Consider the following 57,671-nt stretch of genomic DNA (forward strand, 5'->3'; position numbering starts at 1 on the left):
TCGCCGGGACCTATCTGAAACGCGACGGCTTTACCGACAATCTCTATACCGGGAACAAGATCGACGGCCGCGATCAATATGCGGTCCGCGGCACGCTGCGCTGGCAGCCGACCCCCGACACGACGCTCGACCTGATGGGCTATTATTTCAAGGAGGATTCGAACCGGTCGCGCATCCAGAAACAGCTTTGCCACCGCGACCCGACAGGGGTTCTGGGCTGCCTGCCGGATCGCCTCGCCAACGAAACGCTCAACAACAATGCCGCGCTCGGCACGACGCTGGCGTCGCGCGAGTTTTTCCGAATCGTCAGCGGCAGTCCCGCGATCGCGGGCGTAGGGCTCGGCAGCGTTTACGGACCCGACAGCTTTGCGGGCGTGGTCAACCCGGCGGACCTGCGCACCGTCAACATCGATTTCGAACCGACCTATGTCGCCGACGAAGTCCAGCTGATGGGCAAGCTGGTGCATGGTTTCGGCCCCGTGACGCTGAACCTGACGGGCGGCTACACGCGCAACAAAGTTGATTCGCGGACCGATTATAATCTGGCGGTCCAAAACCCGCTCGCGACAGGGCCGGGATCGGGTATCTTCGCGCTCCGCAATTTCCCGACGCCGCTCTTCGCTAATGCCGTGTCGCGCCTCTTCCGGGGCAACGAACTGTGCGTGTCCGAGGTCGATCGCAGCTATACGGGCTATATCAACGGCAAGATCAACCGCTGCTCGGCACAGGGCGCGGAATATGACAATTCGCGCGCGGCGAACCGGCAATATTCGGTCGAGGCGCATCTCGATTCCGACTTCGACGGTCCGTTCAACTTCCTGCTCGGCGGCATCTATGTCGATAACAAGGCCGACGTCGACTATTTCGTCGCCTCGTCGGGTCTCGACTATGCCACCGCCGTCATCGGGGCGCTCCAGACCGGCGGGGCAGGGGCAACGGCATCGCCCTTCGCGAGCGTCGAGACCAATCTCTATCGCCTGAAATCATACGGCCTGTTCGGCGAAGCCTATTATGACATCACCGACGAGCTGAAGCTGACCGGCGGGCTGCGCTATTCGCACGACAAGAAATTTGTCCGCGACCGCGCAATGCTGTTCAATTTCACCATTCCCTATGGCACCGCCGACGCCTTTGCCGCGCCGAATGCGGCGAACTTCGACGCCGACGCAAGCCGCCCCGGCAAACAGGCCTTCCGCGAGACCGACGCTGAGTTCGGCAAGGTCACCGGCCGCGTCGTGCTCGACTGGACGCCGGAGACGAGCTTCAGCGACAAGACGCTCGTCTATGCTTCCTATTCGCGCGGCTATAAGTCGGGCGGGATCAACCCCGCCTTCGATCCGAGCGTGGTCACCGCGCCCGCGCTCTACCGGCCCGAGATGCTGAACGCCTTCGAAATCGGGACGAAGAACACCTTCCTTGGCGGCCAGTTCCGCGCCAACCTGTCGGCCTTCTACTATGACTATAAGGGTCTACAGATCAGCCGCCTCGTCGCCCGGTCAGTGTTCAACGACAATGTCGACGCCAAAGTCTATGGCGTCGAAGGCGAATTCGTCATGGCGCCGACCCGTTCGCTGCAGTTCAATGTCAACGCGAGCTATCTGCACACCGAAGTCGGCCGGCTGCAATTGATCGACCCGCGCGATCCCAGCGGCGGGCGACCGGACTCGGTGCTCATCAAGGATCTGGCCGGCGGCGCAAACTGCGTGGTCGCGCCGAAGACCGCGGGTAACGGCGCGCTCGCCAATGCCTTCGTTACCGCGGTGAATGCGGGGCTGGGGCTGCGCGCGCCGACGCCGGTCCCGGGCACCGCGACGACGGGTGCCTTCTCGATGTGCGCCGCGCTGGCGGCGGCGGCAGCCAATCCGTCGGCGGCATTGAGCGCGCTGCTGGGTGTGGGGCCGGGGCCGCTGCCGATCCAGCTCGATCCCAATGTCGCGACGGCCAAGCTGATCGACGGCATCTCGGTCGACCTCACCGGGAACCAGCTTCCCAATTCGCCGAAATATAAGGTCTCGTTGGGTGCACAATATACGGCCGACATCGGCAACAAGGGCATGAACGCGGTGTTCCGCATCGACTATGCGCTGACCGGAACCGCTTATTCGCGCGTCTTCAACCGCGCGATCGACCGGGTGCCGACCTATGACATCGTCAACGCGCAGGTGCAGCTCAACGGCGCGGACGATCGCTGGTTCGCGCGGGCGTTCGTGCAGAACCTGTTCGACAATGACGCGGTTACCGGCCAGTTTGTCGCCGACGCCTCGTCGGGGCTGTTCACGAACATCTTCACGCTCGAGCCGCGCCGCTACGGCCTTGCGCTGGGGTTCAGATACTGAGGAGCGCAATGCCGAAGGTTCCCGAAACGGTATCGGCGCTGTGGCAGGCCTTTTATGCCGCGGCGCCCGATCCCGCCCAGACACCGATGACCCCCGCTCCCAACGATCTCGCGGGCTGGGCGCGGGCGCAGCAGGCGATCGACGCCCCGCAGTTGCCGATCGTCGAGAAAGCGTTGAGGGGCTTCGCCGGGCGTGTGTTCGACGCGGAGATCGGCGGCGTCCCGGTGATCGAAGTGCACCCGGCGAACGCGAAGCCCGCGCGCGGCGCGATCGTCTATGTCCATGGCGGCGCCTATACGCTGTTCAGCGCAAGGGCGCGGCTGATGTCGGTCCTGCCGATTGTCGAGCGCACGGGAATGCAGGTCATCGCGGTCGACTATACGCTGGCACCGCAGGCGCGATGGCCGGTGGCGTTGGACCAGATCGTTTCGGTGTTCGACGGCCTCTATAAGGACAAGCGGGGACCGCTTGCGCTCTATGGCGATTCCGCCGGCGGCGGGCTGGCGGCCGCGGCGACGCTGCGGATGCGCGAACGCGGGGTGAAGCTTCCCGAAGCGCTCGCGCTCTGGTCGCCCTGGTCGGATATCGGAGAGGTCGGCGACAGCTATTCGACGCTGGCCGAAGCCGACGCCAGCTATCGCTACGACCGGCATCTCGCCAATGCCGCGCTCGCCTATGCCGACCGCGACCAGCACCGCAATCCGCTCGTGTCGCCCGTTTACGGCGATTTCGCGGCGGGCTTTCCGCCGACGCTGATTCAGGGCGGGACGCGCGAGATATTCCTCAGCAATTTCGTGCGCCTCTATCGCGCGCTCGTCGATGCGAAGCAGCCGGCGATCCTCGATCTCTATGAAGGCATGCCGCACGTCTTTCAGGCGTACCCCGTGCAGGCGGGCAGTCCCGAAAGCCGCGCCGCGCTCGACGCGACAGCGACATTCCTTGTCGATCATCTCAAACGGGCGGCGGAGAAGCGCCGGACCTGACCAGTTGGGCACTTCAGGAGCGCGGGACATTCGCCTCGCGCTCCTGACTTTTTCCGTTCCGGCGCGATGCCGGATCGTAGCGAGCGACAGAAGAAAGCTATCCAGATGACCACAGCCCCCTCCGCTGCCGTGTCGGCCATTTTCCCGGAAACCGCGATTGATGACCAAAACGGTCTCGTCGGACCGTGGCGTGCGCCGCGGCAGATGCTCGCCGACCAGTCCTATGACGACCACACCTCGATCCACGACGACGCGACCGCTCAAAAGCTGGGCTTCAAGGGCGGCACGATCGAGGGGCCGACCCATTTCAGCCAGTTCGTCCCGCTAGCCGTTGCCGCCTGGGGCCCGCGCTGGCTCGAAACCGGCTGCATCTCGGCGCATTATCGCGCGCCGGTCTATGAGGGCGAAGAGGTGCGCGCGCATATGGCCCACGTCGCACCCGGGCAGGCTATCGCCGAAATCTGGATGGAAAAGGCCGACGGCACGGAGGTTTTGCGCGGAACCTGCTCGATCGGGCCCGATCATCCCGAAAGCGCGCTCGACAAGCGCCTTGCGTCGCTCGTTCCCATCGACCAGCCGGTCATTCTCGAAGGGGTCGAAATCGGGACCATGACGCCGCGCCGGACGGTATCGATGGGTTTTGACCAGCATATGGGACACCTCTATCCCTTCACCCTCCGGCAAAAGCTCGATGTCATCACCGAGTCTTCGCCCCGATATACGGAAACGGCGGCGGGGTCGCCCCACGGGCGCGCAATCATCCCCTTTGAAATGATCAGCGTCCTCCTCAATCATGCGTGGAGGGAAGGCGAATCCTTCTATCGCCGCGGGCCGGTCGTTGGCCTATTTGCCGATCAGGAAATACGGCTCCACGACGGGCCGCTCTTCGTCGGCGAGATGTATGAGATCGATCGCGAGGTCGTTGCGATCAGCGGCAGCCGCCGGACGGAAAGCCTGTGGATCAGGACCCGGGTCTTCCACCCCAAAGGCGACCGGCCGATCGCGACCATGCTGCTCAATCAGGCGATCATGAAGGACAGCTATCATGCTTACGCGAGCGAGCGTGCGCAACTCTATGGTGATTAGGCCTGCGCGTCTGCCATAGGAAAATCCTGCGAGCCGTACGCGAGGTCCGCAGCGTTTCGTCGCCAGATGGGGGAGAAGGAGCGAGGCCAGATGGGTCGGCGCTTCCAGATTGATGGCGATTCCGGTCGAGCGCTCGGGGAAGAAGCGTCGCTCATCTGCGAGACCCTGATTTGCTTCCAACCGTTGATCTTGGCCGCCTCAGGCCGCTCGCCGTCCCGCGAACCGCAATCGGTCTGACATATCTATTGCAAGTGGCCTGACCACATATTAATGCTTGGCCGGCATAAGCTGTGTTCGCGTGTTCACGCTAGCGGCGATATAATGCGAGAGCATGGCGCGTCAGAGAATGAAGCGTGTTCGGGATGCCCTCGCAATAGAAAATTGGGAGGAGCCATGATGTTTCGAAGGATCGCATTTCTCGCTTTGGCGACCGCGCCGCTGACAGCGCTGACGCCGGTTTCGGCCGCGAAGGGGCAGCAGCAGGCTCCGTGGCAGGATGTAACACCGCGCGCCGGACTCGCCGGCTGGCACAGCGCCGGGGGGCAGGCGCCCTATCGCGTCGTCGACGGCGAGGTCATTGGTAGCGCGGTGCCGAATTCGGCGAACAGCTGGCTGGTGTCCGACGCGCTTTACGGCGATTTCATCCTCGAATTCGATGCCAAGACCGATCCGACGCTGAATTCGGGCGTGATGATCCGCGGCCAGAGCCGGCCCGACTATCGAAACGGCGTGGTTCACGGTTACCAGATGGAGATCGATCCCTCGTCGCGGCGCTGGAGCGCCGGCATATATGACGAGCAACGCCGGCAATGGCTTTATACGCTGGGCCGCAACGATGCGGCGCGGCAGGCCTTCCGCTCGGGTGACTGGAATCACTATCGTGTCGAAGCGATCGGAACGCGCCTGCGTACCTGGATCAATGGCGTGCCGGCGGCCGACGTCGTCGACGATGTGGACGCGCGCGGCTTCATCGCGTTCCAAGTGCACTCGGTTGCCGATGCGGTCGCGGCGAAGAAGCCCGAAGCGCGTTTCCGCAACGTGCGAATCATCACCGACGCGCCCGCCCGCTTCGCCTCGCCCGCGACCAAGGTCGAACAGCAGGGATGGCTGGCCAATCGCCTGACCGAGGCCGAGCGCCATGCTGGCTGGAAGCTGCTCTGGGACGGCAAGACGACGCAGGGCTGGCGGAGCGCCAAGGGGCCCGCTTTTCCGAAGAAGGGCTGGTCGATCGCCGACGGCATCTTGTCGGTCGAAAAATCGGGCGGCGCTGAAGCGACCAATGGCGGGGACATTATCACCACCCGCGAATACAAGAGTTTCGAGCTGTCGGTCGATTTCCGGCTGACGCCGGGCGCCAATAGCGGGATCAAATATTTCGTCGATCCGAACCTGTTGAAGGGCGACGGATCGGCGATCGGCCTGGAATTTCAATTGCTCGACGATGAGCGCCATCCCGATGCCAAGATGGGCCGCGATGGCAATCGGACGATCGGCTCGCTTTACGATCTGATCACCGCGCGCAACCTCTCCGATCCCGACAGCCCGGGCAAGCGCGTCAACGCGCCGGGCGAATGGAATCGGGCGGTCATCGTCGTGCGCGGCAAGCATGTCGAACATTGGCTGAACGGGTTCAAGGTCGTCGAATATGAACGCGGATCGCCCGCCTTCCGTGAACTTGTCGCGCGCAGCAAATATGCGAAATGGCCGAACTTCGGCGAGTGGGAGCAGGGACCGATCCTGCTCCAGGATCATGGCGACCGGGTCGACTTCCGCTCGATCAAGCTGCGCGAATTCTAAGGGGACAGGACATGATTGACCGCCGTACGATGTTGAAGGGCGCAGCAGCGACGCTGGGCGCCACGATGAGCGCGCGCAGCTATGCGCAGATCAAGGGTGCGAACGATCGCTTGCGTGTGGCGGTGGTCGGCGTGAACGGCCGCGGGCAGGCACATATGAGCGCCTTCTCGAAGCTGCCGAACGTTTCCGTCACCCATTTCGTCGATGTGGATTCGGCCGTCCTCGCAAAGCGCGCGGCCGAATTTGCCGCCAAGGGCCACCCGGCCCCCAAGATCGTGGGCGACTATCGCCGGCTGCTCGACAGCAAGGACGTCGATATCGTCAGCATCGCGACGCCCGATCATTGGCACGCAAAGCTCGCGATCGATTCGATGAATTCGGGGCGCCACGTCTATCTGGAAAAGCCGATCGGCATCGCCCCCGCCGAGGGCGAAGCGCTGATCGCCGCACAGCGCCGCACCGGGCGTCAATTGCAGGTGGGCAACCAGCAACGCTCGAGCGTCGAGACACGGCAGCTTGTCGACATGGTCCGGGCAGGCGAGCTCGGCGACGTCTATGAGGCCCAGACCTGGTATGCGAACAATCGCGGGTCGATCGGCAAGGGACAGGAAATCGCGCCGCCGGCCAATTTGAACTGGGATTTGTGGCAGGGACCGCGCCCGCGCGGGCCGTACCGGTCGAACCTGGTGCATTATAACTGGCACTGGTTCTGGAAATACGGGACGGGCGAAATTTGCAACAATGCGATGCACGAGCTCGACATTGCGCGCTGGGCGATGGGCCTGACCTATCCGACCAGCGTATCGACGCAGGGCGGACGGCGTTTCCACCGCGGCGACGACTGGGAAATGTATGATTCGCTCGCGCTCGACCTGATCTATGACGATGGCCGCGCGATCCGCTGGAACGGGCAAAGCTGCAATGGCATCAGGACCTATGGGCGTGGCCGCGGCGTGTTGCTGCTCGGCACCAAAGGATCGGCCATCGTCGATCGCAACGGGTTCGAGCTGTACGACCTGGAAGGCAAATTGACGCGCGAGGTGAAGGCCCCGGCCAGTTCGGAAACCACCGGAACGGTCGGCGAGGGCGCGCTCGACATCCTTCATGCCGGCAATCTGGTCGACGTCATCCGCGGCCGCGCCAGCGCGCTCGCATCGCCGATCGCCGAAGGACATATCAGCACCGCGCTCTGCCACCTCGGCAATATGGCCTATCGCACGAGCGGCACGCTGACGATCGATCCGGCGACCGGCAAACCGGCCAATGCCGATGCCATGAAGCTGTGGTCGGTCGATTATGAGCCGGGCTGGGAGGTCAAGGGCTGACCCCTGGGACGATCATGGCCGACGTTGTGCGCTTTGCTTCGATGGGGACGCGCGTCGAACTGCATCGGTTCGGTGCGGGTGACGACGACGCGTTGACGGCGGCGCAGCGCGCGATCGAGGCGGTCGACGATGCGCTCACGATCCATCGCCCCTCGGCAACGACCGCGCTCAACGAACGCCTGATGGCGGGGCAGGGGGCTGCCATCGACGATGCGCTGCTGTTCGAAGCGCTGGTCACGATCGAGGAGTTGCACGCCTCGACGCTCGGGCTGTTCGATCCCGCGGCCGATCGCCGGTTCGCGTCGGCGGGATGGAGCGCCATCGCATTTGATCGGAATAGCGCGCGGATCGAAGTGTCGATGCCCGTCGCGCTCGATTTCGGCGGGTTCGGCAAGGGCTTCGCGCTCGATCGTGCCTGCGCCGTCTTGCGCGAAAAGGGTGTCGTATCGGCGTGCCTGTCGGCCGGGGAAAGTTCGATTGCCGTCGTCGGCGAACACCCGCTTGGCGGCGGCTGGCCGTTCGCGATTGCACACCCGCTGCGCCCCGACGAGATTCTGGTCGAAATCGAACTCACCGACGAATCCGTATCGATCTCGTCGACCGTCGGCGCGGGTGCGAACGCGCCGGAACGCGCCGCGATGATTCGCCCGACCGATGCCTCCATCGTGTCTGCGCCGCGCTGCACGGTTGCGGTTGACCGGCTTGGCGCGCATGCCGAGGCGATGAGCACCGCTTTGCTCGTCGCCGATGAAGATCAGGCCGAGCGCTTGCTGAACGGCGATCGGACGCGCCGTTTTCTATTCGATTTCCCCCGGGGAGCGGCGATCCTCGATCAATCTGCCAGGATGAGTTTTAATGACTGACAAAGATTTCGACCTGTCACGGCGATCGTTCATCGATCGCGTGCTGATGGCGACAGCTGGCGCGGGGATGGCCGCAGCGGCACCCTGGGCAAGTGCGGCGGTCGGCGCAGCACCGGTGGCAAAGGGCGATCGCGTACGGTTGGGGGTGATCGGCACGGGCGATCGCGGCCGGGGATTGATCCAGAATATCGCCAAGACTCGCAACTGCACCGTGGCGGCGATCTGCGACAATTTCGAGCTGCATCTGGCAAAGGGGCGCGCGCTGGTCGATGCGTCGACGCGTGCCTTCACCGATCACCGTGCGATGCTCGATGCGGGCGGTCTCGATGCGGTGGTGATCGCGACCCCGCTCGACCTTCACAAGCAGCAAAGCTTCGATGCGTTCGATGCCGGGCTCCACGTCTGGTGCGAAAAGGCGATGGCGCGCACGATCGACGATTGCGGCGCGATGGTGAAAAAATCGCAGGACAGCGGCAAGGTGCTGCAGATCGGTCATCAGCGCATGTTCAAACCCACCTATCTGAACGCGGTCCGCCGCGCGAAAGAGGGCGAAATCGGATCGCTTACACAGATCCGCGCCAGCTGGCATCGTCAAAGCAGCTGGCGCCGGCCCGTTCCCGCCGGGGCCACCGATCGGCAGATCAACTGGCGCTTGTATCGCGACAGCTCGGCGGGGTTGATGACCGAACTGGCGACGCACCAGATTCAGGTTAGCAACCTGTTCTTCGACGCCGTACCGACCCGCGTGATGGGATCGGGCAGCATCTGTTTCTGGAAGGACGGGCGCGAGGTCTATGACCATGTCGCGCTGATCTATGAATATGCGGGGGGCCGCAAACTGATCTACACCTCGCTGCTGAACAACGCGCGTTATGGCTGCGAAGAGCAGATTCAGGGCAGCAAGGGGACGATCGAACCCGAACTCGGTCGCATTTACAAGGAACTGCCGCCGAAAGAACTGGCGCTGCTACGGATGCAGGCCGACGTGGCGAGCGGGAAAAAGCGTGCGGTCCCGATCGGCGGCGCGACCTGGTTCGCCGAGCTTCCCGTAACGACCCCCGGGGAGCCGCTTGGCTGGGGCGAATATGACGAGACGATGCTGCAGTTCGAGGGTTTTGGCGAAGCGGTACGGACTGGCAAGCCGCTGCCCGGCCTGTTGTCGCAGGCCTATCACGCGAGCGTGGCGTCGCTGCTCGGCGAACAGGCGATGGACAGCGGTCAAATACTGGCCTGGCCGACGTCGCTGGTCGCGATCTGAAGAAGGAACAAGCCATGACCGATACCAACCGGCGCGATCTTCTGGGGCTTGGCCTCACCGCGGGTCTCGCCGCGGGCTTCGCGGCCGATGCGCTGGCGCAGTCCGCGGCGCGCGGCGATGCGCCGACCGAGGGCGCGCCCGCACGCCCGGCGCCCGAGGCGAAATATCGTGTGCCATTCGCGGTGATCGGGCTCGACCATAATCACATCTATGGCATCACCGACGCCGTGATCCGGGGTGGCGGTGTTCTCACGACTTTCCACGCGACCGATCCCAAGCAGATTGCGATGTTCCGTGCGCGATATGGCGATATCGCGCTGGCGCGTTCGGAAGACGAGATCCTCGACAATGTCGCGATCAAGCTGGTCTGCAGCGCGGCTATCCCCGGGCTGCGAGCGCCGCTGGGCATCCGCGTCATGCGCGCGGGCAAGGATTATCTCAGCGACAAGGCGGCGATTACCTCGCTGAAACAGCTTGCCGAGGTTCGCCGCGCGATCAAGGAGACCGGCCGCAGATTTGCGATCATGTATTCCGAACGGCTGGAGGTGCCCGCGGCGGTCATGGCGGGCCAGCTTGTCCACGACGGCGCGATCGGGCGCGTCATCCAGACCGTCAACCTTGCCCCGCATCGACTGGCCGCGGCATCTCGGCCCGACTGGTTCTGGGACACGGCGCGTAATGGCGGGATCCTGACCGATATCGGCAGCCATCAGGCCGATCAGTTCGTCTATCTGACGGGCAGCAAGCGCGCGCATGTCGTCGCATCGCAGACGGGCAACTTCGCGCATCCCGAACGTCCGGCGTTCGAGGATTTCGGCGATATGGTGCTGAGCGGCGACGGCGGCACGGGCTATGTCCGCGTCGATTGGTTCACGCCCGATGGTTTGCCGACCTGGGGCGATGGCCGTCTCTTCATTCTCGGCACCGAGGGCACTATCGAGCTCAGGAAATATGTCGACATCGCCGGCCGACCGGGCGGAAATCACCTGCTTATCGCCGACCGGAAGGGTGTTCGTTATCTGGACTGTTCCAAGGTACCTCTGCCCTTTGGCCCGCAGTTCGTCACCGACATCGTGGAGGGTGCGTCGGTGGCGCAAGATCAGGAGGGGGCGTTGCTCGCCGCCGAACTGGTGTTGACGGCGCAGGCGCATGCCAAGCCCGCGCGGCAACAAGCGACCTTGTAACGTATAGGCCAACAAGATAGCGGTTTCCTCATGGGGAATGGCATGGAATCAAAACGGCTCTACGAACGCGTATCCACCGATATCGCGGCCAAGATCGAGGCGGGGGAATATCCGATCGGTGCGCGGTTGCCGTCGGAGCGGCAACTCGCCCAGTCGTATGACGTGTCGCGGCCGACGGTTCGCGAGGCGATCATCGCGCTCGAGGTCGACGGGATGGTCGAAGTACGCAAAGGATCGGGCGTCTATGTGACGGCAATTTCGCATGCCGATGTTGACGGCCCCTCCGCCGACGTCGGTCCTTTCGAACTGCTCGAAGCACGCCGTCAGATCGAGGGAGAGGTTGCCGCGCTCGCGGCCGGACGGATCACCGACGACCAGCTTGCGGAGCTTCGTACGCTCGTAAAAGCGATGGGCGACGCCGGCGGCGACAGCGCGCGCGCCGAAGTGGCCGACCGCCAGTTCCACGAACTGATCGCCAGCGCGAGCCTGAACAGCGCCTTCGTCGCGGTCGTGGAATCGCTATGGGACATGCGCGCCCGCTCTTCGCTCTATCGCCTGCTCAGCAGCAAGGCGCATATCGCGGGGGTGACCCCGAGCGTTGCCGAGCATGAGGACATCGTCCTCGCGCTGGAAGCGCGCGACCCGGCGGCGGCGCGCGCCGCGATGCAAAAGCATCTGGGACGCGCGCTCGAAGCGCTGCTGGAGGCAACCGAAGTGCACGAGGTCGAACTGGCCCGAAAGCGGGTCGCCGACGAACGGAGCCGCTACGCCCAGTAAATGGGGCTACACCCTTTGCATATCCCTATCGCCTGACATCGAACCCCTCGGTCAGGAAGGCTTCGATATCGGATCGCCCGAACAGGCTCGCGTCGCCGGGAAGCGAATGCTTCAGCGCGGCGAGGGCCAGCCCGGTCTGCGCCGCAACAGCGATGGATTGATCGCGAAGCAGAGCATCGAACACGCCCGCGGCGAATGCGTCGCCGGTGCCGATGCGGTCGACGATACCGGCCACCCTGATCTCCTCGGTCTGGGCGAAGTCGTCGCGCGTATCGATCCGCGCGGCGAGGCGATGATGGTCCACATCCTCGACATGGCGCGCGGTCGAGGCGATCAGCGAGAGCATGGGAAAGGCATCAAATGCCGCGTCCGCCGAGGTCCGTCGTCGCGCCGGCCCGTCATCGCCGAAATCGCGGCCGAGCAGGAGCGCGATGTCGCGATGATTGCCGAACATGATATCGGCCAGGCCGACCAGCCGGGACAGGATCGCCCTGGCATCGCCGTCCCAGCTTTCCCACAGGCGCGCACGATAATTGCCGTCGAACGAGATCGGAATATCGAGCCGCGTCGCGGCGTCGGCCGCAGCGAAGGCCGCTGCCGTTCCGCCGGGGCCCAGCGCCGGGGTGATCCCCGACAGGTGCAGGCGGCCGGCGCCGGCGAGGAGCCTATCCCAGTCCCAGTCCGCCGCCGAGGCGTCGGCGAACGCCGAATGGGCGCGATCGTAGATTATATTGGTGGCGCGCAAACCGGCGCCGCTCACGGCATAATAGACCCCCATCCGTCCGGGCCGCCGCGCGACGGCCGAACAATCGACGCCGTGCCCCCGCAGCGCTGTGACGGCCGTGTCGCCGAGCGGATCGTCGGGCACGGCGCTGACGATCGCCGTGTCGTGGCCGAGCCGCGCGAGCGCGACCGCGACATTGGCCTCGGCGCCGCCGATCCAGACGTCGAGCCGCGGCGTCTGGAGCAGGAGTTCGCGCCCCGGGGGCGACATGCGCAGCAGGATTTCGCCAAAGGCGACAAAGCGTCCCATGTTGGTCAGTTCCTTTCGGTCGGAATCCCGGCCGCGCCGGGCATCGTCCCGGCGGGTGCCGGTCCGCTCATATCGTCCTCTCCAAGTTCGACCTGCTTCTTCCGGTCAGTCGGTTCGGAGCATGTGCAAGCCTATTTGGTATGGCCAATTTTGACAATCGCTTTTTTATCGCCTCGTGACAGGGTCGCACGAAATCCCAAAAATGCTAGTTTCCTATTCGGCATGGCCAATTCGGTCGTCGAAAAATGCTCTCTTAGGCCAGCAAATTGCGCCGTGATTGGTGAGTTTCGGCTGTGAGGACAATCCATAAGGCCCGTTTGGCATTCCTGGCAAATGTATGACAAACCCCTTGTTGCAATCGGTCTGACCAATCTCTATGGAGGCTGCAGAGAGGGGCGCGGAAAGCCTCCGGACCTATGACGGAGAATGTGATGCGGGCCTTCCTTTTCGATAGCGCATTGGCGCGCCCATTGGTTGGCGGAGCCTTGTTGCTTGCGGGCGCCCCCAGTGCGCCCGCCCTGGCCCATGGCGCGTCCGCCGCGACGGCGGGCGAGATCATCGATACTGCGCAGAAACGCGAGCAGACCTTCTAACCATCCCCAGCCTTGCCGGGGTTCGTTCGGACGGATCCCGGCATTTTTCTGGTGCCACGGGAGAGACATATGACGCAGGCCATAACAGCGGGATCGGCGCCGCCGGTGCCCAGGACGGGGCGCTATCGCTGGCTAATCGTCGCGCTGCTGTTCGCCGCAACGACGGTCAACTATATCGACCGCACGATGCTCGGCCTGCTGGCGCCCGTCCTTGGCGACGAGATGCGGTGGAGCGAGAATGACTATGGCAACATCGTCATGGCGTTTCAGGCCGCCTATGCGCTCGGCTTCCTGTTGATGGGCTGGCTGATCGACCGCTTCGGGCCCAAGATCGGCTACAGCATTGCGATCGCCATCTGGACGATCGGCCATGTCGCCCATGGTTTCGCGGGGTCGATCGCCTCCTTCATGGCTGCGCGCGTCGTCCTCGGGGTCGGCGAGGCGGGGCATTTCCCCGCCGTCGTTCGCGCGTCGAGCGAATGGTTTCCCCAAAAGGAACGCGCGTTTGCGATCGGCTGGGTCAACAGTGCAACGACGATCGGGGTCATTTTGACCGCGCCGACGATCTGGCTGTTCATGGTCTGGGCGGGTTTCGACTGGCGTCAGACCTTCATCTACACCGGCGCATTCGGCGCCATCCTGCTGATATTGTGGCTGTGGCTCTACAGCAATCCGCGTGAGGGCGGGAAGGTCAGCGATGCCGAACTCGCGTGGATCGAGCATGATCCGCCCGAGCAGGTCCAGCGCCTCGGCTGGTCGAAAATCGTCACCAAGCGCGAGGCATGGGCGTTCGCGGTCGCGAAATTCCTTATCGACCCCGTCTGGTATCTGATGCTGTTCTGGCTGCCCAAATATTTCGCCAGCACCTATGATGTCGACCTCAAGGTCGTGCTGCTGCCAATGATCATCATGTACCTGCTCTCCGACGTCGGCAGTATCGCGGGCGGCTGGCTCTCCTCGAAGCTGATCCAGCGCGGGCGCACCCCCAATTTCGCGCGCAAGCTGACGATGGTGATCGCCGGTTGTTTCGTCCTGCCCCTGTTGTTCGTCACCGGCCTCGACAATATGTGGCTGGCCATCGTCCTGATCGGTCTCGCGCTCGCCGGGCATCAGGCCTTTTCATCGACGATCCTGTCGATCCCGCCCGACATGTTCCCCAAACGCGCGGTCGGATCGGTGATCGGACTTGGCGGCTTTATGGGCGGCGTTGGCGGCATGATCATGGCGAAGTCGACCGGGCTCGTGCTCGATGCGACAAACGGCAATTACACGATCATCTTCGCTGTATGCACGACGGTCTATTTCCTCGCCGTGCTGGCACTCCATCTCCTCAGTCCGCGCCTGACGCCGGTCACTGTCGAAATCGAAGGCACCCCCGCATGACCCGCCCGTTTCAGCTTCACCCCGATCGCCTGTTTCCGTCCGACCCGGCGCAGCGCGATATTTGCCGGCGCCTTTATGCCGAAGTTGCCGACCTGCCGATCGTCAGTCCGCACGGGCATACCGATCCGGCGTGGTTCGCGGGTAACGCATCGTTCGGCAATGCCGCCGAGTTCCTGCTGCATCCCGACCATTATGCGTTCCGGATGCTCTATTCGCAGGGCATTTCGCTCGATGCGCTGGGGGTCCGTAACAAGGGCGCCGACCCGCGCGAAAGCTGGCGGATCTTCGCGCAAAACTACCATCTCTTCCGCGGCACGCCGACGCGCATGTGGATGGACTGGGTGTTCGCCGAGGCGTTCGGGTTCGATGTGCAATTCGCGGGCGAGACGTCGGACCTCTATTACGACCTGATCACCGAGAAACTCGCGACCGATGCCTTCCGCCCCCGCGCGCTGTACGACCGGTACGGGATCGAGGTGATCGCGACGACCGAAAGCCCGCTCGATACGCTCGAGCACCACGCGGCCATTCGCAGCGCCAACGCAAGCGGCGAGTGGGCGGGGCGGGTGGTCACCGCCTATCGGCCCGACCCGGTGGTCGATCCCGAATTTGAGGGTTTCCACGACAATCTGGCGCGCTTCTCCGACCTCTCGGGCGAAGACGCCTATAGCTACGCGGGCTATCTCGCCGCGCACCGGGGTCGCCGCGCCTTCTTTGCCGAGATGGGTGCGACCTCGACCGACCATGGCCACCCGACCGCGGCGACCGCCGATCTGTCGGACGCCGAGGCCGAAGCCCTCTTCGCGCGCGTCACCGGGGGCAGCGTCAGTGCCGCCGATGCCGAACTGTTCCGCGCGCATATGCTGACGGTGATGGCGGGGATGAGCCTCGACGACGGGCTCGTGATGCAGATCCATCCGGGCAGTTTCCGCAACCACAACCCGTGGCTGTTCGACCATTATGGCCGCGACAAGGGCGCCGATATTCCCACGAGCACCGACTATGTTCACGCGCTGCGCCCATTGCTTGGGCGTTATGGCAATGAGGCCGGGCTGACGATCATCCTCTTCACCTTGGATGAGACGAGCTACGCGCGCGAACTCGCGCCGCTCGCGGGCCATTATCCGGCGCTGAAGCTCGGCCCCGCATGGTGGTTCCACGACAGTCCCGAGGGCATGCGGCGCTTCCGCAGCCACACGACCGAGACCGCCGGCTTCTACAACAGCGTCGGCTTCAACGACGACACGCGCGCCTTCCTGTCGATCCCCGCGCGCCACGACGTCGCGCGGCGCATCGACTGCGGCTTCCTCGCGCAGCTCGTCGCCGAGCATCGGATGGAGGAATGGGAGGCCGCCGAGCTTGCCGTCGACCTCAGCTATAATCTCGCCAAGGCGGCGTACAAGCTGTGAGGCTGTCGGCGCAAACGCCGCTCCCGGCGTCGGTACAGGCGCCGGGCTACGACCGCGAGCGCCAAGCCGCGGGGATCGTCCATATCGGCATCGGCGCGTTCCACCGCGCGCATCAGGCGGCCTATACCGACGATGCGATGAACGCTGGCGACCGCGACTGGGGCATCATCGGCGTGTCGCTGCGCTCGGGTGACGTCGCGGCGCAGCTCAATCCGCAGGACGGGCTCTACACGGTGAGCATGCGCAGCGCCGCCGGAAGCGAATTGCGCGTGGTCGGCGCGGTTCAGCATGTGCTGGTCGCGTCGAAAACGCCGCAGGCCGTGGTCGATGCGATTGCGGCCCCGACGACACACATCGTCAGCTTCACCGTCACCGAAAAGGGCTATCTGCGGCGTCCCGACGGATCGCTGGACCTCCCCGAGGCGGCGGGCAGTTCCAGCCTCTATCGCTTCGTCGCCGCAGGGCTCGCGGCGCGCAAGGCCGCAGGTTTTCCCGGACTGACGCTGCTCAGCTGCGACAATCTCGCGGGCAATGGCGCGGTGCTGCGCCGCCTGATGCGCGACTATCTCGCCGCCTATCATCCCGGCCTGTCGGCATGGTTCGACAGCGAATGCCGATGCCCCGCGACGATGATCGACCGCATCGTGCCCGCGACCACCGAGGCCGACCGTGCCGACGTCGAAGCTCAACTCGGCGTGCGCGACGCGGGCGCAGTGGTCACCGAAGCTTTCAGCCAATGGGTCATCGAGGATGATTTCGCCGGTCTGCGCCCGCGCTGGGAAAAGGTGGGCGCCGAGCTTGTCGCCGATGTCGCACCCTATGAGACCGCAAAGCTACGCATGCTCAACGGCGCGCATTCGGCGCTCGCCTATATTGGACTTGGGGCAGGGCACGCATTTGTCCATCAGGCGATCGCCGATCCGGCGATCCGGCCGCTCATCGACCGGTTGATGCGCGAAGAGGCCGCGCCGACGATCGATGCCGCACCGGGGCAGGACCTTGCCGCCTATGCCGATGCGCTGCTCGACCGTTTCGCAAACCCCGCGCTCCACCACCGACTGATCCAGATCGCGATGGACGGCAGTCAGAAGATCCCGCAGCGCTGGCTCGAAACGCTCGCCTGGCATCAGCACCGCGGGCAGCGCTGCCGCTCGCTCGAAGCCGCAATCGCCGCATGGATCGCCTTCCTGCGCAGCGATCATCCCATCGACGACCCGCTCGCCGACAAGCTGCTCGAAGCGGCGGCCAGTCCAGATGTCATGGAACGCTTGTTCGGCGACGGCGGCCTGATCACATCTGAATGGCGACCTGAAACCTAATCCTGTGCCCCTGCGAAGGCAGGGGCCCATCGCCTGCCGGTTCAAAATCGCACGGACCGGAGATGGGTCCCCGCCTTCGCGGGGACACGGAGAATTCGCAATACGCGTCTACTTCACCCCGGAACCAGAAACGCCCGGCTCTCCCGCACCTCGGCATCTCACCAGTTGAACATCGTTCCGTCTTCGAGCCGCGCGACGGGCAGATAGGCGGGCTGATAGGGGTATCTTGCCGCCAGCTTCTCATCGATATCGACGCCGTGGCCCGGTGCGTCACCCGCATACATATATCCCTGCCCGAAACGGTAGCTGTGCGGGAAGACTTCGTCGGTCTCGGGTGTGTGGCGCATATATTCCTGGATCCCGAAATTGGGGACCCAGCTATCGAAGTGGAGCGCCGCGCCCATGCACACCGGCGACAGGTCGGTCGCGCCATGGCTGCCCGTCTTGATCTGATAGATCGCGGCCAGGTCGGCGATCCGCCGCAAATGCGTGATCCCGCCGGCGTGGACCACGGTCGCGCGGATATAATCGATCAACTGGTTCTGGATCAGCTCCTTGCAGTCCCAGATCGTGTTGAAAATCTCGCCGACGGCCAGCGGGGTCGTCGTATGCTGGCGAATGAGCTTGAACGCTTCCTGGTTCTCCGCCGGGGTCGCATCTTCGAGCCAGAATAATTTTGCGGGCTCCAGCGCTTTCCCGAGCTGGGCGGCCTCGATGGGTGTCATCCGATGATGGCCATCGTGGAGAAGATGATGCTCGAAGCCGTATGTATCGCGGATTTTTTCGAACAATTTGGGGATGTGATCGAGATATTTCTTCGTATCCCAGATCGTCAGCGACGGCAGCGCGGCGTCGGCGGGCTCATAGAAAAGCTTGCCGCGGCCGACGCCATAGGCGTCCTTGATCCCGGGTACGCCCGATTGCGCGCGAATGGCTTTATATCCCAGGTCGATATACTGGCCGACGGCGTCGACGGTTTCGGCAATGTCGGCGCCATTGGCATGGCCATAGACCATCACGCCGTCGCGGCTCTTGCCGCCGAGCAGGTCGTAGATCGGCATGCCGGCCATCTTGCCCTTGATATCCCAAAGCGCGGTGTCGACCGCCGCGATCGCCGACATGGTGACGGGGCCGCGCCGCCAATAGGCGCCGCGATAGAGATACTGCCAGATATCCTCGATCCGGCGCGGGTCCATCCCGATCAGGCAAGGGATGACATGGTCTTCGAGATAGGAAACGACCGAGAGTTCGCGCCCGTTCAGCGTCGCATCGCCGATTCCGAAAACCCCCTGATCGGTCTCGATTTTCAAGGTCACGAAATTGCGCCCGGGACATGTCACGATGACGCGGGCAGACTGGATCTTCATGCTATTTTCCTGTTCTCATTACGGGGTGCCAATCGGCTCCTCCCATTGTTCATAGCATCTGCCTTACCATTTTCAATAAAATTGGTAATACCAATTATGACAATTAATGGACCGGTTTTATCCTGTTTCCGGTGCCCACCGAGAGCGGTCGCCGTCCGCAACATATCGCCGCGAGCGTCGTCGGAAAACCGACCGATGCTCGCGGCGACAGGGAGAAGCTCAGAACTGGAAATTGACTGCCAGGCTGAACGTGCGGCCGAAATAGGAGGTGTAGAGCGGGTCTTTCCGCGTGGTGTCGGTGTAGAGGCGGTTGGTCTCGTTGGTAATGTTCGACACCTCGGCGATGAGCTTGATATTGTCGTTGATGTTGTACGAGGCCGAGGCGTCGACGAAGATCGAGCTCGCATTGACGTTCGCGTCGCTGTCGACCGGGCCCGGGATGCCGGTGAGGAACGCCGCGCGATAGTTGACCGTCGACCGGACGCTGAACTTGTCGTCCTCATAATAGAGCGTGGCGCTGGCGGTTTCCGGCGAGAGGCCGACGAGCGGGGCCCTGCGCGTAATCGTCGGCGAGATGATGTAATTGATGTTCGAGCGCACCCGCGTGAAGTTGGCGAGCAAGCCGAAATTGCTGAGTGCCCCCGGCAGGAAACGGAACGGCAGCTGAAGGTTCGCCTCGAACCCGCGCAGCGGCCCGCCGTTGGTGTTGTTGCTGCGCGTTACATTGAAGAGTTCGTCGGGTGTGACACCCGTGCCCGTGCCCTCAAGCAGCGACAGCGGGAGCCCGAGCTCGCGGAACGGCACCAGCTGGCTGGTATTCTGGATATAGGTCTCGATATTCTTGTAGAAATAGGCGACCGAGATCAGCGAACCGGGCGCGAAATACCATTCGAGCGCGGCGTCGATCGTGTTGGCCCGGATCGGATCGAGATAGGGGTTGGTGATCGAGGCGGTGCGGATCACGATATTCGCGCTGCCGCTGGGGATGAGCTGCCCATAGGACGGACGCGACATCACGCGCGCCGCGGAGAAACGCGCGATAAGGTCGGGCGTGACGTCGAGCGCGAGGTTGATCGACGGCAGCCAGTCATCATAGCTACGCTCCACCGTCGAGATCACATATCGCGTGGGAAAGGGTGATCCGGCCGGCGCGGCGGTGGGGATGGGCCCATATGTGTCGAGGCTGGTGCGGACATAACGGACGCCCGCATCGCCGCGCAGCGCGAACGGCAAGACGTCTTCGGTGTCGAACTTCACCATGGCATAGCCCGAAGTGTATTTTTCTTCGACCCCGCCATAAGTGCCCTTGGCGCACTCCAGATTGCAATATTGGTAGCTGCTGAAGTTCACCGCTTCGCGGAACTTGTCCGGATCGATCGCGACGAAATCCTGCATCTGGCCGTCCAGATTCTTGCCGATCCCTTTCGTCACGAAGGTGATGTCGGCGAGCGACACGCCCGCGGGGAGCAACTGCGGCAACGACTGGGCGGGGATCAGCTGTCGCTCGCGCGCGGTGTATTTGTTGGTGCGATACTGGCCGCCCACCTGAACGGTGAAGTTCGGCGCCGCCTCCCACTCCGCGTTGAGTTCGAAGGTCTTGCTGACGATCGTGTTTTTACGGACGAAGTTCGAAATCTGTCCGCGCTGCGTGCCGTCGCGCAGCGGCGGGCCAAAGAGGAAATTGGCCGGATTGGTCAGGTCGATGCCGTAACCGATCTTCGGGACGTCCGGATTGTCGCGGAAGTCGATCGAGAAATTATCGGTATCGTTCGAATCGATCGCGACCTGGAGGCGGTCGACGTTCAATTTGGAATCGTTGATGCCGGCCAGGCCGAAGACGCGGAACGTGTCGGAGAAGCGATGGTCGAAGTTGAGGTTCACCTGGCGGAAGGTCGAGGTGAAACGCTCGTCCTGCATTTCCGATCGCAGGTCGACGCCGTCCCACAGGCCGTGGATCAGCGACCCGTTGTCGTCGACTTCGATGTCGCGGATTGACATCATCGGCTGGCCGTTGTTCGAGGCGGTGCGGCCCATCGAGCGCGCATCGAGCATCGTGTCGAGGCGATTGACCTTGAAGCGAGAATAGAGGCCGTCGAGCGAAATATCGGTGTCGTCGGTGGGTTTCCATTGCAGCGTCAGCGACCCGGCCATGCGCTCCTGATTCTGGCTGCCCTTCACCGGACGGGGCAGGCGCGGCAGGAACACTCCGCCACCCGGGCGGCCCGACACGCCCGTGCGGCTCATGATATAGTCGTAGGCTGCCTTGGTGCTGGTGCGCGGGTTGCCGGCGCTGCAGTTATTGGCGTCGGCGCCGACCGGGGTGCCGCTATTGGCATAGCCCGGCGCCGGGCTGTTCACAGGCACGCCGCCATAGGTGTAGCCGACAGGCGTACAAAAGGGGAAGATGATGCCGCCCGGCTGCTGTTGCCCAGCGACGTAGGACGGCAGAATGTCGACCGCCGAATAGGCATATTCGTCGATGTGGCGCTTCGAATAGGCGAGGCTGGCGAGCACCCCGAAAGTGTCGCCGAACTGTTTGGAAACGAGCGCGGACAGCCGCGGATCGGCCTTTTTGCTGATGTCGTTGTAGATTCCGCGCGCCGTGCCCGAGAAGACGAAGTCCTCCTTCTGGTCGAACGGCCGGGGTGCACGCAGGTCGACCGTCGCGCCGAGTGAGCCTTCCTCGACATCGGCGGAGGTCGTCTTGCGGACCGAAAGCGCGGAGAAAATTTCGGTCGGGAAGGTCACGAAGTCGAACGAGCGCCCCGTGGCGACGCCGCCGCGGATATCGCTGCCGCTGACCTGCGAGGTGCCCTCCATCCCGTTGATCCGCACGCGGGTGAATTGTGCGCCGAGGCCGCGAACCGAGATATTGCGCCCCTCGCCGCCATCGCCGCGCGACAAGGCGACGCCAGGAATGCGCTGCATCGATTCGGCGAGGTTTGAATCGGGAAATTTGCCGATGTCTTCGGCGACGATACTATCGACCGCCGCAGTTTCCTGGCGTTTCAGGTTCAGCGCGCTGTTTAGCGAACCACGGAAACCGGTGACGATGATCTCCTGCGTGTCGGCCGGGGGGGATTCGGTATTCTCGTCTGTCGCGCTGGTTTGTTCGACCGGTGCTTGCGCGGCCGTCTGGCCGTGGGCCGGCGACATGATCAGCAAGCTCATCAGACTCGTTGAAATAAGCAGGTGGCGCCTGCTGCAGCTCTCGCGACTCATTCTTCTCTCCCTTCGGCCTGCACCAAGATCCGTCGCCCTTTTGTGATCGGGGCGACCGATTTGACGTCGTGTGTCCTGTTGCCGGATAGACTTGTCAGTCCAATTTGGCAAGAGTGCCTTACCAATTATCGGAATGACAGGGATTATGCGCAGATTTCGCGCATATATGCAGCCGTCATCGCGCATTCTTGGTATTTGGTCAGGCCAATATTGGCGCCATGGAATGGACCGGCCCGCATTAAAATGTGGGCTCCATGATGCCGTGCGTCATCGGCGCTTCCCTCTCTTCAGAGGGGAGAAGGCGTTTAGCGCTCCCGCGCCGCCGTCGTGCGGATCTCGTCGATCGGGCTCAGCAGATAGGAGGCGAGCGAACGGCGGCCGGTGCGGATGTCGGCGGTGACCGCCATGCCGGGGGTGAGGGGGATCGCCCTACCATCGCGCACGATCGTCGCGCGGTCCAGCGTCACCCGCGCGGTGTAGATCAGTCCGCGCTTCTCGTCCTGTACCGCGTCCGAACTGATCTGCTCGAGCCGGCCCGGGACGGCGCCGTAGCGCGTGAAGGAAAATGCCTCGACCTTGAGCGCGACGGGTTGGCCGGCGCGGACGAAGCCGACATCCTTGTTGGCGATCGCCACTTCGGCGACCAGCTTGCCGCGCGCGGGCACGATCACCATGATCGGCTTGGCCGCCTCGACGACGCCGCCGACGGTGTGGACGGCGAGTTGCGTGACCGTGCCGTCGACCGGGCTGACGAGGCGCTGGAGGCTGCTGCGTTTCGTCGCCTTGGTCAGCTCCTCCTTGCGCAGCCGCGCGTCGCTCTCGGCCTTGGCGAGATCGGCGAGGATGCGGGCGCGCGCCTCGGCGGTGGATTGGCTGGAATTGCCGCCGGCCACCGCGATCTGCGCTTCCGCCTTGCGCGCGGTGGCGAGCGCGGCGTCGCGGTCGCGCGCGGCGACGAGGCGCTGGCGGCGCATCTCGATCACGCGCAGCTTCGAGACATAGCCCTTTTCGAGCAGCGTCTCGTTGGCGGCGATCTGCTCGTCGAGCAGCGGCAAGGTCTCGCTAAGCTTCGCCGCCTGGATCTGCGCCTCGGCGCGGGCCGCGCGGGCGGATTCGGTGTCGGCGGCACGCGTCTGGCTACCCGCCCGGATCTCGGCGAGCTGGGCGCGGGCGAGCGCGATCTGGGTGTCGGCGACGTCGGCCCTGGTTCCGGCGGGCGGGGTGAAGCGCAGACCCTGGCCGTCGAGCGCGGACAATATGGCGCGCAGCCGCGCGGCATCGAGCATGGCGGTCTCCAGCGCCTTGCCGGCTTGTGCCGTGTCGGCATCCGAGACGGTGGGATCGAGCTCGACTAAAGGCTGACCGGCGCGGACGCGCTGGCCGTCGCGGACCAATATGGCGTGGACGATCCCTGCCGCGCCGGGCTGGATCAGCTTGACGTCGTCGGCGGGGACCAGCTTGCCCGGCGCCGAGGCCACGACATCGACTCGGCCAAGGACGAGCCAGAGCAACGCGACGGCGAACAGGCCGAGCAATAGCCAGGAAGTGACCCGCGCGGTCGGCGACACGGGGCGCTCGACCACTTCGAGCGCGGCGGGAAGGAAGTCGGTCTCCTCGACGCGCAATACCCCGCGCGACTGCACGCGCTCATTGTCGAGCGCGTCGCGAACGGCGGTCCAGTGGCGCGTGATCGCGTTCATGCCGCCGCTCCCGCCTGAACGCCGATCTGGCGGTGATGGAGCGCGGCATAGCGACCGCCGAGGCGGAGCAGCTCGTCATGCGTGCCGCTCTCGACGATACGCCCCTTGTCGAGTGTCAGGATGCGGTCGCACTGGCGGATCGCGGAGAGGCGATGCGCGATGATCAGCACGGTGCGGCCGGCGGCGATCGCCTTGAGGTTGCGCTGGACGATCTCCTCGCTCTCGGCATCGAGCGCGCTGGTCGCCTCGTCGAGGATCAGGATGCGCGGATTGGTGATCAGCGCGCGGGCGATGGCGAGGCGCTGGCGCTGCCCGCCCGAGAAGTTGACGCCGCGCTCCTCGACGATCGTGTCATAGCCTCGGGGCAGCTCCAGAATGAAGTCGTGCGCGCCGGCGAGGCGGGCGGCGGTCATCACCCGCTCGATCGGCGTGACGGGATCAGCGAGCGCGATATTTTCGCGGATCGAGCGGTTGAACAGGATATTCTCCTGCAACACCACCCCGATCTGGCGGCGCAGCCAGGCGGGATCGATCTGGGCGATGTCGACGCCGTCGATCAGCACGCGGCCGCTCGCGGGCAGATAGAGGCGCTGGAGCAATTTGGTGAGCGTCGATTTGCCCGAACCCGAGGCGCCGGCGATGCCGAGCGTGGCGCCGGCGGGCAGATCGAGGTCGATGTCGTCGAGCGTCCACGGTCCGTCGGCGGCATAGCGAAAGCGGACGGACTCGAAACGGACATGGCCGGCGAGCGCAGGCAAGGCGGTGCGCGATCCGGCGCCCGGCTCGGGGCCGCTGTTGAGGATGTCGCCGATCCGCTGGACCGAGAGGCGGACCTGCTGGAAGTCCTGCCATAGCTGCGCCATGCGAATGACCGGGCCGGATACGCGCTGCGCGAACATGTTGAACGCGACCAGCCCGCCAACGGTCAGCGCGCCGGCGATCACCTGCTGCGCGCCGAAGAACAGGATCGCGGCGAGGCTCAATTTGGAGATGAGCTGGACGGCCTGGCTGCCCGAATTGCCGAGGTTGATCACCCGCTGGTTGGCGGCGCTGTACGCGGCGAGTTGGCGTTCCCAGCGGTCCTGCCATTGCGGCTCGACCGCGGCCGCCTTGAGCGTCTGCATGCCCGAGACGCTCTCGACGAGCAGCGCGTTGTTGGCGGCGCCGCGCGCGAATTTCTCGTCGAGCCGGCGGCGCAAAGGGCCGGTGACGACGAGCGAAACGATTACATAGGCGGGGAGGGTGAGCGCGACGATGGCGAAGAGGAGCGGTGAATAGAGGTACATCGCGACGAGGAAGACGATCGTGAACAGCGGATCGACCAGCACGGTGAGCGAGGCGCTGGTCATGAATTCGCGCACCGTCTCCAGCTCGCGGACGCGGGTGACCGTGTCGCCGACGCGGCGATTCTCGAAATAGGCGAGCGGCAGACGGAGCAGGTGGCGAAAGAGGCGGCTGCCCAGCTCGACGTCCAGTTTCTGGCTCGTCTCCGAATAGAGCCGGGTGCGTAGCCAGCCAAAGGCGACTTCCCAGAGCGAGACGATCACCAGCCCGATGGCAAGCACCTGCAGCGTTGCGAGGCTGTTGTGCGCCAGCACCTTGTCGACGACGTTCTGGAAAAAGAGCGGCGCGGCGAGGCCGAGCAGGTTGAGCGCGAGGGTGATCAGCAGCACCTCGCCGATCAGCTTTCGATATTTGACGATCTGGGGAACGAACCAGGTCATGTCGAAGGCGGGCGCGGCAACCTGTGCGGCGTCACGGGTGGCGACGAGGAGCAGCGCCCCCGACCATCGGGCCTCAAGCGTGGCGCGGTCCCAGCGCTCGATTTCGGCACCGGGCCGCTGGATCGCCACGGCATCCTCGCCGACGCGGCCGATCACGAACCAGCCCTCGGCGCCGCTGGCCATCACCGGCATCGGAAGGCGCCGCAACCGCTCGAAATCGCCGGTCGTGGCGCGGGCGCGGACGCCCTCGATGCGCTTTGCCAGACGTACCAGATCGGACGCCGTGACGGGATCGGAATGGCCGAGATCATGGCGCAGTTCGGCCGGGTCGGCGACAATGCGGTGCATGGCGAGGATCTGGGCGAAGGCGGCGAGCCCGGTGTCCACGGCCGGCTCCGACGTCCCGAGGGACAGGTCCTGCTGCACGGTGGGTCTCCGATCGGATTCTTGAGGCGTCGACAATCTGCGGGGTGCGGCAACGTGAATCGTCCGGCACGAACCTTGGTAGCGGTCAAAGCCTGGCGAGCGAAGGCGCCGCGGCTCCGGTCGTCGGAGCAAAGGGGCGGCTCGGCTTTCGCAGGTGCAGCATATGGTTGACCCCGGTGCCGCCGCGGGCTGTCTGGTCGCGATCAAGTGGGGGGTATGTTTTCAGGCCTATGACGGGAGCCCTGCCATGCCCACCCTCTATATCTCGCCGACCGGCAGCGGTTCGGGCGACGGATCGAGCGCCGCAAACGCCGCGACGCTGAAGGACCTGCCGCAGCTCATCATGGCGGCGGGGCCGGGCGGACAGGGGCTTCTGCTCGCCGACCAGGGAAATTATACCGCGCCGACCGGAGCGCTGGCGATCGTCGGAGGAGGGACGGCGAGCGCGCCGGTGACGATCCGCGGGGTCGATACCGCGGGCAACGCGATGGCGGCGACGATCGCCGGGACGCGGACCGAGCCGTTCGATCCCGCCAGCCCCTCGGGCGAGGAGGTCTTCCGCCTGCTCGGCGGCGCGAACAATCTGCGTTTCAGCGACCTTGCCTTCCAGAATGTCGGCACGGCCTTTCGCGTCGGCGCCGATGTACGCAACCTCGCGATCGAGCATGTCGATGCCACCAACGTTTCTCGCTTCTTCGACAATATGGTCTCGGGGGCCAATGCCAGCGCGACGATTACCGGACTGACGATCCGCGATGTCGCGGTGAACGGCTATTCCAAGGGTGCGATCCGCGTCCAATATGACAGCAGCAACGTGTTGATCGAGGATGTGCGCGGCGACAGCCAGTTCCAGGATGGCGACAATTTCGCGATCGGCGTCCACATCACCGGCACCGCGCACGACGTGACGATCGATCGCGTCGCGATGCGCAACGCGCTCGACACGGTGAATGACTATCGCAACGGCGACGGTTTCGCGACCGAGCGCGGCACTTACAACATCACGCTGCGCGATGTGATCGCCACCGGCAACAGCGATGGCGGGCTCGACCTGAAGAGCGACAACATCGTGGTCGACGGCGCGATCGTGTCGGGCAATGGCCGCAACATCCGGCTATGGGGCACGGGCGCTGAGCTCAGCAACATCGTCAGCCTCGATGCCGGCGCGCCGCTGGCGGGCGGCAATCGCGAGCATATCTGGCTGGCCGAGGGCGCGAGTGCGACGATCGACGGGGCGTTCTTCTCCGATCCCGGCTCGCCGACTTTGTTCAACCTCGCCGAGCGGAATGGCCTGCTGACGGTGCGGGACTATGGCCTCGCCACCGGTGCGGGCACGGTGACCTTGAAGAAGGGCACGGGATCGGTGCTGACCCTGGACGGGCAGCGCATAGTGGTAGCGGCGGGGACGGCGGGCGACGACCTGATCGGCGGCACGGCGGGCGCCGATGCGCTGATCGGCGGCGCGGGCGACGACATGCTGGTCGGCAATGCCGGCGACGATGTGCTGTCCGGCGGTTCGGGCGCGGACATATTGGTCGGCGGCGCCGGGCGCGATCTGCTCAGCTACGCCGGCAGCGACGCTGCGGTGCAGGTCGACCTGATGCGGTTCTCCGCCAGCGGCGGCGATGCCGCGGGCGATCTGTTCGACGGGTTCGAGGATGTCGAGGGATCGGCCTTTGCCGATACGCTGGCGGGGGATGCGGGCGCGAACCGGCTGTTCGGCGGGAATGGCGACGATAGGCTTTCGGGCGGCGCCGGGGACGACATGCTCGATGGCGGCGCGGGGGCAGACCTGCTCGATGGCGGGGCCGGGATCGATCGGGTCGATTATGGCAGCAGCGGCGCGGCGGTGGTCGTCGACCTCGCCAATGGCGCGGCGAGCGGCGGCGAGGCGGCGGGCGACCGGCTGATCGGGATCGAGGGGGTGCGCGGCTCTGCCTTTGCCGATACGCTTTCGGGCGATGACGGCGCGGACTGGATCGGCGGCGGCGTGGGCGACGACCGGATCGACGGACGCGGCGGCGACGATCTGCTCGTCGGCGGGGCGGGTGCCGACACGCTGATCGGCGGCGCCGGGTTCGACAGCGCGGACTATTCGGGCAGCGGCGGCGCGGTCACGATCGACCTTGTTGCCGGCACCGGCAGCGGCGGCGACGCCCAGGGCGATCGGCTCCAGGGGGTCGAGCGGCTGATCGGATCGGGCTTCGGCGATGTGCTGACCGGCGACGGCTTCGACAATGTGCTGATCGGCGGCGCGGGCGCGGACCGGCTGACCGGCGGCGCTGGGACCGATACCGCCGATTATACGGCGAGCGGCGCAGCGGTGAACGCGGTGCTGGGCGGCACCGGCAGCGGCGGCGATGCCGAGGGCGATGTGCTGGCGGGGGTCGAGAATCTGGTCGGTTCGGACCTAGGCGATGTGCTGACCGGCGATGGCGCGGCCAATGCGTTGTCGGGCGGCGACGGGGACGACCGGCTGGCCGGCAAGGGCGGGGCGGACCGGCTCGACGGCGGCGCGGGCACTGACGTTGCGGACTTTTCGACCAGCGCGAGCATGGTGACGGCGGATCTTGCGGCGGGCACGGCTTCGGGCGGGGTGAGCCTCGTCGCGATCGAGGGCCTGATCGGATCGGCGTTCGGCGATGCGCTAAACGGCGATGTTGGCGACAATCTGCTGGTCGGCGGCAAGGGCGCGGATCTGCTCGATGGGCGCGACGGCCTCGATACCGCCGACTATTCGGGCTCAGCGGCGGCGGTGCAGGTCGATCTTGCGCTGTCGGTACAGGGCGGCACCGGCGATGCGGTGGGCGACCGGCTGATGAGCATCGAGGCGCTGGTCGGCTCGGCGTTCGACGATGTGCTGGCCGGTGTCGGTGCTGACGAGGCGCTATATGGCGGCGCGGGCGCGGACCGGCTCGAAGGGCGCGGCGGCGACGATCTGCTCCAGGGCGGCGCGGGCGCCGATATGCTGATCGGCGGCGAGGGCGTCGATACGGTCGACTATAGCGCCAATGCGGGTGCCGTCTCGATCAACCTCCAGACCGGTGCGAGCAGCGGCGGCGATGCCGAAGGCGACCGCTTCGACGGGATCGAGCGTTTCATCGGCACGGGCTTCGCCGATACGATCATCGGCGATGGCGGCGATCAGATCCTCGTTGGCGGTGCGGGCGGCGACCGGATCGACGGTGCGGGCGGGTTCGACACTGTGGCCTATTCGGACAGCGCCGCGGGGGTGAAGGTCAACCTCGCCACCGGCGCCGTGTCGGGCGGCGATGCGCAGGGCGACGGCCTGTCGGGGATCGAGGCGGTGGTTGGCAGCGCCTTCGCCGACACGCTGACGGGCGATGCGAACGCCAACCGGCTTGATGGCGGCGGTGGCAACGACACGCTCGATGGCGGCACCGGCGCGGATGTGATGATCGGCGGCGCGGACGACGATAGCTATGTGGTCGACGACGCCGGCGATCAGGTGACCGAGGCGGTCGGTGGCGGGCTCGATATCGTGCGCACGGGCCTGTCGTCGCTGACGCTCGCCGATGGGGTCGAAGACCTCAGCTACACCGGCACCGGCGGCTTTGCCGGCACCGGCAATGCGCTCGACAACAGCCTCTATGGCAAGGCGCTGAACGACGCACTCTACGGGCTCGACGGCGACGACAAGCTGGTGGGCGGCGCGGGCGCCGACCTGCTCGACGGCGGGGCGGGGCGCGACCAGGTCGATTACACCAAGTCCGCGGCGATCACCGTGAACCTTGTCACCAACGTCAATCGCGGCGGCGAGGCCGAGGGCGATCGGCTGGTCGGGATCGAGACTGTGATCGGCTCCAACCATTCCGACAGCATCACCGGCAGCGACGATCCGCTGCTTGGTGACATGCTCTATGGGCGCGGCGGCGACGACCTGCTGTTCGGCGGGGCAGGCGACGACCAGCTCGATGGCGGCGGCGGCAACGATGTGCTGCGCGGCGGCACCGGCAACGACCTTTATGTTGTCTACGAGGCGGGCGACCAAGTGATCGAGGCGGCGGGTGAGGGGCGCGACCGCATCCGCACCGCCGCGACCAGCTACACGCTCGGCGCCAATATCGAGGAGCTCGTCTATACCGGGACGATCGGCGCGACGATGACCGGCAATACGCTCGACAATTTCATCGTCGGCAGCGGCGGCGAGGATCGGCTGACCGGCGGCGACGGCGCGGACGTGCTGCGCGGCGGGGCGGGCGGCGATATACTCGACGGCGGCGCGGGATCGGACACCGCGGAATATGCGGGCTCGCTCGGCGGTGTGCTGGTCAACCTGCGCGCCCAGACCGCGACTGGCGGCGATGCCATGGGCGACCGGCTGGTGAGTATCGAGAATGCGCAGGGCTCGGCCTTTGCGGATGTGCTGCTGGGCAGCGTCGGGGCCAATATACTGACCGGCGGCGAAGGCGACGACGCGCTCTCCGGCGACGACGGCAACGACACGCTGCGCGGTGGCATCGGCGCCGACCGGCTCGATGGCGGCAAGAATGAGGATATGCTCTCCGGCGAAGACGGCGACGACATATTGTACGGCGGGTCGCAGACCGACCGGCTATTTGGCGGCGCGGGCAGTGATCTTCTGGTCGGCGATACCGAGTGGGTCTCGTCGCTCGCCGCCCGAGACACGCTCGATGGCGGCGATGGTGACGACGTCTTGGTCGGCGACGGGATGAGCATGACGGCGAATGGCGTCGGCGGCGCGGACACGCTGATCGGCGGGCTCGGCAACGACATACTCTACGGCGACGCGGTGACCATGGCGGCCGGCGCGCGCGGGGGCGCGGACAAGCTGACCGGCGGCGCGGGGGGCGACCGCTTCGTCTTCGCATCCGGCTCGGGCGCCGACGAGATCACCGACTTCACCCGCGGCGGCGCCGAGGCCGACCGGATCGACCTCAGCGCCTTCGACATCGCCTATGAGGCGCTGCGCTTCACCACGAGCAGCGCGGGGGTGACGATCCAGCTGGGCGGCACCGATACGATCTTCGTGCGCGGGGTGGCCGCGCTCGATCAGGCGGACTTCGTCTTCGGCTGAGGTGCGCGTCAGCCGAAGACAAAATCATTGGGCGACAACCCCTGCGCGTCGCGGACGAAGATGCTGTCCGTGCCCATGGAGATGCGGGTTCCTTCGGCGCTCGATGTGAAACCGAGCTGCTCATAGGCGATATCGAAGGCGCTGAGGTCGATATGGTCCGCGCCCGAGGTGAAGTCGGTGATTTCGTCGGCGCCCGAGCCCGGCGCGAACACGAACCAGTCGGCGCCCGCGCCGCCCGCAAGCAGGTCGTTGCCGCCGCCGCCGATCAGGTGATCGGGGCCGTCGCCACCATAGAGCTTGTCGGCGCCGCCGGTCACCGTCGCTACCGACTCCCGGCCGTCGCCATAGAGCCAGTCATTGCCGTCGCCGCCCTCCAGCGTGTCGGCGCCGCCCCTCGCGCTGTCCGTCATCACGTCGCCGTCGCCGATCAATATGTCGTTGCCAGCGCCGCCGGTCAGCCGGTCGTTGCCGCCCTTGCCGCTGCCATAGACATTGGTCGCATCGCCGATCAGCAGGTCGGCATCGTCGCCGCCGTCGAGCCGGTCGTTGGCGCCTTGGCTGCTGAGCCATTCCTGGTCGCCGACCAGCCGGTCCGCGCCCGCGCCGCCGAAGAGGCTGTCCGACTGCCAGCCGCCGAGCAGCATGTCGGCACCCGACTGGCCCCGGAGCAGATCCTCGCCATTGCCGCCGACGAGCATGTCGTCGCCCGAATTGCCGGCGATGTCGTCGCTGCCGCCGAGCCCGCCCAGCGTGTCGCTGCCCGCGCCGCCGATCACCGCGTTGGCGAGCGCGTTGCCATTGCCCGTGAAATCGGCGGCGCCGCGGCGGATCAGTGCCTCGATATTGCCGGCGAGCGTGTAGTTGTCGAGTGTCGTCTCGACCCGGTCGAACCCGGCGTCGGCCGCCTCGGTGATCCGGTCGCCGCTATCGTCGACAACGAAGATGTCGTCGCCCGCGGTGCCTTGCAGCGCATCCGCCGTGGCGGTGTCGGGCAGGGGAAGCAGCGCGATATAGCCGGTCGCGCCGGGCGAGGCCTCGCCCTGATCGACGGTCAGCGTTTCGCGGATCGTCTCGATGCCGATGAGGCCGGGAAGCGAATCGCGCGTGGCGAGCGTCGAAAGCTCGGATCGGGTGATCTCGACGCCCCGCAGTGTGAGCCGCCCCTGCGAGGAGATCACCTTGGTGCGCGATCCGGCATCGTCGAAGCGCCCGCCGATCACGGTTACATCGGCGTCGTCGTCGAGCCAGAGCTGGTTCTGCTCGGAGATGCCGCCGCGCAGCACCGGGTTCAGGCCGACCGAGTCGATCAGCGTCGCCTCGTCCCAAAGCCGGTAGTTGCGGCCATTCTCCTCGCTGAGTGCGCGGACGATCAAAGTGCCGCTCGACTTGAGGTCATAGCCGCCGTCGCTGTTGCCGCGCGCGACCGTGTCGATGAAGCGTATGTCATAAACGCCGCGCTCGCTCGCGAAACCGTCGCCGTTGAAATAGGCGCCGGCGGTGCTCTGGATATTCTCCATCACCACCTGGCTGAGCGTGACGTTGTGGACGGTGCCGTCGAGATGGACGCCCGCGGGCAGGTCGTCGCCCGTTTGCCCGGCCATATCCGCCGTGACATTGTCGATCACCACATTGTTCGTGTCGTACTGGAGGCGGATCGCGACCCTTGAGAAGCCCTGTATGTCGACGTCGCGGATCGTGAGCCCGGTGATCGTCGCGGTGCCCGAGGGCGTGCTGGAATAATTCTCGAAGAAGCGGCGGACATTGTTCGCGTCGACATCCTCGATATGGAGATTGGCGAGATCGGCGGTGACGCGGAAGGCCGTACCGACATTGTCGATCTGCAAATCGCGGAACTCGAGATTGTCCGCGCCGGTGCCGAGCTTGAACAGTTCGTTGCCGGAGGCATCGCCCGCCTGCCAGTCGGCCGGGCGCGACCCGGTGAAATGCGCGGCCATGGCATTGCCGCCGGAATCGATGCCGCGCACCACCACCGACTGGCCCTCCGCCCCGCCACGGGTGATGCCGAGGATGCCGGTGACGTTATAGTCGCCCTGGTCGGCCAGCAGCAGCACCTCGCCCCCCGGTCCCGCTCTTCCGATCATATTGTTGAGCGAACCGATCGACGCTGCGTTGTTGATATCGCTGCCACTTTTGTCCCCGGAACCGGCAGGCGAGATGTACAGGCTTGGCATGGCGAACGACCCCTTGCTGTTACGACGAGGTTAACCTCGGCCAATCCGCCATGCTGCACTGCACTATGGTTAAGCCAGCGTTAAGCTGATCATCGGAGTGGTTATCGCGATGGACCGCCTGCCCGGGATGCAACCTGGCCCGGCGCTTAACATATTGGCATGTGGGCTTTTGCACACCGAGCGGCCGGTTCGAGGACGGCGCGATCATACTCAAAGGGGCCGACCTATTTGCGCGCGAAAAGCCGCAACAGGCAAAAACCCGGAATCGCCGCCAGCGCGATGACGGCCAAAATGTCGAACAAGCCGACAGTCAACAGGCCGGTCACGAGCGAAGCGATCGTGACAATCGCCATAAGCAGCGGCCAAGCATATGTTCGGCGTACGGTCTGCCTGGTCATCTTGCGTCTCCGCCTTCGACGACTTCGTGGACGCGCCGTTGCAGCGACTGGCCGCGATGCCCGATCCAGAGATAGATGCCGCTGCCGAGGATGACGATCGCAATGATGTCGAGCAGCGCCCAGACGATCTTGAGCGGCAGGCCCGCATAGTCGCCGAAGTGCAGCGGCTGCGACAGATACATGGCGCTGAGGCTGAGCGGCCAGGTCGGGACGCCGGTCAGCTTTGACGTCGCGGCGTCGACGAGCACGGGTTGATAGTTGCGTTGGTCGAGCTGCGATTGGCCGATCATAAACACGCCATAATGATGCTCGCCGCTATAGCCCGTCCCCGGATAGCTGACGAAGGCGGGCTTGAGCTCCGGCCGCGCCGCTTTCGCCTCGGCGACCGCCTTCTCGATCAGGCCGAATTGCGCGGGCGCGGGACGGCCCGCCCATTCGCGGGTCAGCTCGGCAAGCTGGTCCTTCTGCCATTGGTCATAGAGCGGCTCGTCGAGCGTGTTGATAACGCCGGTGAGCCCGACGACGAGCAGCCACGCCGTGGCCGCGATGCCGAGCAGATTGTGGATATCGAGCCATTTCAGCCGTTTGCTGCGCGCATTGCGGATCGTCCCGAACTCGAGCTTGCGCATGAAGGGACGGTAGAGCACGACGCCCGATATGGTGGCGATGGCGAAGAGCAGGCCCATCACGCCGAGGAAGAGCTTGCCGGGAAGCCCCGCGAACATGTCGGTGTGCAGCCGCAGGATGAAGAACATGATGCCTTCGTTGAACTGCGGCGCGGGAACCGCGGTACCGGTATAGGCATCGAACAGCGCGGTCTTCATCTCTGCCGGGGGGGTGTCGGCGGTGGGGCCGAGATTGACGTAGACGATCGGCTCGTCGGGATACCAGCCGAGGAACAGCGGCCGGTTGCCGGGATATTGCGCCTTCGCGTCCTCGATCAGCCGGTCGAGATTCGCCGGCTCGGCGCCGGGTCGCGGCGCGGACAATTCGGGCTCGGCGCCCGCGAGATGTGCGATCTCCTCGCCAAAGATCAGCGGCAGCCCGGTGATGCAGAGGAGCAGCAGGAAGACCGTGCAGACAAGGCTGGTCCATTTATGGACCAGATACCAGGCCTGCACGGTCTTGCGTTTCATCGCGTCAGAACCGGTAGCCGAGCGAGGCGACAACATAGCGGCGATTGCCGCTGAAGCAGTCGCCGAAGGTGCGGCAGGCGGTGAAATAGCTCTTGTCGAAAAGGTTCGAGGCGTTGACCGCGGCGGTCCAGCGGTTCCAGTCGACCGACACCAGCGCATCGACGAGCGTGTAGGAGGGCGTCGTGATCGCGCTCGTCGGGCCGGTCGAGCGGGTATTGCCGATATGGCGCACGCCCGCGCCGATCCGCAGCTGCGCATCGGCGCCGAGCGGGACCGCCTTCACCGCCCACAGCGACGCCTGGTCGCGCGGCACATCGTTGACGCGCGCGCCCTCTTCATAGGTGTAGAGGCTTTCGGACACGCGGGCATTATTGTGGCTGTACGCGGCGGTCAGCTGGAAATTGCCAGGCAGGTCGAACGCGCCCTCGACTTCGAACCCTTTCGAGGTCACTTCGCCGGTCTGGAAGACGTTGATCGGGTCGGCGGGGTCGTTGGTCGGGCGGTTCTGCTCGACGATGTCGTAATAGGCCGCGGTGACGAGAATGCCGCGCTGCGGCTGCCACTTGATGCCGCCTTCATACTGCCGTCCGCGCGTCGGAACATAAGGTTCGCCGGTGCGCGGATTGATCCCCGAAACCGGCTGGAACGCCTCCGAATAGCTGAGGTAGGGCGACAGGCCATAGCCGATCTCGCCGATCAGGCCGACCTTGAAGGTCCACGCCGTATCGACGACCGCGGGGGCGCCTTCGGTCTTCGATCGCGCGCGGTCGTGGCGGACGCCCGCGACCAGCGTGACGCGGTCGGCATAGCGGATCTGGTCCTGGACATAGACGCCGAGCTGCGTGTTGCGCTGGTCGGGCAGGGCGGCATAGGGCAGCACGTCCGCTGCGACGCCGCTGTTGTTCGGATTATAGGCGTCGACCGGCGTGATGCCCGGCGTGAACGCGCTGCCGCCCGAAGCGCTGAGCGTCTGCTCGAAATAATTGGTGTAGTCGAGGCCGACGAGGAGCTGGTGGCTGAACGGTCCGGTGTCGAAGGTCAGGCGCGCGTTCGTGTCGCTCGTAAAGATCTTGCCGTGCGGCTTGGTCTGATAGGCGTAGCGATGCAGCGTGCGGCCCGTTTCGGCGGTACCGTCGATGAACGGATTGGCCGGGTTCGAATAGACGTCGGGATAAAGCTCGCGGAAGGTCGCCTTGGCGTCGGTGTAACGCGCGCGCGCGCTGAGGCTGAGCAGGTCGGAAACCCGCTGGTCGACGATGAGCGTCGCCGACAGCGTGCGCTGGCGGAGCGTGTCATAATTCTCGTCGCCAAGGAAGGTGCGGTTGCTGAGCCGGCGGTCGTCGTTGGGCGCGCCAATGGCGGACACGACGGGAAGGAACTGCTGGCTCGATGCCGAGCGGTCGCGCTGATAGAGGCCGATCAGCGTCACATTGGTGTCGGGACCCGGCCGCCAGCTCAGCGAGGGCTGGACGAGCACACGATTGTCGTCGAGCAGCCGCGTTTGCTGGCCCGCGTCGCGCACGACCGCGACGATGCGGCCGGCCAGCGTATCGCCGCCGAGCGGGCCTGTCAGGTCGACCATCGCCTGCTTGCGGTCCCACGATCCATATTCGATCCGCGCGCTGCCGCCCGCTTCGAACTCGGGGCGCTTGCTGACGCTGTTGATGATGCCGCCGTTGGATGCCTGCCCATAGAGGACCGAAGACGGTCCGCGCAGCACTTCGACGCGCGAGAGTGTGTCGACCGCGGCGCGGGCGAAGGGCGCGAAGGTATAGAGGCTGCGCATCCCGTCGAGGAACTGGACGGGCGCGAGCCCGCGCACGACGCTCGCGTCGCCGCGCGTATCGAGGCCATAGGCCTCGCCGGTGACGCCGGCCGAATAGCGGAGCGTTTCCTGCAGATTGAGCGCGCCGCGGTCGCGGAACAGCTCTTCGGTGACGACGCTGATCGCCTGCGGAGTTTCGACGAGCGGCGTATCGCTCTTGGTCGCGGTGACCGCCCGGTCGGCGGTGACGGTGATCTCCGCGCTGGTTTGGCTTTCCTGCGCCTGCGCTGCGCCCGTCCAGGCCACCGATACCAGCAAAGCATTGATCATTTTATATTTCATCGCGAACCTCCACTATGGAAGGCGCGCTAGACGCGAATGATCGCTACTGCAACCCATTTGCAAGAGTGCAGCCTGCCAGCCGGGAAGATCGCGCGTTGAGCGCGTGACCGCAACCGGACTAAAGCTAGCCCCTCCGCCTTATGAACAGGCTCGTTGGACCGGGCAGGACGATCAATAGGCTTTTCGATCCGGGTGCGCCAATTCGGCTTCCGAGGGCCAATGGCCCTGCGGATTTTCCCGAACGATCTCGGTCAGCAGCGCCTTTGCGCCCTTCTCGTCGCCGGCAAAGCGGCGTTCCATCGCGATCGCGAATTTGATCGTGCTGTCGCGGGTGTCCTTGAAACCGACGGGGTCGAGGCGACCCTGCATGATCTGGACCGCCTGATAGTAAGTGAAATTCTCGATCAGCTTGAGCCCCGGCTCGATCTCGTTGATCGCGGCTCGCGCTTTGCCGTGCTGGCCCATCTTGCGATACGCGAGATAGGTCCAATAAGCGGTTCCGATGTGCATATCGTCGCGCGTGAAGTCGGGCATCACGGCGAGTGATTTGGCCATGCCGTCGACGACTGCGGGATAGTCGCCGGTCGCGAAACTGGTCTGGGCATGATAATAAAGGATGTTGCCGCGATAAGTGCTGATCGTGAGGCCGATCGGGTTGGGCATGCCGTCGGGTTCGAAACTGTCGGGCGTATCGCCCATCAATTCCAGTGCTTTCTTATAATCGGCGAGCGCTTCCTTGAAACGGCGCGCGCGCGTGAGGTCGCGGGCGCGGAAGCGGTAGAGCTTGTAGCTGTTCGGGAATTGTTCGATCCCGGCGCTGAAGGCATCGACCGCGTCGCAGATGCGTCCCGCATAGTCGAGCCGGCGGCCGTACCATATATGGCTGTCCTCACGGTCAGGCGCGATGCGCAGCGCCGCCGCGGCGATCGCGATATCCTCGTCGAGAATCTTTTGCGTTGCAGCCGGATATTTCGGCACCGTCAGCGGCGTGCCGATCAGGCTGGTCGCGCAATTCCCCGCGTCGGCGCCAGGGACGTTCGCCGACGCAGGGGCTGCCGTCAGCAGCAAGGCAAGGGTGAGGGCGGAAAGGCGGGGGCTCATCCGATTACCTCCTGATAGATGCGGCGGACATTGGTCCCCATGATCTTTTCGACCGTGGCCGAGGGGTAGCCGAGCTTGCGCACGCCATCCCACACCACCTCCATGCGGCGCGGGCCGTTGAGTTCGTTGATGAACAGCGGCCAGTCGGGCTCGTGGAAATTGGCGCCCTCCTCGCGCTTCAACTCGGCGATATAGGCGTCGGTCATCTCGACGATGCGGTGGTCGCGGTCGCTGCCGATCGCGACATGGTCGGCGCCCATCACCTTCACCGCATGGTCGATGTGGCGGAAATATTCGGGCAGCGCGTCGTCGCGTTTCGTCGTCAGGAACGGCCGCATCTGGCAGATGCCGGCGACCCCGCCCTTGTCGGCGAGCAGGCGCAGGTTCGCGTCGGTCGTGTTGCGGACATTGCTGTGCACCGCCATGCACGCGGTGTGCGAGACGATTACGGGGACTTTCGATGCGGCGATCGTGTCGGCCATCGTCGCCATGTTCGAATGCGACAGGTCGATGAGCATGCTGCGCTCGTTCATGCGGCCGACGAGGTCGCGCCCGAAATGCGTCAGGCCGTTGGCGCCGAGTTCCTTGCACCCCGCACCCGCCCAATTCTGGTCGTTGTAGGTGATCTGCGCCGATCGCACGCCGAGCTTGTGGAACAGGTCGACATTGTCGAGGTCGCGGCCGAACTGGGTGCTGTTCTGGAACAGGTAGAACAGCGCGAGCTGGCCGTTCGCCCGCGCGACGTCGATGTCGCTGGTTTTCGTCGCCTTCAGGAACAGTTCGGGATGCTTGGCGATATGCGCATCATGGTCGAGCACCGCCTGCACGGCCTCTTCATAGGCCTGCCCCTCATAGACCTTGGGATCGCAGAGCGTGACGGTGATCGCGTCGAGCCCGCTGGCGCGCATCTGGCCGATCAGCGCCGCGTCATATTCGAAGCGCACCTCGCCCATCGCGTCGAAGGTGAGGGGGCGCGTCTTTGCCCGTGCCGCCGCTGCGGGCGCGAACGCCATCGCGGCCGACAAGGCCGCCCCCGACAGGATGAAATTCCGTCTGTCCATCGCTTTGCCCTCTCCAATTTTCTATTGGAAAGAAATTAGCGTATCGGAAAATTATTGCAAGCCCGCAGATGGGGCGGGCGGACCTCGGCGCTCAGCCGGTGTTGACCCACAGCACGACGGCATCTTCCTCGCTCGTCGAATAGGCGGCGTGCTGCATGCTGCTGTTAATATAGATGCTGTCGCCGACGCCCAGAATAGCGGGTTCGTAATGCTCGGTCTGGAAGCAGATTTCGCCTTCGAGCACATAGAGGAATTCCTCGCCGCTGTGCTGCGACCAGCTCTTGAAATCCTCGAGGCTGCGCGCCTTGATCGTCGTGACGAACGGCAGGATCTTCTTGTTCTTGAGCTCGGCGGCGATCAGCCGGTGGCGGTAGACCGCGGTCTCCATCAGGCGGCCCGCGCCATCCATCGTGACGCTGCGCCGGCCCGCGGCATCCTGTCCTGAATTGCTCGCAAAGAGCTCGGTAATGTCAATATCGAAGCCCGTCGCGAGCTTTTGCACGACGTCGAACGTCGGCGACATCTGGTCATTTTCGATCTTCGACAATGTCGAGGCCGCAAGCGCGGTCAACCGCCCCGCATCCTCCAGCGTCATCCCGCGTTCCTTGCGCAACTGACGCAATCGTTCGCCCAGGTGAAAGCCTTCGGATCGAGGCCGCCTCGCGGTACGAACGGCACCCAAAACTTCCGGCTCGTCTCCATTTCTGGGCGGCATAAGTCTCCAATCCTTAACTTGCTCGAGATCGTACGGCATCGGCCAATGGGGGACGGCTGGGGGAAGAGGTCCGGCCAATCAGCCGCCGCCATCTATAAAGCACAAATTTCCGATAGGCTACGATATTGGCATATCCGCTATGCCAATATCGTATCTGCCCACCGGAAATAGAGGCCGATCTCGAACAGGCGAGATCAGAATTTATACTTAGCATTCAAATAATAGAAGCCACCGGCGACGCCGAATACGCTATGATTGTCATAGATCAGGCCGGCGCGTGCGCGGGCGGGACCGCGGCCCGGCGGGAAGATGTTGAAGATGTTGCGTGCGCCGACGCTCAGCTCGACATCCTGAATGCCCGAATAGGTCACTTCGGCGTCGAACAGGGTCACCGCCTTGCGCGGCAGGAAGGTCGCGCCATCGAGCCGGCGCCACGCGCCATAATGGATCGCGCGCGCCATGAAGCCGAAATCGCCGACCTTGGTCGTTGCCGAGAAATTGCCGCGCCAGCGCGGCGTGCCGCGTTCGAACTCGGTCACGATCGCGGAGCTGAAGCCCGGGGGCGGCGCGCCGCGCAGATGCTGTTCATTATAGTTTACGGCAAGGCTGAAATCGGTCGAGGCATTGTCCGACCAGCTATGGCGATAGGTGCTCACCAGGTCGAAACCGCGCACGCGCGTGTCCATCTCGTTCTGGAAATAGCGCACCTGCTGGATGTCGGCGCCATTGGGGAAGTTGATCGCGGCCAGCGCGGCGCGCTCGGCGGCGGTGGTATTCCGCGACGGCGTCAGCAACAGGCGATCGTCGACGTCGATCTGATAGAAATCGAGCGTCGTCAGGAAGCCGTCGAGGCCGGTGAAGACGACGCCCGCCGACATGTTGAAGGAGGTTTCGGGTGTCAGCGCCTCCGAGCCGAAGACCCGCGCCGCGGGCGACCCCGGAACGAGCACGGCATCGAGGATGAAGCCGCCGACGCCGTCGAGCTGCGAGGTCAGGCTGGTGCCGAACACCTGCCCCGCGGCCGGGGCGCGGAAGCCGGTGCTGACCGAACCGCGCAGCGCAAAGGCATCGCTCAGCTCAAAGCGCGTCGAGGCCTTGTAGCTGAAATTGTCGCCGAACTGGTCATAGTCTTCGTAGCGAGCGGCGGCCGACAGGTTCCACCAGGGCGTGATGTCGGCATCGATTTCGCCGAACACCGCATAGCTGTTCGAATCGAAGCTGCCGGCGAATTCGGGCGAGAAGCCCTGGAAGCCGTTCGAGCCCGCGGGCAGGTCCCGCAGCGGACCCGTGGTGTAGCTTGCAGCGTCGCCTTCGCCGATGACATAGGTTTCCTTGCGATGGCTGGCGCCGGCAAAGACGAGGATGTCGTTGCTCAGCTCATAGGAGACTTCGGCGTCGAACTGGATTTCGCGCTGGGTGAGCGAACCGGGCTTGAATGCGGTCGGCGACTTGACCCCCATCGACGCGTTGATCGTGCCGGTGATCGAATAGTCGACGGTGTTGGTGCCGTAGCGCGCCGACAGGTCCCAGGTCAGCGGACCCTCCTGATCGCGGAGGCCGACCAGAGCGCTGAAATCTTCGAGGTTGCCGCGGAATTCGGGCGTGAAGCCGCCCGGATAGATGGCGGTTAAGTTGAACAATTCGGGGTGTGCGGGCGACAGGTCGAACGCCGAATTGGCATAGGTGCCGTGGCGGTTCAGGCCGCCCGCCGTGACGGGCTGGCGCAGACCGAAGGTGACCGAGCTCTTGCCCGTCATATAGTTGCCGAAGCTGTAGAGTTCGAGTTCGTCGCTAAGTTCGATGCCGGCGTTCCACACCGACTTGAACGCCATGTACCGCGGATCGAGATTGCCCTCGGGATGCTCGGGAATACCGGCAATGCCCATCGCCCGCATCGCTTCCGCGCCGGAGTGGGTCGCCTTCTTGGCATAGGCCTTCGCCTGATCCGTATATTGGGCGGCGACGTTGAAATAGGCATTGTCGCCGACCGGAACGGCCAGATGACCCTGAATGTCATAGGTGCGGCCGCCGGACGTATAATATTCGCCGACCTGCCCAATGATCGAGCCGCCGCTCCTGGCCTTTTTCAGCTCCAGGTTGATCACGCCGGCGATCGCGTCCGAGCCATATTGCGCCGATGCGCCGTCGCGCAGCACTTCGACGCTCGACAGCGCGATCGGCGGAATGACGTTGAAATCCTGCCCTTGCGAGCCCGAGGTCGAGGCATGGCCCGTGCCGATCTGTACGATCGAGGCGCGATGGCGGCGCTTGCCGTTCATCAGCAGCAGGACATGGTCGGCGGGTGAGCCGCGCAGCGTGACGGGGCGCACGAACGAGGAGCCGTCATTGCCCTGAAGGCGCTGCGCGTTGAATGCGGGGACGAGCGTGCGCAGCGCGTCGTTCACGTCCGAATAGCCGGTCGTTGCAATCTGCTCGGGCGCGATGACGTCGATGGCGACCGAGCTATCGGTGATCGAGCGGTCCTTGCGGCGCGTACCGATGACGACGATGTCGCTGCCGCCGGCGCTGGTTTCGGCACCCTCTTCTTCGGGCGGCGCCGACTGGGCATGCGCCATCGGCGTGATCGCGAATGCGAGCGCGGACGACAACAACAGGCGTGACACGAACTTCGACATTTTTCCCTCCTTTTGGACCCGTTTCCCCACCGGAAATTCGTTGATTTCCGCAATGTGTCGTAATTTCCAGAATTTTCCTATCATAAAAATTCTTGCTCAACTAGCAAAAACTTCCTATGCAAATGGGGAGTGCTGCAGGGGCGGCCTCGCGGCGTGGGCCGGCGGGAGAATTTCGCTTGAGCGGCATTGGGAAATGGGCGGCGCTTGCGATCGGCGTGTCGCTTTCGAGCATGGCCGTCGCGGCGCCTGCTGGCGCCGAGCTTGCCGATACGCTGGTGATCCATGCGGGCACGGTCGTCGCAATTCCGGGCGAAAAGCCGCTCGGGCCGAGCACGATCGTCGTCCGCGGCGGGCGCGTCGCCGAAATTCAGCCGGGCTATGTGGAGCGCGCGGACGCGCAGGTGCTCGACCTCAGGGACCGCACGCTATTGCCCGGGCTGATCGACACGCATGTCCATTTCAGCTTCTCGCCCGAAACGAAACTATGGGCGGCGGCGGTCGATACGCCCGAGGATGTCGCGCTGTTCGCTTTTTCCAATGCGAAAAAGACGCTGGAGGCCGGGTTCACGACGGTCCGCGACGTCGGTTCCGATGGCTATTCGATCCACGCGCTGCGCGATGCGGTCAACAAGGGCATAGTGGTCGGCCCGCGCATCTTTCTGTCGGGGACGTCGCTGTCGATCGTCGGCGGGCATGGCGACATGTCGGGGCTCAACCGCAAGGCGACCGAGGCGCTTTATCCCTACGACTATACCGGCGCGTGCACCGGCGGCGTCGAATGCGCGCTGCGCGTGCGCGAGGCGGCGAAATATGGCGCGGACTTGATCAAGATCACCTCGACCGGCGGCATCATGTCGCAGCAGGCGCGCGGGCTGGGCCAGCATCTGACCGATGAGGAGCTGACTTCGATCGTCACCACTGCGCACAGTCTTGGCCTCAAGGTCGCGGCGCACGCGCATGGCGGGGAGGGCGTTGCCGCCTCGGTGCGCGCGGGCGTCGATTCGGTCGAGCATGGCACCTATCTCGACGAGGAAACCGCGAAGCTGATGGCGAAGCGCGGCACCTGGCTCGTGCCGACGCTTGGCCTTCTCGATTCGCGGAAAGAGAGCGACGCAAGCCCCGCGGTGCGCGCGAAAATGGCCGAGGCGCGTCGCGTCGCGGGGCGGAATATCCGCCTCGCAGTCCAGCATCAGGTCAAATTCGCATTCGGCACCGACGCCGGCGTGTCGTCGCACGGACAGAATGCGCGGCAGTTCCGCTTGATGGTCGAGCAGGGTCCGATGACGCCGATGGCGGCGCTGCGGTCGGCGACCGTCGATGCCGCGGCGCTGCTCGGCCAATCGGACAATCTCGGGACGATCGAGGTCGGCAAATATGCCGATATGATTGCGGTCGCGGGCGATCCCTATCGCGACGTGACGGTGACCGAGCGCGTCTCCACGGTGATCAAGGACGGACGCGTCATCGTGTACGACGGTCGCGCGAGCCCGTGATCCAAACCTGCCAACAATCTGCTTTTCCCCTTTCAACGGACAATTTGATGAACGCTCTTGATAAGATGATTTCTCCCGGTGCCGGCTACAGTGCGCAGGGCGGTTTTGCGCAGTCGGTCACCGACATATTCGGCGCGCTCGGGCTGTCGCTCGATGCCAGCCGGGGTTCGGACCTCAAGGTTTTTTCGCCGGTCGACGGGTCGGAACTCGCCGCCCTGCGCACCGACAAGGCGGGCGACATGGACGCGATGGTCGCGAACGCGCGCGGCGCCTTTGCCGCATGGAAGGACGTCCCGGCGCCGCACCGCGGCGAGCTTGTCCGGCGCTATGGCCTGCTCGTGCGCGAGCATAAGGAGGCGTTGTCGCAGCTCCTGACGATCGAGAATGGCAAGATCCTGACCGAAGCGCGCGGCGAGGTTCAGGAAGTCATTGACATTTGCGAATATGCCGTCGGCCTGTCGCGCCAGCTTTTCGGGCTGACGATCGCGTCGGAGCGCGCCGAGCACCGGCTCACTGAGTATTGGCACCCGCTCGGCGTGCTCGGGCTGATCTCGGCGTTCAATTTCCCCGCCGCCGTCTGGGCGTGGGGCACCACCGTCGCGCTCGTCTGCGGCGACAGCGCGATCTGGAAGCCGTCCGAAAAGACCCCGCTGACCGCGCTTGCTTTCGCCGGGCTGTTGCAGAAGGCGGCGGCGGACTATGACCTCGCGCCCGACCATCTGGTGCAGGTCGCGATCGGCGATGCGGCATGCGGCACGATGCTCGCCGACCATCCCGATGTCGCGATCGTCAGCGCGACGGGCAGCGTCCGCATGGGGCAGGACGTCGGCGTGCGTGTCCAGCGCCGCTTCGGGCGTCCGGTGCTCGAACTCGGCGGCAACAACGCCGCGGTCGTCGCGCCGAGCGCCGATATCGGGCTTGCTTTGCGCGGGACTATCTTCGCCGCGACGGGGACGTGCGGCCAGCGCTGCACGACGTTGCGCCGCCTGATCGTCCACGACGACATTCGCGCCGATTTCGTGAAGCGCCTGATCGCTGCGGTCGGCAGCCTCAACATCGGCAGCCCGCTCGACGATGCGACGCATGTCGGCCCGTTGATCGACAAGGCCGCCTTCGACGCGATGCAACGCGCGCTCGAACAGGCGCGCCGCGACGGCGGCATCGTCCATGGCGGCGATCGGATCGAGGTCGCGGGGCCGGACGCCTATTATGTCCGCCCGGCGATCGTCGAGATGCCCGCGCAGAGCGAAATCGTCCGCGAGGAAACCTTCGCGCCGATCCTCTATGTTCTGTCCTACCGCGATTTCGCCGAAGCGATCGCGCTGCAGAATGGCGTTCCGCAAGGCCTGTCGTCGTGCGTCTTCACCAGCGACGTGCGCGAGGCCGAGAAATTCCAGTCGGCGCAGGGCAGCGACTGCGGCATCGTCAACGTCAATATCGGGACGAGTGGCGCCGAGATCGGCGGCGCGTTCGGCGGCGAGAAGGTAACGGGGGGCGGGCGCGTGTCGGGGTCCGACAGCTGGAAGAATTATATGCGCCGCGTTACCGCGACGGTGAATTACTCGACCTCGCTCCCGCTCGCGCAGGGCGTGAAGTTCGATCTCGATATCGATTGAAGACACAAGATCAGTTCGGAGAGGATATTTATGATGAAGCCCAGGCATTTGAAATTGCTGGTGTCGGCCGGCCTGTTGCTGATCGCCGTGCCGGTGACGGCGGCGGCGCAGGAAGGCAGCTTTCAGGGCATGTCGCTGCTCGGCGAGCGGATGGTCACCAGCCCGGCGCGCAATGCGAACGTCGCCGCGGTCGAGACGCTCGAGCGCGCCGCGCGCGATGCGAAGGCGGCGTTCGAGAGCAATATGACCGTCGACAGCGCGACCTGGTACGGCCGCATCCTCTTCTATCAGGGCTATACGAAGGAATCGGCGGCGGTTTACGATCAGGCGCTGAAGCGCTTCCCCAATTCGGGCAAGCTGCTCCGCCACCGAGCGCATCGTCATTTCTCGCTGCGCGAATTCGACAAGTCGATCGAACTCGGTCTGAAGGCCGCGAAGCTCTACGAGAACCAGCCGCTCGAGCGCGAAAAGCCGGGTCCCGACTATTTCCCCGGCGACCCCGATGTCGTGCAATATTACCTCTATTACCACCTCGGGCAGGCCTATTTCGGCAAGCATGATTTCGACAATGCCGCAAAATGGTTCGCGAAGTCGGCCGAAGCGGCTGCCTTCACGCACGACGTCGAGGCACGCACCGCGAACGGCTATTGGGAATATCTGTCGCTCGCGCGCGCCGGTAAGCTCCGCGAGGCGCAGAAGCTGCTCGACGATTATGACCTGACCTTGTTCGAGGTTCACCCGAAGGGTGGCTCGGACACCTATTTCGACGGGCTGCAGCTGTTCAAGGGCAACCGCGCCGCCGACAGCTTCTTCAGCGACAAGGACAGCGGCCGCGCTTTCGCGACCGCCGATGGGGTGGCGGCGTCGACCGCTTACAGCCTCGCCAACTATTATATCCTCCGCGGCGAGCCCGAAAAGGCGAAGCCCTGGCTGAAACGGTCGATCGCCGTCGACAGCTGGAGCTTCTTCGCGCGTATCCAGGCCGAGGCCGACTGGCTGCTGCTGTTCCCGAACGAAAAGCCATGAACTGACGAATTGGGTGAGCGGCGGACCCGAACCATCGGGCCGGATATTTGGGAGACGCATCGTGAATAACTGGACCCGCCGCAAACCCATCGCGCCGCCCGGCGAGCGCAGCGCCGAGGCGCTGCCGCCCAGCCTGTCCTGGCCGCAGCTGATGGCGATGGGCGTCGGCGCGATCATCGGGACGGGAATCCTGACGCTAATCGGCGTCGGCGTCGACCGCGCAGGGCCTGCGGTGCTGATCTCCTTCGCGATCGCCGGCGCGGTCTGCGCCTGCGCGGCGCTCGCCTATGCCGAATTGTCGGCGATGATGCCCGCGGCGGGTAGCGCCTACAGCTATTCCTATGCGGGGCTCGGTGAGGCCTTCGCGTGGATCGTCGGCTGGAGCCTGATCCTCGAATATTCGCTCGTCGTCTCGACCGTCGCGGTGGGCTGGTCGGGCTATGCCTCGCCGCTTTTGATGGGGATCGGGTTCCCCGAGGCGCTGACGCGCGGTCCCGAACTCGGCGGGCCGATCAATCTGCCCGCGGTCGCGATTATCGCGGTCGTCGCGGGCCTGTTGCTGTTGGGGACGCGCGAGAGTGCGCGGATCAATTCGGTGCTCGTCGTCGTGAAGATCGTCACGCTGCTGCTCTTCGTCGGTTACACATTGCCCTATTTCGACGCCGCGCACCTCGAACCCTTCATGCCCTATGGCTATGCCGCGCACGTCGACAACGACGGCGTACAGCGCGGGGTCATGGCCGCCGCGGCGATCATCTTTTTCGCCTTCTACGGCTTCGATGCGATTTCGACCGCGGCTGAAGAAACAAAGCGCCCCGCGCGCGACTTGCCGATCGCGATCATCGGGTCGATGGCGGTTTGCACCCTCATCTATATGCTCGTCGCTGCGACGGCCGTCGGCGCGATTTCGTTCACACGCTTCGCCGACAGTCCCGAGCCACTCGCGCTCATCCTGCGTTCGATCGGGCAGGGGGGCGTCGCGCAAGTCGTGGCGACGACAGCGGTCGTGGCATTGCCGACCGTGTTGCTCGCCTTCCTCTACGGGCAAAGCCGGATATTCCTCGCGATGGCGCGCGACGGCTTCCTGCCGCAGCGCCTCGCGCATATTTCACGGCGCGGCACCCCAACGCGCATCACGCTGCTGACGGCGGCGATCGTCGCGATCCTCGCGGGGCTGCTCCCGATCGGCAAGGTCGCCGCGCTCGCCAACGCCGGAACCTTGATCGCCTTCATCGCGGTCGGCGTCTGCCTGCTCGTCCTTCGCCGCCGCGCCCCCGATGCGCCCCGGCCCTTTCGCGTGCGCGCGGCGTGGCTGGTCGGGCTCGGCACGATCGGCGGCTGCCTTTACCTGTTCCTCAGCCTGCCCGCCGAAACGCTCTTGTGGTGCCTCGTCTGGAACCTGATCGGGCTCGGCCTCTATGCGGCCTATGGGCAATATCGCAGCACTCTGGGCAGGGCAGCTAGCGGCGGATAATCCGTTTGGCGCCTCTTAGACGGCGCCAGCCTTAAGCAGCTTTACGGCGTGGTCGGCGGCGCGCGCGGTCAGTGCCATGAAGGTGAGCGACGGATTGACGCACGATATCGAGGCCATCTGGGCGCCGTCGGTGACGAACAGGTTGGCGGCGTCGTGCGCCTGGCCCCATTTGTTGAGCACCGACTGGCGCGGATCGGCGCCCATGCGCGCGCCGCCCATTTCGTGGATCGCGTCACCGGGGACATGTTCGCGGCGTTCGCTGGTGACGTTCTGCAGCCCCGCCTTGCGCAGCATCGCCTCGCCCTCGGTCCGCGCATCGTCCATCATGCGGATTTCATTATCGCGGAAGGTGACGTCGAAGCGCATCAGCGGGATGCCGAACCGGTCGACCTTGTCGGCGTGCAGGCTGACGCGATTGTCCTCATAGGGCAGGCATTCGCCGAAGGCGCCCATGCCGAACTTCCACGGGCCGTAGCCGCGCATGCCATGCTTCATCGCCGCGCCGAAGCCCTTGGGCGGTAGCGGATCGCGCCGCGCGCTGCCCTGATAACCATAGCCGCGCTTGAAGCCGATCCCCTCTTCGCCGCCGACATTGCGGAAACGCGGGATATAGACGCCGCCCGGACGCCGGCCATATTCGATAAAATCGGTCATGCCGGGTATCTCGCCCGAGATGTTCACGCGGAAGATATGGTCCATCACATAGCGGCCGAGCGTGCCGCTGGAATCGAAGTGGCTCTTGGCCGTTCCGGGAATGCGCGAGTTCATCAAGATCTGGGTCGAGGCCATCGCCGAGGCGCAGAGGAAGACGAGGCGCGCGGGGATTACCTCGGCCTGCTTCGTCTTCGTATCGATCACGCGCACGCCCGTGACCTTCTTCGTCTTCGGATCATATTCGAGATTCGAGACCACCGCGTCGGAGCGCAGCGTCAGCCGCCCGGTGGCGCGCGCCGCGGGCAGGGTGACCGCCTGCGTCGAGAAATAGGATCCGAACGAGCAACCGCGCCCGCACTGGTTGCGGAACTGGCACTTGCTGCGGCCCTGATCTTCCTTGTCCTCGGTCATGTTCGAGAGGCGGGTGTTGATCAGCTTGCGGCCCGGCGAGGTCGTCTCGAGCCGTTCCTTCACCCATTTCTCGGCGACGTTCATCTGCATCGGCGGCTGGAACGCGCTGTCGGGCAGCTGCGGCAAATTCTCGCGCGATCCCGACACGCCGATATATTTTTCGACATAATCGTACCAGGGCGCGAGGTCTTCGTAGCGGATCGGCCAGTCGCCCCCGACATTCTCGCGCTTGTTCGCCTCGAAATCCTCCGGCGACCAGCGAAAGCTCCAGCGCCCCCAGATCAGCGACTTGCCGCCGACCGCGGCGGGCCGGATCCAGTAGAATTTCTCACCCTCGTCATAGGCATAGGGGTTGAGCCGGTCGTTGTTGTAGAATTTCTGGTTCGACGGCGAGACATAGCCATGCGTGGCGATGAAATAGTCGCTCTTGACCAGCGCCGCGGGCATCCGGTCGCGCGCCGGAATCTCATAGGCCGGCTTGCCGTCATAATCATAATCCTCGCCATGCTCGACCATCACGCCGCGGTCGAGCATCAGGACCTTGAGGCCCTTTTCGGTCAATTCCTTCGCGGCCCATCCGCCGCTCACTCCGGAGCCGATGACGATCGCATCGAACTTGTCGGTCATATCTTGATCCTCAAATATCGGGTTAGGCGCGAAGGCGGCTGAGCGTGGTGAAGCTGGTCTGGATGTCGGGAAGATAGGGTGCGGGCGACTGATCATTCTCGACATAGAAATGCTTCACGCCGGCGGTCCGGTTGAGCGTGAAGATGTCGGCGAAATCGATCACGCCCTTGCCGACGCTGGTCATCTTGCCGTCGGCGGTGCGATCCTTGACATGATAGGCATAGATGCGGCCGGCCAAGCGCCGGATGATCGCCTTGGGGTCCTCACCCGCCGCGATCGTCCAGAACAGGTCGAGCTCGAGCTGGACGAGCGCCGGGTCGGCGTCGGCGATCAGCATGTCGAACAGGCTGGTGCCGCCCGGCTTCAACGTGAATTCGAAATCATGATTGTGATAGGCAAAGCCGATCCCGGCCTTTTTGAGCCGTTCGGCATAGCGGTTGAAATTGGCGACCGCCGCCTTCCAGCCCTCGGCAGTGCGATGCGCGTCGACCATATAGGGAACGACGAGCGTGTCGGCGCCCAGCGCCTTGGTCATCGCGACCGCGCCGTCGAAATCGCTGGCAAGCGCCTCATAGGCGACATGGATCGACGGCGACTTCAGGCCCAGCCGGTCCATCGTCTTGCGGAGCGCGGCGTGATCCATCTTGTCATAACCGCCACCGCCATATTCGACTTCGCGATAACCGATCGCCGCCACCTTTTCGAGCGTCCCCATCGGGTCCTTCGAGAAGAGTTCGCGCACGGTGTAGAGCTGGATGCCGATGGGCTTTGATTTGAGACTCTTTGCCATCAGCGGCCCTGCTGCAAGTGTTGCCCCGAGCGCGGCACCGCCCGCCATCCATTGCCGCCTGTTGATCATCATGACGAAAACACCTTTTTGATCTCGGAATAGGGATAGGCGCCGTCGTAACGGCCGGGGACGGGAAGATATTCGCGTTCCTGGGTGATGCCGACTTCCGAGGTGAAATATCCGGTGAGCACGAGCTGGCGGAACTTGTCGAAGAAGTCCGCGCCGCCGGTCAGCTTGCCGTCCATCGCGAGCGTCAGCAGCGCGTCCTGCTGCGCGGGCGTCGCCTTGTCGGCGGCGATCTTGTAATCGGCGCGGCTGCGCGCCTCGATCGCGTCGAGTCCGGCGAGGATCGGTTTGCGATCGTCGGGCGACGCCCAATCGGCGAGCAGCTTTTCGATATATTCGGGGACGCCGGCGGCGATCGCGCCGGGGGTGTCGGTGGTCGGCATCACGCGCTCGCTGAGCGCGGTCATCAGCGCGCGCTGCTGCGCGGTGAACACCGGCGATGAGGGCGGACCGCTGCTGATGATCGGGGGCGCTTCTGCCGCCGCGGCGCGCGCGATCGGCGCGAACAGGCTCGCGCCGAACATCGCGGCCATCCCGGCCAGCGCGTCTCTGCGGTCGATGATCATTTCACGGTTCCTTCGAAGTCATGGCTCGCCGCCGCTTCGGGCAGCGGGCGCACCCAGATGTTGCGGAATGAAACCGGCGAATTATGGTCCTGGAGCTGGATCGGCGCGGCATCGCCATGCGCTTCATACGTCGCGACCTTGCGCCAGACGGTGCTGCCGAGCCACGGTTGCCGGTTCTGCACCAGCACGCCGTTCAGGAAGGCGGTGACATAGGCCGGGCGCAGCAGCTTGCCGTCGGGTCCGAAGTGCGGGCGCTCGAAAACGATGTCGTAGCTCTGCCATTCGCCGGGCTTGCGCGACGCGTTCACCAGCGGCGGCTTCCAGGCATAGATCGCGCCGACGGTGCCGTCGGCGTAGGTGGGGTTCTGATAGCCATCGAGGATCTGGATCTCGTAGCGCTGCATGAACCAAATGCCGCTGTTGCCGCGATCCTGCGAGCTATGGGTCGGCGGGTTGGGTGAGCGGAATTCGAGATGGAGCTGGACGTCGCCGAAGCTCGCCTTGCTGATCAGCGCATTCTCGCCGCGGCCGCCAAGCGGTGGGATCGACGTCATCGCGCCATCCTCGACGATCCATGGCCTTGCCTTCGCTTGCCACGCATCGAGCGACTTGCCGTCGAACAGCACCACTGCGTCGGAGGGCGGGGCGCCGGGAACGGTGCCCGGGGTTACGACGGTCGGATAAGGGCGGTCGGAATCATGCACCTGCCATTTGCCGTCGGGCAACATCGGCGTGTCCTTGAACCCGGGCTTTTCCTGCGCGGTGGCGGGGCCGCCCGCCGTCACGGCGACCGCGATCGCCGCGGCCCAGATGATATGCTTCACGCGTGTCTCCCTCATGCCGCGTCGATCGCGCGATAGGCGGCGATCAGCCGTTCCTCGCCCGCGCGTCCCTCGACCGAATTGCCATGTTCCATCCCGATCACGCCCGCGAACTTCTTCGCGCGCAGCCAGCGGACGATATTACGATAGTTGATCTCGCCGCTGCCCGGCTCCTTGCGGCCGGGATTGTCGCCGAACTGGACGTAAGCGATCTCGTTCCAGCAGCTGTCCAGCGTGTTGATGAGGTTCCCGGCCTGGATCTGCTCGTGATACAGGTCCGCCAGCACCTTGATCGCGGGGCTGTTCACCGCGCGGGCCATCGCATAGCCCTGCGGTACGGTCGACATGAAGACGCCGGGATGGTTCACCAGCGTGTTGAGCGGCTCCATCACCATGACCAGTCCGTGCGGCTCATAGATTTCGGCGGCGCGGCGCAGCACGTCGATCACGCGCGCGGTCTGGATATCGACCGGCAGCTTGCGGTCCATAAAGCCGGTGACGATCGTCATATGCTTTGAATTCAGCCGCTTGGCGACGTCGACCGACGCTCTTATGTCGGCCAGGAAGCGCTCGCGATCGCTATCGTCGTTGCCGCCCAGCAGCGGCCGGAACTCGCTCCATCGCGGCATGCTCGCGACGAACACGCCCATCGTCATGCCGCGCTGCTGCAAGGCGCGCGCCATCGCGGTCTGGTCGGTGACCGAACGGGTGGCCGCCTCATTATCCTCCCACGCGGTAAAGCCCTGATCGGCGGCAAAAGCGATCTGTTCGAGCCGGCCTCCGCGGCTTTTGAAGCTGCCCTCGTGCGGGGCGTATTTCAGCGAAAAGCGCGGCGCGTTCGACGCCATCGCACTGTTCGTGGCCGTCGCTGCGGCAGCGGCTGCGATGGCGCCGCCCGCCAGCACGGCTCGGCGCGATACGCTCATGCCGTCTGACCCGCGAGCGCCGCGCGCGATTTGCCGCGCTCGCGCAGCCAGATGAAGCCGAACACAGCGAGGAGGATGACGGGCAGGATCGCCAGCCGCTGGAACGACAGCGACGCCGCCGCGTCCTCGACCGCCAGCTTCGCGGCGCCGGTCAGCGCCGCAAAAGCTTCGGGACCGCCGGCGAACTCGATCTTGGCGCGGTCGAACATCGCGCCGAGCTGCGGCAGCACGAAGAAGCTGGCGAGCGCGCCCGCCGATCCAACGAGACCCATCGCCCACGATCCGCCGCGCGGATAACGTTCGGCAACCGAGGCGAGCATCGTCGGCCACATCACGCACACGCCGAGCCCCCAGACGGTGGCGGCGACGATCGCCGCAACCGGCGACTGAGCCTGGCTCAGCATGAACAGGCCGATCGCGGCGAGCAGGCTCGATACCCACAGCAGTCCCGGGTTCGAGATCTTGTTGGCGAGCCGACCTGCGAAATGGCGGAAGATGAACATCAGCGCGTTGACATAGACGAGCAGCAGGATGCCGCGCATGCCGACGCGGTTCGACAGGGCGACGTCGATCCACTGGCCGGGGGCGAGTTCGGATGCCGCGGTCAGGAACATCGCGCCGAACCAGATGAAAAAGCTGGGGCGGCGAAACACCTCGCCCATCATCGCGCCGAAGCTGACGCCGCTTTGCTCACGCAGCGGCGGCGGGAAGGTGGTGGTGAGGGCGATCAGGACCGTCGCGGCAGCGGGGATCATGACCAGCGCCATGATGCCCTGCCACGGCAACGCCGCCGACAGGAAAAAGCCCGCAAGCCCGCCGACGATGATGCCGCCGGGGAACCAGGCGTGCAGCACATTGAGCCGGTGGGTGGTATCGTCGGGGTAAAGCTGCGCGGTCAGCGGATTGATCGCCGCCTCGGTCAGCCCCCAGCCGATGCCGCTGAGCAGCATGCCCGCCCAGACGAGCCAATAGATGTTCATGCCCGTGGCGACATGGCCCGCGGTAACGATCATCAACGGGCCGACGATGAAGCAGAGCCCCGCGCCGGCGAGGCACCGCTTCATGCCGATCTGGTCGAGCAGCGCGCTGACGACGAACAGCGTGATCGAAAAGCTCAGGAACGCGGCACCCAGCGCGGCGGCGATCAGTTCGCCCGCCTGCAACGGGGCGATCGGGTCGATCCATTCTGCCTTGAGCCCGCTGGCGATCGCGCCGCGGATCGCGAGGCTCGCCGCCGCGGTGAACAGCGCGAGCACGCCCAGCCAGAACAAGCGCCCCTTGTGCAATGTCGTCATCCTGCGTCCCCTTTGATTATTATCGTTTAATTCGTCTGCTGCGTCGTCAGCTCAGCCCCAGCATCGCGCGGTTGAGCGCCGGGTCGCTGCCCCCGGCGAAATCGTCGAACGCCTTGTCGGCCTTGCGGATCATATGCGCGGCGATGAACGGCGCGCCTTCGCGCGCGCCGTCTTCTGGATGCTTCAGGCAGCATTCCCATTCGAGCACCGCCCAGCCGGCATAGCCATATTGCGCCAGTTTCGAGAAGATGCCGCCGAAATCCACCTGGCCATCGCCCAGCGAACGGAAGCGGCCGGGCCGGTCGACCCAGTCCTGAAACCCGCCATAGACGCCCGATCGGCCGGTCGGATTCAGTTCCGCGTCCTTGACGTGGAACATGCGAATCCGCTCGTGATAAATGTCGATGAACTGCAGATAATCGAGCGCCTGCAGCACATAATGGCTGGGATCGTACAGGATGTTGGCGCGCGGATGATTGTCGACGCCCGCAAGGAAGCGCTCGAAGGTCACGCCGTCGTGGAGATCCTCGCCTGGATGAATCTCATAGGCGAGGTCGATGCCCTGCTCGTCGAAGGCATCGAGGATCGGCCGCCAGCGCTTTGCAAGCTCGGCGAATGCTTCCTCGACCAGCCCCGCGGGACGCTGCGGCCACGGATAGAGATAGGGCCAGGCGAGCGCGCCCGAAAAGGTCGCGTGGGCGTTAAGGCCCAGCCGCCGGCTCGCTTTTGCAGCCAGATGAAGCTGCTCGACCGCCCAAGCCTGACGCTCGCCCGGCTTGCCCTTCACCGCGTCGGGCGCGAAGCCGTCGAACTGCGTATCATAAGCGGGATGTACCGCGACCAGCTGACCCTGCAGATGCGTCGACAATTCGGTGATCTCGACGCCCGCCTCGCGGCACGTGCCGGCCAGTTCGTCGCAATAGTCCTGGCTTTCGGCGGCCTGGCGCAGATCGATGCAGCGGCTGTCCCACGTCGGAATCTGGATGCCGATATAGCCCGCATCCGCCATCCAGCGCGCCGCCGAAGGCAAAGTGTCGAACGGCGCGTCGTCGCCCATAAACTGCGCGAGAAAAATCGCCGGACCCTTCATGCGACTGCCTTTCGCGTCACTTGGTTTCGGTCTTGAGAAAGGCGATCAGCGCCGCGCGCCGCGCCGGATCGGCCACCTTGACGACCATGCGCGTGCCGGGGACCTTTTTGGTCGGCGCGGCGAGATATTCGTCGAGCGTCTTGTCGTTCCAGCGGATTTTCGATGCTTTGAGCGCCGGGGTGTAGTTGAACCCGGCAACGGTGCCGGCTTGCCGGCCGAACAGGCCGTGCAGATTGGGACCCATCGTGCTTTTGCCGCCGGCCTCCAGCGTATGGCAGGCGCGGCATGCCGCGAAGGCCTGCGCGCCGGGGCCTTGGGCAGGGGCTGCAATCACCTCGGGTGAAGGTGCGAACATCAGCGCGATTAAAATTGCTCCTGCCGGTGGCAGGGCGAACAGAAATTTCATTATCCTCTCCCGTCTGGCAACAGCCGGCGCGATCAGGTAACCGTTCGAAATCCTATTGTGCAAACAATTTTGGAAATTCGGACCAAGGGAATGCGATGAATACGAATACGACGTCAAAAACGCGCTATGGCATGGTCGGTGGCGGCGAAGGCGCTTTCATCGGCGCGGTACACCGGATGGCCGCCGCGCTCGATGGCGAGTTTGCGCTGGTATGCGGCGCGTTCAGCAGCGACGCCGAACGTAATGGGCGGAGCGCCGCCGCGCTCGGGATCGATCCCGCTCGCGCATACGCGACGCTCGAAGCGCTGCTCGCGGGCGAGGCCGCGCTGCCCGACGATCAGCGGATGGAGGCGCTGGCGATCGTCACCCCGAATCACCTGCACGCCCCGATGGCGATCGCCGCGCTCGATGCCGGTTTTCACGTCCTGTCCGAAAAACCGATGGCGCTGAACCTCGCCGAGGCGAAGGCGATCGCCGCGGCGGTGGCCCGCAGCGGCAAACTCTATGGCCTGGCCTTCACCTATAGCGGTTACCCGCTAATCGAAGAGGCGCGTGCGCGCGTCGCGCGCGGCGATTTCGGCAAGATTCGGCTGGTGCAGGTCGAATATTCGCAAGGCTGGCTCAGCCGGCCGATCGATCAGGACGGCAACAAACAGGCCGAATGGCGCACCGATCCGGCGCGCGCGGGGCTGGGCGGATGCCTGGGCGACATCGGGACGCACGCCTTCCAGCTTGCCGAACATGTCTCCGGGCTTGCGGTCGGGTCGCTCAGCGCGGAGCTGACCACGCATGTTCCGGACCGCCGCCTCGACGACGATGTTGCGGCGTTGCTGCGATTCGAAGGCGGCGCGCGCGGCGTATTGAAGGCCAGCCAGATCGCCGCGGGCGACGAAAACGGCCTGCGCCTGCGCATCCATGGTGAGGATGGCGGTCTCGAATGGTCGCAGATGGAGCCGAACAGCTTGACGCTCCGCTGGCTGGACCGGCCGGTTGAAGTGATCCGCGCCGGCGGGCCCGGCCTCGACGACCGGACGATGGCGCGGCTGCGTACCCCGGCGGGACATCCCGAGGGTTATATCGAGGCGTTTGCCAACCTCTATCGCGGCTTCGGTCGTGCGCTTCGTGCCGGCGCCCCAACCCCGCCGCCACCCGGCACGACCGACTGGTTCCCCGGGATCGTCGATGGCCTGCGGACGATGGCCTTCGTCGAAGCGGTGATCGAAAACAGCGCCGGCGAAGCGAAATGGACCGCACTCGCCGAGATCCCGGCCGATCGCCGGACGGCAGGCGGCGAATAGCGGCGCGCCAGATGCTGCCTTGCGGCGTTCCGCTCAGGCCGTGGCCTCGCGCCCGCGCATCTTGGTCGGTGCCATGCCAAAACGGCGCGCGAAGGCGCGCGTGAAGCTCGCGTTGCTCATATAGCCGCAATTATAACCGATGCTCGATATCGGAAGATCGCTCTGCGCGAGCAACTGGCGCGCGCGTTGCAGCCGCCGTTCGCTCACCGCCTCGGCGACGCTGCATTGATACAGCTCGCGAAAACCGCGCGTCAGCTTGGCTTTGCTGAGACCGCAGCGGCGCGCGACATTGCCGACAGTCAGCTTTTCCTGCCACTTCTCGTTGACCAGCTGGTGCGCGGCGGCGACGCGGGTGATGTCGAGCTCGCTCAGCGACGTGCTGCCGCCGACTTCGACCATGCGGTCGGCGGCGAGTTCGGCGAAAAGCTGGCAGAGCAGTTCCTGGCTGCGCGCGCTGCGCAGCATATTGTCGACTTCGCTGTCGCCTTCGACCGCGACCACCGCGCGGCCGAGACCGCGGAGATTGGCGGGGAGATACCAGCGGCCGTCCGCCTTGGGGCGCAGCGCGAACAGGCGGTCGCACGCGGCGCGGCTGATCGCGAATACGACCAGATGATCGTCGGCGAGGCCCGCAATATCGCCTGGGAGGAGCATCGATACGGCGGGCTCGCCAATATCGCCAAAGCCGAAGATGAGCGCGTCGGGCGGCAGGAACGCGGCGTCACAGGGGCCGCGGCCGACGAAGCTCGTAAACTCCGGAGAAATGCGAATGGATAGCTTGTTTGTCATCCTGTCATCCCAGCGAATCGGGGCATCAGTGGCGGCGCCATGCCGTATGTGCAATCATCTTGGTCCTATCCGATACGCAAATTTTCTTTGCCGATTGTTCTGACGGATTGTGCCGTTCGGCTTGATCGATGCG

At 64.9% G+C, this 57,671-nt stretch carries 41 protein-coding genes (1 of these 41 only partly in view); 19 read left to right on the forward strand and 22 right to left on the reverse strand.

Features of this window, described 5'->3' with window-relative positions; translation table 11 throughout:
* The 9 genes from FG91_RS02855 to FG91_RS02895 all read left to right on the forward strand — a co-directional run.
* Nucleotides 1-2,336, forward strand: partial view of a TonB-dependent receptor gene (locus FG91_RS02855; protein WP_037511583.1) — the 3' portion only. It extends 628 nt beyond the left edge of the window; 2,336 of the gene's 2,964 nt are visible here — the last part of the coding sequence; its start codon lies off the left edge, out of view; its stop codon occupies nt 2,334-2,336.
* 8 nt (nt 2,337-2,344) lie between these two features.
* Nucleotides 2,345-3,319: an alpha/beta hydrolase fold domain-containing protein gene (locus FG91_RS20805; RefSeq protein WP_052187244.1), complete on the forward strand. Its 975-nt coding sequence runs from the start codon at nt 2,345-2,347 to the stop codon at nt 3,317-3,319.
* 105 nt (nt 3,320-3,424) lie between these two features.
* Complete coding sequence (locus FG91_RS02865; protein ID WP_037511584.1) at nt 3,425-4,405, forward strand: hypothetical protein; 981 nt, start codon at nt 3,425-3,427, stop codon at nt 4,403-4,405.
* Between the two features lie 393 nt (nt 4,406-4,798).
* A complete protein-coding gene (locus FG91_RS02870; RefSeq protein ID WP_235211915.1) occupies nt 4,799-6,202 on the forward strand; it encodes a 3-keto-disaccharide hydrolase in 1,404 nt (467 codons plus the stop codon).
* A gap of 11 nt (nt 6,203-6,213) precedes the next feature.
* Entirely contained in the window at nt 6,214-7,527 is a 1,314-nt protein-coding gene (locus FG91_RS02875; protein WP_037511586.1) for a Gfo/Idh/MocA family protein, read from the forward strand.
* 14 nt (nt 7,528-7,541) lie between these two features.
* Nucleotides 7,542-8,390 carry an FAD:protein FMN transferase gene (locus FG91_RS02880; protein WP_037511587.1) on the forward strand — a complete coding sequence of 283 codons (849 nt, stop codon included), beginning with the start codon at nt 7,542-7,544 and terminating at the stop codon, nt 8,388-8,390.
* A complete protein-coding gene (locus FG91_RS02885; RefSeq protein WP_037511589.1) occupies nt 8,383-9,648 on the forward strand; it encodes a Gfo/Idh/MocA family protein in 1,266 nt (421 codons plus the stop codon). The genes FG91_RS02880 and FG91_RS02885 overlap by 8 nt, the downstream gene beginning before the upstream one ends.
* Nucleotides 9,649-9,662: 14 nt before the next feature.
* Nucleotides 9,663-10,832: a Gfo/Idh/MocA family protein gene (locus FG91_RS02890; RefSeq protein WP_037511591.1), complete on the forward strand. Its 1,170-nt coding sequence runs from the start codon at nt 9,663-9,665 to the stop codon at nt 10,830-10,832.
* Nucleotides 10,833-10,874: 42 nt separating this feature from the next.
* A complete protein-coding gene (locus FG91_RS02895; RefSeq protein ID WP_037511593.1) occupies nt 10,875-11,609 on the forward strand; it encodes a FadR/GntR family transcriptional regulator in 735 nt (244 codons plus the stop codon).
* 25 nt (nt 11,610-11,634) lie between these two features.
* On the opposite strand, the gene FG91_RS02900 is transcribed toward FG91_RS02895, so the two are convergent.
* On the reverse strand, nt 11,635-12,642 hold the full coding sequence (locus FG91_RS02900; protein ID WP_037511596.1) for a sugar kinase: 1,008 nt from the start codon (nt 12,640-12,642) through the stop codon (nt 11,635-11,637).
* A gap of 416 nt (nt 12,643-13,058) precedes the next feature.
* On the opposite strand from FG91_RS02900, the gene FG91_RS21955 reads away from it, so the two are divergent.
* The 4 genes from FG91_RS21955 to FG91_RS02915 all read left to right on the forward strand — a co-directional run bounded on the left by FG91_RS21955 (nt 13,059) and on the right by FG91_RS02915 (nt 17,346).
* Entirely contained in the window at nt 13,059-13,235 is a 177-nt protein-coding gene (locus tag FG91_RS21955; protein WP_161785616.1) for a hypothetical protein, read from the forward strand.
* A 69-nt stretch (nt 13,236-13,304) separates the two neighbouring features.
* Nucleotides 13,305-14,618 (forward strand): MFS transporter, encoded by a 1,314-nt coding sequence (locus tag FG91_RS02905; protein ID WP_037511599.1) that lies wholly within the window; start codon nt 13,305-13,307, stop codon nt 14,616-14,618.
* Nucleotides 14,615-16,027, forward strand: coding sequence for a glucuronate isomerase (uxaC, locus tag FG91_RS02910; RefSeq protein ID WP_037511601.1), 1,413 nt, complete (start codon nt 14,615-14,617; stop codon nt 16,025-16,027). The genes FG91_RS02905 and uxaC overlap by 4 nt, the downstream gene beginning before the upstream one ends.
* On the forward strand, nt 16,024-17,346 hold the full coding sequence (locus FG91_RS02915; RefSeq protein ID WP_037511603.1) for a mannitol dehydrogenase family protein: 1,323 nt from the start codon (nt 16,024-16,026) through the stop codon (nt 17,344-17,346). Before uxaC ends, FG91_RS02915 begins: the two co-directional genes overlap by 4 nt.
* A 158-nt stretch (nt 17,347-17,504) precedes the next feature.
* Here FG91_RS02915 and manD read toward each other — a convergent pair whose 3' ends face one another.
* The 4 genes from manD to FG91_RS02935 form a co-directional block, all read right to left on the reverse strand.
* Nucleotides 17,505-18,713 carry a D-mannonate dehydratase ManD gene (gene manD / locus FG91_RS02920; RefSeq protein ID WP_037511606.1) on the reverse strand — a complete coding sequence of 403 codons (1,209 nt, stop codon included), beginning with the start codon at nt 18,711-18,713 and terminating at the stop codon, nt 17,505-17,507.
* 219 nt (nt 18,714-18,932) lie between these two features.
* On the reverse strand, nt 18,933-21,884 hold the full coding sequence (locus FG91_RS02925; RefSeq protein ID WP_200878389.1) for a TonB-dependent receptor: 2,952 nt from the start codon (nt 21,882-21,884) through the stop codon (nt 18,933-18,935).
* A 356-nt stretch (nt 21,885-22,240) separates the two neighbouring features.
* The gene (locus FG91_RS02930) at nt 22,241-23,635 is read right to left on the reverse strand and encodes an HlyD family type I secretion periplasmic adaptor subunit (protein ID WP_037511613.1); all 1,395 of its coding nucleotides are present in this window, start codon (nt 23,633-23,635) and stop codon (nt 22,241-22,243) included.
* Complete coding sequence (locus FG91_RS02935; protein WP_268746366.1) at nt 23,632-25,746, reverse strand: type I secretion system permease/ATPase; 2,115 nt, start codon at nt 25,744-25,746, stop codon at nt 23,632-23,634. The genes FG91_RS02930 and FG91_RS02935 overlap by 4 nt, the downstream gene beginning before the upstream one ends.
* A 286-nt stretch (nt 25,747-26,032) precedes the next feature.
* Between FG91_RS02935 and FG91_RS22475 the strand changes: the two genes are divergently transcribed.
* Nucleotides 26,033-30,844, forward strand: a complete 4,812-nt coding sequence (locus FG91_RS22475; RefSeq protein WP_161785617.1) for a beta strand repeat-containing protein — start codon at nt 26,033-26,035, stop codon at nt 30,842-30,844.
* 8 nt (nt 30,845-30,852) lie between these two features.
* Here the strand turns inward: FG91_RS22475 and FG91_RS02945 are convergent, their stop codons facing one another.
* The 8 genes from FG91_RS02945 to FG91_RS02975 form a co-directional block, all read right to left on the reverse strand.
* On the reverse strand, nt 30,853-33,036 hold the full coding sequence (locus FG91_RS02945; RefSeq protein ID WP_037511619.1) for a calcium-binding protein: 2,184 nt from the start codon (nt 33,034-33,036) through the stop codon (nt 30,853-30,855).
* 224 nt (nt 33,037-33,260) lie between these two features.
* Nucleotides 33,261-33,434 carry a hypothetical protein gene (locus FG91_RS21960; protein WP_161785618.1) on the reverse strand — a complete coding sequence of 58 codons (174 nt, stop codon included), beginning with the start codon at nt 33,432-33,434 and terminating at the stop codon, nt 33,261-33,263.
* The gene (locus FG91_RS02950) at nt 33,431-34,570 is read right to left on the reverse strand and encodes a PepSY-associated TM helix domain-containing protein (protein ID WP_037511622.1); all 1,140 of its coding nucleotides are present in this window, start codon (nt 34,568-34,570) and stop codon (nt 33,431-33,433) included. The genes FG91_RS21960 and FG91_RS02950 overlap by 4 nt, the downstream gene beginning before the upstream one ends.
* A gap of 4 nt (nt 34,571-34,574) precedes the next feature.
* The gene (locus tag FG91_RS02955; RefSeq protein WP_037511625.1) at nt 34,575-36,677 is read right to left on the reverse strand and encodes a TonB-dependent siderophore receptor; all 2,103 of its coding nucleotides are present in this window, start codon (nt 36,675-36,677) and stop codon (nt 34,575-34,577) included.
* A 171-nt stretch (nt 36,678-36,848) separates the two neighbouring features.
* Nucleotides 36,849-37,778: a hypothetical protein gene (locus tag FG91_RS02960; RefSeq protein ID WP_152567975.1), complete on the reverse strand. Its 930-nt coding sequence runs from the start codon at nt 37,776-37,778 to the stop codon at nt 36,849-36,851.
* Complete coding sequence (locus tag FG91_RS02965) at nt 37,775-38,839, reverse strand: dipeptidase (RefSeq protein WP_037511630.1); 1,065 nt, start codon at nt 38,837-38,839, stop codon at nt 37,775-37,777. Before FG91_RS02965 ends, FG91_RS02960 begins: the two co-directional genes overlap by 4 nt.
* A 91-nt stretch (nt 38,840-38,930) precedes the next feature.
* Nucleotides 38,931-39,593 carry a helix-turn-helix domain-containing protein gene (locus tag FG91_RS02970; RefSeq protein ID WP_152567976.1) on the reverse strand — a complete coding sequence of 221 codons (663 nt, stop codon included), beginning with the start codon at nt 39,591-39,593 and terminating at the stop codon, nt 38,931-38,933.
* Between the two features lie 155 nt (nt 39,594-39,748).
* On the reverse strand, nt 39,749-42,190 hold the full coding sequence (locus tag FG91_RS02975; RefSeq protein WP_037511633.1) for a TonB-dependent receptor plug domain-containing protein: 2,442 nt from the start codon (nt 42,188-42,190) through the stop codon (nt 39,749-39,751).
* Nucleotides 42,191-42,366: 176 nt separating this feature from the next.
* On the opposite strand from FG91_RS02975, the gene FG91_RS02980 reads away from it, so the two are divergent.
* The 4 genes from FG91_RS02980 to FG91_RS02995 all read left to right on the forward strand — a co-directional run bounded on the left by FG91_RS02980 (nt 42,367) and on the right by FG91_RS02995 (nt 47,799).
* The gene (locus tag FG91_RS02980) at nt 42,367-43,683 is read left to right on the forward strand and encodes a metal-dependent hydrolase family protein (RefSeq protein WP_161785620.1); all 1,317 of its coding nucleotides are present in this window, start codon (nt 42,367-42,369) and stop codon (nt 43,681-43,683) included.
* A 47-nt stretch (nt 43,684-43,730) separates the two neighbouring features.
* Nucleotides 43,731-45,299, forward strand: coding sequence for an L-piperidine-6-carboxylate dehydrogenase (amaB, locus tag FG91_RS02985; protein ID WP_235211916.1), 1,569 nt, complete (start codon nt 43,731-43,733; stop codon nt 45,297-45,299).
* Between the two features lie 30 nt (nt 45,300-45,329).
* Entirely contained in the window at nt 45,330-46,325 is a 996-nt protein-coding gene (locus FG91_RS02990; RefSeq protein ID WP_037511636.1) for a tetratricopeptide repeat protein, read from the forward strand.
* Nucleotides 46,326-46,386: 61 nt separating this feature from the next.
* A complete protein-coding gene (locus FG91_RS02995; RefSeq protein WP_037511638.1) occupies nt 46,387-47,799 on the forward strand; it encodes an amino acid permease in 1,413 nt (470 codons plus the stop codon).
* A 15-nt stretch (nt 47,800-47,814) separates the two neighbouring features.
* On the opposite strand, the gene FG91_RS03000 is transcribed toward FG91_RS02995, so the two are convergent.
* Genes FG91_RS03000 through FG91_RS03035 form a run of 8 tightly spaced genes read right to left on the reverse strand, consistent with a single transcriptional unit; the run spans nt 47,815 to nt 55,451 of the window.
* Nucleotides 47,815-49,491, reverse strand: coding sequence for a GMC family oxidoreductase (locus tag FG91_RS03000; RefSeq protein WP_037511641.1), 1,677 nt, complete (start codon nt 49,489-49,491; stop codon nt 47,815-47,817).
* 22 nt (nt 49,492-49,513) lie between these two features.
* Nucleotides 49,514-50,353 (reverse strand): sugar phosphate isomerase/epimerase family protein, encoded by an 840-nt coding sequence (locus tag FG91_RS03005; protein WP_037511644.1) that lies wholly within the window; start codon nt 50,351-50,353, stop codon nt 49,514-49,516.
* Nucleotides 50,350-50,913, reverse strand: coding sequence for a gluconate 2-dehydrogenase subunit 3 family protein (locus FG91_RS03010; protein ID WP_200878390.1), 564 nt, complete (start codon nt 50,911-50,913; stop codon nt 50,350-50,352). The genes FG91_RS03005 and FG91_RS03010 overlap by 4 nt, the downstream gene beginning before the upstream one ends.
* Entirely contained in the window at nt 50,910-51,737 is an 828-nt protein-coding gene (locus FG91_RS03015) for a 3-keto-disaccharide hydrolase (RefSeq protein ID WP_037511647.1), read from the reverse strand. Before FG91_RS03015 ends, FG91_RS03010 begins: the two co-directional genes overlap by 4 nt.
* 11 nt (nt 51,738-51,748) lie before the next feature.
* A complete protein-coding gene (locus FG91_RS03020) occupies nt 51,749-52,660 on the reverse strand; it encodes a hydroxypyruvate isomerase family protein (protein ID WP_037511650.1) in 912 nt (303 codons plus the stop codon).
* Nucleotides 52,657-53,955: an MFS transporter gene (locus FG91_RS03025; protein ID WP_037511652.1), complete on the reverse strand. Its 1,299-nt coding sequence runs from the start codon at nt 53,953-53,955 to the stop codon at nt 52,657-52,659. The genes FG91_RS03020 and FG91_RS03025 overlap by 4 nt, the downstream gene beginning before the upstream one ends.
* Before the next feature lie 46 nt (nt 53,956-54,001).
* Nucleotides 54,002-55,045: a sugar phosphate isomerase/epimerase family protein gene (locus tag FG91_RS03030; protein WP_037511655.1), complete on the reverse strand. Its 1,044-nt coding sequence runs from the start codon at nt 55,043-55,045 to the stop codon at nt 54,002-54,004.
* Between the two features lie 16 nt (nt 55,046-55,061).
* On the reverse strand, nt 55,062-55,451 hold the full coding sequence (locus FG91_RS03035) for a c-type cytochrome (protein ID WP_037511657.1): 390 nt from the start codon (nt 55,449-55,451) through the stop codon (nt 55,062-55,064).
* Nucleotides 55,452-55,546: 95 nt separating this feature from the next.
* On the opposite strand from FG91_RS03035, the gene FG91_RS03040 reads away from it, so the two are divergent.
* Entirely contained in the window at nt 55,547-56,749 is a 1,203-nt protein-coding gene (locus FG91_RS03040) for a Gfo/Idh/MocA family protein (protein ID WP_037511660.1), read from the forward strand.
* A 33-nt stretch (nt 56,750-56,782) separates the two neighbouring features.
* Here the strand turns inward: FG91_RS03040 and FG91_RS03045 are convergent, their stop codons facing one another.
* On the reverse strand, nt 56,783-57,538 hold the full coding sequence (locus tag FG91_RS03045) for a helix-turn-helix transcriptional regulator (protein ID WP_037511663.1): 756 nt from the start codon (nt 57,536-57,538) through the stop codon (nt 56,783-56,785).
* Nucleotides 57,539-57,671 lie beyond the last annotated feature (133 nt).

The organism is Sphingopyxis sp. LC81 (genome assembly GCF_000756375.1).
Taxonomy (GTDB): Bacteria; Pseudomonadota; Alphaproteobacteria; order Sphingomonadales; family Sphingomonadaceae; genus Sphingopyxis.

Bases quoted from the DNA above. Each gene is read 5' to 3' on its own strand.
- FG91_RS20805 (WP_052187244.1), top strand. From the start codon at position 2,345: ATGCCGAAGGTTCCCGAAACGGTATCGGCGCTGTGGCAGGCCTTTTAT.
- FG91_RS02865 (WP_037511584.1), top strand. From the start codon at position 3,425: ATGACCACAGCCCCCTCCGCTGCCGTGTCGGCCATTTTCCCGGAAACC.
- FG91_RS02870 (WP_235211915.1), top strand. From the start codon at position 4,799: ATGATGTTTCGAAGGATCGCATTTCTCGCTTTGGCGACCGCGCCGCTG.
- FG91_RS02875 (WP_037511586.1), top strand. From the start codon at position 6,214: ATGATTGACCGCCGTACGATGTTGAAGGGCGCAGCAGCGACGCTGGGC.
- FG91_RS02880 (WP_037511587.1), top strand. From the start codon at position 7,542: ATGGCCGACGTTGTGCGCTTTGCTTCGATGGGGACGCGCGTCGAACTG.
- FG91_RS02885 (WP_037511589.1), top strand. From the start codon at position 8,383: ATGACTGACAAAGATTTCGACCTGTCACGGCGATCGTTCATCGATCGC.
- FG91_RS02890 (WP_037511591.1), top strand. From the start codon at position 9,663: ATGACCGATACCAACCGGCGCGATCTTCTGGGGCTTGGCCTCACCGCG.
- FG91_RS02895 (WP_037511593.1), top strand. From the start codon at position 10,875: ATGGAATCAAAACGGCTCTACGAACGCGTATCCACCGATATCGCGGCC.
- FG91_RS02900 (WP_037511596.1), bottom strand. From the start codon at position 12,642: ATGGGACGCTTTGTCGCCTTTGGCGAAATCCTGCTGCGCATGTCGCCC.
- FG91_RS21955 (WP_161785616.1), top strand. From the start codon at position 13,059: ATGACGGAGAATGTGATGCGGGCCTTCCTTTTCGATAGCGCATTGGCG.
- FG91_RS02905 (WP_037511599.1), top strand. From the start codon at position 13,305: ATGACGCAGGCCATAACAGCGGGATCGGCGCCGCCGGTGCCCAGGACG.
- uxaC (WP_037511601.1), top strand. From the start codon at position 14,615: ATGACCCGCCCGTTTCAGCTTCACCCCGATCGCCTGTTTCCGTCCGAC.
- manD (WP_037511606.1), bottom strand. From the start codon at position 18,713: ATGAAGATCCAGTCTGCCCGCGTCATCGTGACATGTCCCGGGCGCAAT.
- FG91_RS02925 (WP_200878389.1), bottom strand. From the start codon at position 21,884: ATGAGCTTGCTGATCATGTCGCCGGCCCACGGCCAGACGGCCGCGCAA.
- FG91_RS02930 (WP_037511613.1), bottom strand. From the start codon at position 23,635: ATGAACGCGATCACGCGCCACTGGACCGCCGTTCGCGACGCGCTCGAC.
- FG91_RS22475 (WP_161785617.1), top strand. From the start codon at position 26,033: ATGCCCACCCTCTATATCTCGCCGACCGGCAGCGGTTCGGGCGACGGA.
- FG91_RS02945 (WP_037511619.1), bottom strand. From the start codon at position 33,036: ATGCCAAGCCTGTACATCTCGCCTGCCGGTTCCGGGGACAAAAGTGGC.
- FG91_RS21960 (WP_161785618.1), bottom strand. From the start codon at position 33,434: ATGACCAGGCAGACCGTACGCCGAACATATGCTTGGCCGCTGCTTATG.
- FG91_RS02950 (WP_037511622.1), bottom strand. From the start codon at position 34,570: ATGAAACGCAAGACCGTGCAGGCCTGGTATCTGGTCCATAAATGGACC.
- FG91_RS02955 (WP_037511625.1), bottom strand. From the start codon at position 36,677: ATGAAATATAAAATGATCAATGCTTTGCTGGTATCGGTGGCCTGGACG.
- FG91_RS02960 (WP_152567975.1), bottom strand. From the start codon at position 37,778: ATGAGCCCCCGCCTTTCCGCCCTCACCCTTGCCTTGCTGCTGACGGCA.
- FG91_RS02965 (WP_037511630.1), bottom strand. From the start codon at position 38,839: ATGGACAGACGGAATTTCATCCTGTCGGGGGCGGCCTTGTCGGCCGCG.
- FG91_RS02970 (WP_152567976.1), bottom strand. From the start codon at position 39,593: ATGCCGTACGATCTCGAGCAAGTTAAGGATTGGAGACTTATGCCGCCC.
- FG91_RS02975 (WP_037511633.1), bottom strand. From the start codon at position 42,190: ATGTCGAAGTTCGTGTCACGCCTGTTGTTGTCGTCCGCGCTCGCATTC.
- amaB (WP_235211916.1), top strand. From the start codon at position 43,731: ATGAACGCTCTTGATAAGATGATTTCTCCCGGTGCCGGCTACAGTGCG.
- FG91_RS02990 (WP_037511636.1), top strand. From the start codon at position 45,330: ATGATGAAGCCCAGGCATTTGAAATTGCTGGTGTCGGCCGGCCTGTTG.
- FG91_RS03000 (WP_037511641.1), bottom strand. From the start codon at position 49,491: ATGACCGACAAGTTCGATGCGATCGTCATCGGCTCCGGAGTGAGCGGC.
- FG91_RS03005 (WP_037511644.1), bottom strand. From the start codon at position 50,353: ATGATGATCAACAGGCGGCAATGGATGGCGGGCGGTGCCGCGCTCGGG.
- FG91_RS03010 (WP_200878390.1), bottom strand. From the start codon at position 50,913: ATGATCATCGACCGCAGAGACGCGCTGGCCGGGATGGCCGCGATGTTC.
- FG91_RS03020 (WP_037511650.1), bottom strand. From the start codon at position 52,660: ATGAGCGTATCGCGCCGAGCCGTGCTGGCGGGCGGCGCCATCGCAGCC.
- FG91_RS03025 (WP_037511652.1), bottom strand. From the start codon at position 53,955: ATGACGACATTGCACAAGGGGCGCTTGTTCTGGCTGGGCGTGCTCGCG.
- FG91_RS03030 (WP_037511655.1), bottom strand. From the start codon at position 55,045: ATGAAGGGTCCGGCGATTTTTCTCGCGCAGTTTATGGGCGACGACGCG.
- FG91_RS03035 (WP_037511657.1), bottom strand. From the start codon at position 55,451: ATGAAATTTCTGTTCGCCCTGCCACCGGCAGGAGCAATTTTAATCGCG.
- FG91_RS03040 (WP_037511660.1), top strand. From the start codon at position 55,547: ATGAATACGAATACGACGTCAAAAACGCGCTATGGCATGGTCGGTGGC.
- FG91_RS03045 (WP_037511663.1), bottom strand. From the start codon at position 57,538: ATGACAAACAAGCTATCCATTCGCATTTCTCCGGAGTTTACGAGCTTC.